Below are 56,734 nucleotides of genomic sequence, written 5' to 3' on the forward strand. Positions count from 1 at the left end.
AACCGAGGCGCGCATTCTACGCTGTCCTCACATCCTGTCAAGCGTTGATTTGAACTTTTTCGTTTCAACTCAACCACTTGCGCTTGCCTGACCGGCCTAACCAATCTCGGCAGCGGGAGGCGAATCCTACAGCATCCTCAGACGCTGTCAACCCCCTCCGCTTCATTTCGCTGTCACCCTAAGGTGAGAGCCAAATGGCGAAGAATCCCTGGACCCCTCGCCCGACTCAGACCTAAGTGCTTGATTTTCAAGCCGCTTCAGCGTCTGCGCCGGAAGTGGGGCGCATTATAGGGAAGTTTCAGGACAGGTCAACAGGTTATTTCAAATTTATTGCTGACGGACGCTGATGCGGGCGAAAGCCTTCTTGCCGGCCTGACATATATAGGTACGGCCGATCTCGAACAGGAAGCCGCGATCGACCACCTCGCCATCCACCTTGACGCTACCCGCCGCCAGCAGATCGCGAGCTGCTGCAGCGTTCTTCACCAGTCCAGCCTTGTTGAGGACGGCAGCGACCGGCAGCGCCGCGTCGGTTTCCAGCTCGACTTCCGGCAGGTCTTCCGGCAGCTCGCCATCCTTCATGCGGTTGCCCGCGGAACGGTGGGCGGTCTGAGCGGCTTCTTCCCCGTGGAAGCGTGCCACGATCTCTTCGGCCAGCTTGATCTTGATGTCGCGGGGATTGGCGCCCTGCGCAACGTCGCTGCGGAACTGGGCGATCTCTTCCAGGCTGCGGAAGCTGAGCAGCTCGAAGTAACGCCACATGAGGGTGTCGGGAATGGACACCAGCTTGTTGTACATGACGCCGGGCGCTTCCTGGATGCCGACATAGTTGCCCAGGGACTTGGACATCTTCTTCACGCCATCCAGACCTTCCAGCAGCGGCATGGTGAGAATGCACTGGGCTTCCTGGCCATAGGCGCGCTGGAGTTCGCGCCCCATGAGCAGGTTGAATTTCTGGTCGGTACCGCCCAGCTCGACATCGGCGCGCAGGGCGACGGAGTCATAGCCCTGGACCAGGGGATAGAGGAACTCGTGGATGGCGATGGGCTGGTTGCCGGCGTACCTCTTGTTGAAGTCGTCGCGCTCGAGCATGCGCGCCACGGTGTACTGGGAAGAGAGGCGAATGAAGTCGGCCGGCGACAGCTGATCCATCCAGGTGGCATTGAAGGCCACTTCGGTACGGGCCGGATCGAGGATCTTGAACACCTGGGCCTTGTAGGTCTCGGCATTCTCCAGCACCTGCTCGCGGGTCAGCGGCGGGCGGGTGGCGCTCTTGCCACTGGGATCGCCGATCATGCCGGTGAAGTCGCCGATCAGGAAGATGACCTGGTGGCCCAGCTCCTGGAACTGGCGCAGCTTGTTGATCAGCACGGTGTGGCCGAGGTGCAGATCCGGAGCGGTCGGATCGAAGCCTGCCTTGATGCGCAGCGGGGTGCCGCGCTCCAGTTTTGTTACAAGCTCTGACTCGACAAGCAGCTCATCTGCTCCACGCTTGATGACCGCCAGCTGCTCCTGGACCGTTTTCATGGGGGCTTCGCCTCTGAATTTCGAAAGCGTGAACCTTATCAAGATGCCCCTAGTAGCCGCCAGCCGGCACGTCGGATCGCTGCCCCAAAGGGTTGTGACAGCCAGATTTTGATTATATTTTAGGCAGTTATTCACTTCTTTTAACGTCAGATCATCACTTTAGCTAAATGACGAAGCCAATCCCCAAAAGTCCGTTCTACCCCAAAAGCCACCTCGTGGCCGCCAGCGGGGTGGCCGCACTCTTGAGTCTGGCCTTGCTCGTGTTTCCCTCTCAGCAGGTCGAGGCGAAACGCACTTCCATCAATCTGGATGTTGAACAGGACGCCCGGCGCGTCGTGCAGGGTCAGGATGACCTGAAGGAGCAAGTGCTCGCAGATACTCAAGCCGCGGACACCCAGTCCCCCTCCCCCTTTGCCCAGGTCGCCCCGGAGCAGACGGAAGCTCAGACCGCCGAGGAAGCGCCCGCCGAAGAAGAGGTCGCTGCCGCGGAGCGTGTCGAGCCGCAGTGGAAGACCGAAACCGTGCGCAAGGGCGACACCCTCTCGACGCTGTTCGAGCGGGCTGGCCTGGCCGCTGCCGTGGTGCACGAGGTGCTGGCCAGCAGCAAGGAAGCCAAGAAGCTGACTCGCCTGCGGGTGGGCCAGAAGATCGAATTCCAGCGTGACCATGCCGGCGACCTGCTGGCAGTGCGCACCAAGCTCACCGCGTTGCAGACCCTGTCGCTGGTCAAGTCCGACCAGGGCTACGAGGTCGAGCACAAGACCGTTACCCCGGACATCCGCAAGGCCTATGCCCAGGGCCGGATCAGCAGTTCGCTGTTCGCCTCGGCGCAGAAGGCCGGACTGTCCCATGACATGACCATGGCGCTGGCCACCATCTTCGGCTACGACATCGACTTCGCGCTGGACATCCAGGAAGGCGACGAATTCGAGGTGGTCTACGAGGACAAGGTGGTCAATGGCAAGCACGTCGGCTACGGCAACATCCTGGCCGCCCGCTTCGTCAACAAGGGCAAGGCCTACACGGCCGTGCGCTACACCGCCAAGAACGGCACCACCAACTACTACACGGCGGAAGGCGGCAGCATGCGCAAGGCCTTCATCCGTACCCCGGTGGAGTTCTCGCGGATCAGCTCGCGCTTCACCATGGGTCGTTTCCACCCGGTGCTGAACAAGATGCGTGCGCACAAGGGCGTGGACTATGCCGCGCCCACCGGTACGCCGATCCATGCCACCGGCGATGGCAAGATCGCCAAGGCCGGGCGCGAGAATGGCTACGGCAACGTGGTGATGATCCAGCACGGCAAGACCTACACCACGGTCTATGGCCACATGAGCCGGATCGCCAAGGGCATGCAGGCCGGCGCCTCGGTGAAACAGGGCCAGGTGATCGGCTACGTGGGCATGACGGGCCTGGCGACCGGTCCGCACCTGCACTACGAATTCCGCATCAACGGCAATCACGTCGACCCGCTCGGGGTGAAACTGCCGATGGCCGATCCCATCGCCAAGAACGAGATCTCGCGCTTCCTGGCCCAGAGCCAGCCGCTCATGGCCCGCATGGACCAGGAGCGGGCGTCGCTGCTCGCGATGAACAAGCGCTGAGATGGAGCGCTACTTGGGGGTGATGTCCGGCACCAGTCTGGATGGACTGGATATCGCCCTGATCGAACAGGACGAGCGGACCCGTTTCGTCGCCGCCCTGGGCGTACCCATGCCGGACGCGCTCCGCCGCGAACTGCTGGCGCTGTGCGCGCCCGGCGACAACGAGATCGAGCGCATCGCCCGGGCCGAACAGGCCTGGGTCGGCCTGGCCGCCCAGGGTATCGCCGAACTGCTGGCCCAGCAGGGGCTGACGCCCGCGGATATCCGTGCCGTGGGTAGCCATGGCCAGACCATCCGCCATCTGCCGGCGCAGGGCTACACCCTGCAGATCGGCGATGCCGCCCTGCTGGCCGAACTGACCGGCATCGATGTCATCGCCGACTTCCGCCGTCGCGACCTGGCCGCCGGAGGCCAGGGCGCGCCCCTGGTTCCGGCCTTCCATGCCGATCTCTTCGGCCTGGACCGCCCGCGCGCGGTGCTCAATATCGGCGGCTTCAGCAACGTGACCTTGCTGGCGCCGGGTCTGCCGGTGCGAGGCTTCGATTGCGGACCGGGCAATGTGCTGCTGGATGCCTGGATCCACCACAGCCAGGGGCGGCTCTTCGACGCCGATGGCGCCTGGGCGGCGCAGGGACAGGTCGTGCCGGCGCTGCTGCAGGGGCTGCTGAGCGATCCCTTCTTCGTGAAAAGCGGACCGAAGAGCACCGGGCGCGAGCATTTCAACCTGCCCTGGCTGCAAGCGCATCTGGCCCAGCATGAGGCGCTGGCTCCGGCCGATGTTCAGGCCACCCTGGCCGAATTGAGCGCCTGCAGCATCGCCAACAGCATCCTGGTGGCCCAGGCGGTGGACGAGGTGCTGGTCTGTGGCGGCGGGGCGCACAACCGGGATCTGATGGCGCGTCTGGCGCGGTTACTGGCGCCGGCCGAGGTGCAGAGCACCACAGCCTATGACGTCTCGCCGGACTGGATGGAAGCCATGGCCTTTGCCTGGCTAGCCCAGCGTTTCTGCGAGCGCCTGCCCGGCAACTGCCCGGAAGTCACCGGCGCCCGCGGCTTCCGCGTGCTGGGTGCGCTCTATCCGCACTAGCCCGCTCGCCGAGCCTGAGGGGCTGCCAGGTCAGATGGAGAAGGACTGACCGCAGCCGCAGGTGGTGGCGGCGTTGGGGTTCTTGATGACGAAGCGCGAACCTTCCAGGCCTTCCTGGTAGTCCACCTCGGCGCCGGCCAGGTACTGGAAGCTCATGGGATCCACCACCAGGTGCACGCCATCACGCTCGATGACGGTGTCGTCGTCGGCGGAATCTTCATCGAAGGTGAAGCCGTACTGGAAGCCCGAGCAGCCGCCACCCGTGACGAAGACGCGCAGCTTCAGGCGGGGATTGCCCTCTTCCTCGATCAGGTTCTTCACCTTGCTGGCCGCGCCCAGGGTGAACTGCAGGGGGGTCGGGGTGAAGGTTTCAATGGTCATTGCCGTAGTCTCCCGGCTTGCGCCGAACACAATTCAGTCAGGAAATTATCCGCTTGACCTAGCAAAAGGGTCAACTATTGCACGACCACGGGAGCCTGGCCGAGATGACCGGAGTGAATGACTTGCCGGCAGCGCCACTCTAATATCGCGCCGCCCGATGACGCCGATTGATAAGGAGAACGCCCCGATGCTCTATCTTTGGTTGAAAGCCTTCCACCTGATTGCTCTGGTCTGCTGGTTCGCCGGCCTGTTCTATCTGCCGCGCCTGTTCGTCTATCACGCCCAGAGCAGCGACGCCGTGAGCCACGAGCGCTTCTGCCTGATGGAGCGCAAGCTGTACCGCGGGATCATGCTGCCGGCGATGATCCTGACGCTGGTGTTCGGCATCGGCCTGCTGGTGATCAACCCGAGCTGGCTGACCCAGGGCTGGATGCACACCAAGCTGGCGCTGGTGGTGGTGCTGATCGGCTATCACCATGTCTGCGGCGCCATGCGCAAGAGATTCGAGCGCGGCGAGAACAAGCGCAGCCATGTGTTCTATCGCTGGTTCAACGAGGTACCGGTCCTGGTGCTCATCGCCATCGTTATCCTGGTGGTGGTCAAACCCTACTAGGTAGGCGGTGGATCCGCCGGCGACCGGCGTTTTCCTGGAGAAAGCAGTATGCAGCGTTATGCCCTGGTAACCGGTGCCTCGTGCGGGATCGGTCTGGCCCTGGCCGAGGCCCTGGCGCGGCGGGGTCAGCCGCTGATCCTGCTGGCGCGGCGCAAGGACAAGCTGGAGAGCATCGCCGCCGAACTGGCCCAGCGCTTCGACGTGGAGGTGCTGTACCGGGTCTGCGACCTGGCGGAGCCGCTGCACCTGACCGGTCTGCTGCACGAACTGGAGCAGAGCGAGAGAGCCATCGGCCTGCTGGTCAACTGCGCCGGGATCGGTAGCGGCGGGGACTTTCTCGCCGCCGACTGGCCGCGGGTGCAGGAGCAGTTGGAGCTGAACATCCTGGCGCTCACCCGCCTGTGCCATGCCCTGGGCCAACACATGGCGATCCAGGGGGGCGGCCAGATCCTCAACGTCGCCTCGACCGCGGCCTTCCAGCCCATTCCCTACATGAGCAGCTATGCGGCGACCAAGGCCTATGTGCTGCACTTCTCCGAGGGCCTGCGCGAGGAACTCAAGAAGCGGGGGGTGTCGGTGTCGGTGCTTTGCCCCGGCCCGACCCGTACCGCCTTTTTCAAGAACGCCGGGCTGCACACCGGGCGCATGGAGCAGGGCAAGCTGCTGATGTCCGCCGAAGAGGTGGCCCTGGCTGCGGTGCACGGACTGGAAAGACGCCAGGCGGTGATCGTCCCCGGCTGGCGCAATCGCCTGGGCAGTCTGCTGCCCCGCTTCTTTCCGCGCGCCCTGGTGCGTTCGGCCGCGGTGCGGATCGGCAAACTCTTTCAGCCCGCGTAAGGGTGATCCCGCCGGCGGCACCTGACCCCGGGCGGCAGCCGCTGGTACACTCGGGGTCTATTCAGCCAGCAGGAGATCGACGTGGATTGTCTGTTCTGCAAGATCGTCGCCGGGGACATTCCGGCCCAGGTGCTCTACGAGGACGATCAGGTCATGGCCTTCCATGACATCGCCCCGCAGGCGCCCGTGCACTTCCTGGTCATCCCCAAGAAGCACATCGCGACGCTGCACGACCTCAGCGAGGCCGATGACAAGCAGCTCGCCGGCCATATCCTCTTCACCGCTCAGCGTCTGGCGCAGGAGCAGGGTTGCGAGGAAGGCTTCCGCGTGGCGATGAATTGCAACGCCCTGGGTGGCCAGACGGTCTATCACATCCATATGCATGTGCTGGGCAAGCGGCAGATGACTTGGCCTCCGGGCTGAGCCACACCCTGTCCTCCCTTCGCCCGCCAAGGAGATCACCTTGAGATCCAAGCGCCTCTACTCCCCCCTCGATCGACTGCTGATCCAGGCGGATACCGCCTTGCGTACCCTTACGCCCTTCAGCGGCGCTCCCACCCGCAGCTCGCCGGCCATTCCGCTCAAGGACGCCGAGCTGAGCGACGAGGAACGCCGTCATGCGGCCGGCCTCATGCGCATCAACCACACCGGCGAGGTCTGCGCCCAGGCGCTGTACCAGGGTCAGGCGCTGACCGCCAAGTTGCCGGAAGTGCGCGAAGAAATGGAGAAGGCGGCCGACGAAGAGATCGATCACCTGGCCTGGTGCGAGCAGCGCATCCGCGCCCTGGGTGAGCGTCCGAGCCTGCTCAATCCGCTGTTCTATGGCCTCTCCTTCGGGATCGGCGCCGGTGCCGGCCTGATCAGCGATCGCCTGAGCCTGGGCTTCGTCGCGGCTACCGAGGATCAGGTCTGCCGCCATCTGGACGAGCACCTGGACAAGCTGCCGGCAGCAGACGCCAAGTCCCGCGCGGTGCTGGAACAGATGCGCAGCGACGAAGAGCAGCACGCCGAGCACGCCCTGGCGGCCGGTGGCTGGCGCTTCCCCGCGCCGGTCAAATACGGCATGAGCCTGGTGTCCAAGGTGATGACCAAGACCACCTACCGCATCTGACCTGCGGCTGGCGCCCACGAAAAAGCCCTGCCTCGGCAGGGCTTTTTGCTGTTCGGACGACTAGATGTCGAAGAAGACCGTTTCCTGCGGGCCCTGCAGATGGATGTCGAAGCGATAGGCCAGGCGGCCATCTATCTCGCAGCGACGCGCCAGCAGGGTGGCCCGGCGCTCCGGCTCCGGCAGGTTGTAGACCGGGCAGCGGGCGTTGGCTTCGGCTTCATCGTCGAAGTAGAGGCGGGTCTGCAGGTGGATGTTGATGCCGCGGGCGAACAGGGTGACGTTGATGTGCGGCGCCATCGGCTGGCCGCGCTGGTCCTGGACCTGACCGGGCTTGACGGTGTGCAGCGTCCAGTCGCCGGCATCGAAGGTGGTGGCGGTGCGACCGAAGCCGTTGAAGGCCTTTTCCACGTCATAGACCGGATCGTATTGGCCCTGGTGATCGGCCTGCCAGAACTCCAGGAAGGAATCACGCACTAGGTTGCCGTTGCCGTCGAACACCTGGCCGGTGAGCAGGATGTGCTCGCCGGGGGCGCCGGGCTTGGCCAGCTGGTTCCAGATCTCGACCTCGCGGGTGGGGTTGCCGGCGGCGGCCAGGGCCAGGCCGATGTGCACATAGGGGCCGGCAGTCTGGGAGGGGGTTTCCGGCAGCAGGTCATGGCGGTTGGGGGTCATGTCGGCGTCCTCAGTGGTGTTCGAAGAACGTCTGCCGCGCGCCGCGGGTGACGATGTCGAAGCGATAGGCCAGGCAGTCCATGGGATTGGCCATGCTCATGTCCAGGCGGGCGATCAGGGTCTGGACGGCATCGGGATCGGCGATGGACTTGACGATGGGGCACAGCGGGATCAGCGGATCGCCCTCGAAGTAGAGCTGGGTGATCAGCCGGGTGGCGATGGCCGGCCCCATGACCGAGACGTGGATGTGCGCCGGGCGCCAGTCGTTGCTGCCGTTGCGCCAGGGATAGGGACCCGGGCGGACGGTACGGAAGACATAGTTGCCCTGGCTGTCGGTACGGGTGCGGCCGACGCCGCCGAAGTTGGGATCGAGCGGTGCCAGGTAGACGTCGTTCTTGTGCCGATAGCGACCGCCGGCATTGGCCTGCCAGATCTCCACCAGGGAATTGGGTACCGGCTTGCCGAATTGGTCCCGCAGGGTGCCGAACAGGATGATGCGTTCGCCCTGGGGCAACTGGCCGGTGCCGAAGTTGAGCAGCAGGTCGTTGTCGTGCGGCCCCAGCGGCAGCCGCGAGAAGTCGGGGCCACTGCGCTCGGAAGCCGTCTGATGCTGCAGGCTGACCAGCGCCTGGCGCGGCGAGCGGGGAATCGAGGATTTGTAGGCGGGCGTATAAGCCTGGGGATGCCAGGTGCGATCACGGGCGACGTAGCGAACGTCGTGGGGCTTGTTATGCATTGGAATGCTCCACGGAAGGATCGGGGCCAAGAGCTGGCCGATCCCAGTGTGGCCCAGGGCGCCGCCTGGCTGAATTGAAAGCTGCGCCCTTCCCCATAACCTAATGGTTAAGTGTCAACTCGCCGGCTACCTCGCGCAGGACGTCGCAGAATCTCTGGGTGGCCAGCGACAGAGGTACGCTGCCATTGCGGCAGATGCCGACCGACCCCCCGGCTTCGCGCACGCCAAGCTCCACCTCCACCAGTTCGCCGCTGGCCAGGTCGCGGCGCACCGCATCCAGCGGGGCGATCCACAGGGCCTCGCTCTGGCGGACGTACTGGCGGCTGAGGGTCGGCGACAGGGTTTCCAGCCGTTGCGGACTGAGGGGAATGCCGCACTGGACGAAGAGACTCTCGGCGTGGCGGCGGATGGTGGTCCCGGGCAAGGGCAGCACCAGGGGATAGCGCGCCAGGGTCGCCAGGTCCGCCGGCAGCGCCTGGCTCAGCGGATGTCCCGGGCGCACCACCAGGGTCAGGGCCTCGGTATAGAGATGTTCGAAGTCGAGGCCATGGATGTCCGGGCTGTCGGTCATGCGGCCGACCACCAGATCCAGGTCGCCGACGCGCAATTGCCCGAGCAGGTAGGCGCTGGGACCGGTGGCGACGTTGACGATCAGCTGGCGATGACGCTCATGCAGGCGCGCCAGTACCTCGGGCAGCACCTGGCTTTCCACCGTCGACAGCACCCCGACCCGCACCAGGCCGCCGGCCTCGCCACCGCGCACCAGTTGCATGCCCTCGCGCAGAGCCTGGACGCAGGGACCGGCGTGGCGCAGGAACAGCAGGCCCGCCTCGGTCAGGGTCACCTCACCCTTGCCGCGCTCGAACAGGCGCACCTCGAGGATCTCCTCGAGTTCGCGGATGGTCTTGGAGATGGCCGGCTGGGACACGGCGATGGCATCGGCGGCCTTGGCGAAGCTGCGCTGCTGGGCGATCTCCAGAAAGCACAGCAGGTGGCGAAACTTGATACGGTTGTCGAGATTCATGACGCTCTCAAGGCAAGGCACGGGCCAGAGACTACCACCCGGCGGTCATGGAAAACCCTTGGAGTCAGCAGGGGCATCCTTTGCTACAGTGCCGCCTTGTCTTCCGAGATCTCTCCATGTCGATCCGTGCCCAGCAGAAGCTGCAAACGCGCCAGGCGCTGCTGGAATCGGCACGCCTGCTGATGAACAGCGGCCGCGGCTTCGGCAGCCTCAGCCTGCGCGAGGTGAGTCGCCAGGCGGGGATCGTGCCAGCGGGTTTCTATCGCCACTTCGCCGACATGGAGAGCTTTGGCCTGGCGCTGGTGGCCGAGGTGGGCGACACCTTTCGCGACGCCCTGCGCCAGGTGCGTCATCACGAGTTGCAGCAGCGCGGCATGATCGAGGCCTCGGTAGAGATCTTTCTTGGCGCCGTGAGCGACAACCGCGATCAATTCCTCTTTCTCGCCCGCGAGCAATACGGCGGCTCCCTGGCCGTGCGCCAGGCCATCGCCGAGTTGCGCCAGCGCATCACCCAGGACCTGGCCCGTGACCTGCTCGCCCTGGGTCGGCTGCCCCACCTGAATCCGTCGCAGATCGATGTGCTGGCTGACCTGGTGGTGAAAACGGTGTTCGCGACCCTGCCGGAGCTGATCGATCTTCCCCCCCTGACCACACCGCCGCCGCTGTGGCCGGCGGCGAAGATGGTGCAGCAACTCAAGCTGATCCTGATCGGCAGCAAGCATTGGCGGCGCGGCGAGCGCGCAAACGCCCCAAAAGAGGGCGTCGCCTTGCTAGCCGATGAAATGGCGCACCAAATAAGAGCGACCTGAACGCCAGGTCAACTCATAGCGCCCCAGAACCAGGCGACTTGCGCGCCTTGGCAGGCCCCTTGCTGTAGAGCTGGGCAAAACTGCCAAGAGTCCTGCCATGCTGGTCGTCCAAAGCCGCTGCGCGCCCCGGGATACCTGGGACGCCGAACTCCACCTCACCTACGACGCCCGCAGCAAGAGTCGCCTGAGAGCCACCACCAGCGCCGGCGAAGACGTCGGTCTGTTTCTCGAACGCGGCCAACCGCCGCTGGCCGATGGCGACTGTCTCGAAGCCCGCGATGGCCGCATCGTGCGGGTCGTCGCCGGCCCGGAAAAGCTGTTGCACGTGACCTGCGTCAGCGCCTTCGAACTGACCCGCGCCGCCTATCACCTGGGCAATCGCCACGTCGCCCTGCAGATCGGCGACGGCTGGCTGCGCCTGCTGGACGACTATGTGCTCAAGGCCATGCTGGAGCAGCTGGGCGCCCGGGTCAGCGAGATCGAGGCCGGCTTCCAGCCCGAGCACGGTGCCTACGGCGGCGGCCACCATCACTCGCACCATGGCGAGGAAGGCTTCAACTACGCACCCAAGCTGCACCACTTCGGCGTGCGCACGTGAATTCGCCCTTCGCGCTGCTGCGCCTGGCCAGTCCCCAGTTGCCGATTGGCGGCTACAGCTATTCCCAGGGACTGGAACTGGCCATCGACAGCGGCCTGATCCGCAGCGCGGCGGAGGCCGAGGTCTGGCTGCGCGACAATCTCGAACTCAATCTGGCGCGCTTCGAAGCGCCGCTGCTGCTGGCCCATTGCCAAGCCGCCGCGGCGGGCGACTGGACGCGCCTGAGCGAGCTGGCCGACCACCATCGCGCCAGTCGTGAGACCGCGGAATTCCAGCTGGAAAGTCGCCAGACCGGCTATTCCCTGGCGCAGCTGCTGCTCGGCCTGCCGGAGCTGGATGACAGCAGCCGCCGCCTGCTCGGCGAACTGGCCCCGACCTTCGCCCTCGGCTGGGCACTGGCTGCCCGCGCCTGGGCGATCGCACCGCGAGCGGCGCTGGACGCCTGGCTGTGGACCTGGCTGGAAAATCAGCTGGCGGTGCTGATGAAAACGCTGCCGCTGGGCCAGCAAGCGGCCCAGCGCCTCACCTCCCTTCTGCTGCCGACCCTGACCGCCGTGGCCGAGCAGGCCGCTGCCCTGCCCGAAGCGAGCTGGGGCGGCGCCCCCTTCGGCCTGGCCCTCAGCAGCATGGCCCACGAGCGGCAGTACAGCCGCCTGTTCCGTTCCTAGGAGATCCCCTGATGACTACTCAACCCCTGCGCGTCGGTATCGGCGGACCGGTCGGCTCCGGCAAGACCGCCCTCACCCTGGCCCTCTGCCGCGCCCTGCGCGAGCGCTACAACCTGGCGGTGGTGACCAACGACATCTACACCCGCGAAGACGCCGATTTCCTGGTGCGCAACGAGGCCCTGGCGCCCGAGCGCATCCTGGGCGTGGAGACCGGTGGCTGTCCGCACACCGCCATCCGCGAAGACGCCTCCATCAACCTGGAAGCGGTGGACCAGCTCAACCGGCGCTTTCCCGGCCTGGACCTGATCCTGGTGGAATCTGGCGGCGACAACCTGTCCGCCACCTTCAGCCCGGAGTTGTCCGACCTGACCCTCTATGTCATCGACGTCTCGGCCGGCGACAAGCTGCCGCGCAAGGGTGGCCCCGGTATCTGCAAGTCGGATCTGCTGGTGATCAACAAGATCGACCTGGCCGAGCAGGTCGGTGCCTCCCTGGAGGTGATGGATCGCGACACCCGCAAGATGCGCGGCGACAAGCCTTTCGTCTTCAGCAACCAGAAGACCGGTCTGGGGTTGGAAGAGATCATCGCCTTCATCGAGAAGCAGGGTCTGCTGACCGCCGCCTAGGAACCTGCTCACGACCTCGCGAGCTAGAGCCAAACAAGGCGAAAAGGCCTGAGGAAGCGGAGTTTACAAATGGTAAATGAGCATTCCGAAGGACTTTTCAACGCCGTTTGGCCGACGCGCAGCAGGTCGTGAACAGGTTCTGAGTCCAGGAATTTATCCCCAAGGAGCCCCCATGAAACACGCCAAGATCCTCGCCACCGCCGCCCTGCTGCTCGCCCCGGCCCTGGCCTTCGCCCATCCAGGTCATGCCGAGAACGGCCTGGCCGCCGGGGTGCTGCACCCCCTGACCGGTCTCGACCACCTGCTGGCCATGCTCGCCGTGGGACTCTGGGCCGCCCAGCAGCAGGGCAAGGCACGCCTGGCGCTGCCCTGCACCTTTGTCGGCACCATGCTGATCGGCGGCCTGCTGGGCTTCGCCGGGCTGGAGCTGCCCTTGCTGGAGACCGGCATCGCCGCTTCGGTACTCGCCCTGGGTCTGCTGGTGGCCCTGGCCGCCCGTCCGCCGGTGGCCGCCGCCGTCGGCCTGACCGCCGCCTTCGCCCTGTTCCATGGCGTGGCCCATGGTCTGGAATTGCCGGAAATGGGCAATCCCTGGGCCTATGCCGCCGGTTTCGTCGCCGCCACCGCCACCCTGCATGCTCTGGGCTATGCCGTGGTGCGCTACCTGCCCCAGGCGGCCACGCCGCTGGTGCGACTCGCCGGCGTCGCCACCGCCGTGGCCGGGGGCTGGCTGCTCGCCGCCTGATCTTTCAGAGCCTGCCCAAAGGCTCGCGAGCTAGAGACAAACAAGGCGAAACTGGCTGAGGAAGCGGAATTTACAAATAGTAAATGAGCATTCCGAAGCCATTTTCAACGCCGTTTGGCCGACGCGCAGCAGCCTTTGAGCAGGCTCCCAGACGATCCCCAGCTGCTGGCGCATTCTCGCCAGCACGCCCTCTTCCGCCACCGCCGGCAGTTGCGCGGTATAGCCGCCAAAGCCGGCGAAGCGTGTGGCGAAATCCACCTCGAGCACGAATCTGTTGTCGAACTGCGGCGACGCCAGGGGGGCCAGCACCTCGGCCGTATAGGTGTCGCGCGGATCGCTGCCCAGCCGCACCGGCAGGTCGCCGCTCTGCTGGCGATAGGCGACCCAGGGCGAATAGGTGAAGGCCTCCAGTCGGCCCCGCGCCAGGTCCAGCTCCAATAGGCGCAGCAGGCCGTTGCCGCCGGCGTATTCGGTCTGGTAGTTGATCAGCAGGAGATCCACCGGATGGCCCAGGTCATTGGTCATCCGCAGATGACCGCTGCCGTGGTTGTGGCCGTTGAGGGTGAGGAAGATCTGGTCGTTGCGGCGGATCAGCCGATTCCACAACCGTACTCCGGTGTCGTTGCGCCGGGTGGAAAGCACCGGCTGGCCGTTCACCAGGTCGACGATGTTGTGCGAGGCCAGGATGGTCGGCAGGTGCGGATAGCGATCCAGCATGCCCTGGGCCCAGTCCAGACTCTGGTCCGAGGGGCACCAGTCCAGGGTCAGCAGCAGGAAGCCCTGCCCCAGCGCCGAGAACCGATGGGCCTCGTTGAGACCGGTGACGTCGCGTTCGATGAAGGTGGCCTGGCGCGCCGCCCGCTCGCGGCCGAAATACTGGGTGAAGAGTTCGCGACCGTCACGCAGGCGGTCCTCGGTGTAGAGCTCGACGACATCATGGTCGCCGGTCATGACGCTGTAGGGCACCCCGGCCTGTTCAAGGCGTGCCATGGCGTGGCTGGCCAGGGCCCACTCGCCGCGCTGCTCGGCGTTTTCCACCAGATCGCCCAGGTGCACCACGAACGGCAGGTTCAGCGCTGCGGCGTTGTGCGCCAGCCAATGGGTCTGGGCATGAAAGGCCAGCGCCGGCGGATAGCCCAGGTGGCCATAGCGCTCCACCCGCCGGCCGTTGGGTTGCATCTCGTGGTTGTTCTCACTGTAGTACTGGGTATCGGGGAGGACGCCGAGCACGAAGCTGCTGCGCGACGGCAGCGGCGCCAGAGGAGCGAGGGCATGCCGCTCGAACCAGTGGGCGCGGTGTTCCGGCAGGCCGTAGCGCTGGGTCGGCTTGCAGGCGGCCAGCAGCGGCAGACCGGCCAGCGCCAGGCACAACCGGCGACGTTTGAAATCGGGCGAATCGGTCATCACAGCGGCCTCAGGGCAGGTAGTAGGCCTGCCAGCGATTGTCGTTGAAACGCCCTTCCAGCACCGGCTGGCGGCTGGCCAGCGGCGTGCCGGCCAGGGCCGCCTGGCTGTCCGCATCGAGCAGCACATAGGCGGGGCGGGTGACCTGGGCGAGCTGCCCTGCCTGGCCGATATCGATGAAGGTCGGCAGGGGCACGTCGTAGTCGAGATTCATCAGGTAGCGGAAGGCCTTGGTGTCCTGGCCCAGGCCAAAGAACACCAGTTGCCCCGGTTCACCCTGGCGCAGGCTTTCCAGGCGAGTGACGAAGGCGCGGGTGTCGTAGCGCAGCGCCTGCATCGGATCCAGCGCCAGCACCACCAGCAGCCATTGCGCCAGGGCCGCCGCGGCCAGGGGCATGCCCAGGCGGAAGGCCTCGCGCTCGCGCCAGGCGGCCACCAAGGCGAACAGCGCCAGGATGACGAAGGCGCCCAGCAGGAAACGCAGATCCAGCTCGGGCCACCAACCGGCGGCCTGCAGCCGGGGTTGCTGCAGCTTGACCAGCACCCCGAGCACCAGCGGAAAGATCACCAGCAACGGCAGGAACAGCCGCCGTACCCAGGCCAGGGCGCCCTGCCCCTGCAGCAGCACCCAGGCGCCGAGGGCGGCGCAGGCCGGAATGGCCGGCAGGATGTAATAGGGTTTCTTGAAGGTGGGAATCGACAGGGCCACCACGATCAGCGCAGCGAAGCCGGCCAGCTGGAGCAGCAGGCGACTGTCCGCCTGCTCATGGCGCAGCCGCCAGTGGTGTCTCAGCGTCGGCAGGGCCAGCAGCGCCAGGGGAAAGGCCGGGGCGTAGCGGTAGAGGCCGAGCTGCAGGAAGTACCACCAGGGATAGCCGGCACCGTCGGTGTCGTCCAGCCGCCCGGAGACCTGCATGCGGACCACGTCTTCGACGAAGGGCATACCACCGGTGTGCCAAGCCAGGCCGAACAGCAGGGCGCAGCACAGCGCCAGTACCACGGCGCCGACCAGGCCGTAGCCGAAGCTACGCCGCCAGTCGCCCTGCACCAGCCAGTAGACGCAGACCACGCCACAGGGCTCGATCAGGCCCAGCGGCCCGCGCACGGCGAAGCCGGCAGCCATGCACAGGAACACCAGGCCGCGCCGCCAGGACAGGCCACGCTGGTCGGCGCTCCACAGCAGATAGAAGCAGCCCAGTGCCGCCAGGGTGACGAATTGATCGAGGCAGATGGAGCGGGCCTTGGCCAGGAAGCCATTGGTGAGCAGCAGCACCAGCACCGCCAGCAGGCCCCAGGCGCGGGACCGCTCGGCCAGCAGGCGATAGAGCAGCCCGACGATGGCCGCCGAGGCCAGGGCGGTGGGAATCACCGTGGCCAGGCGATTGACCTCGCCGAACAGCTGGGCGAAGACGTCGATCAGCAGGGTGGAGGTGGCGGGATAGTCGGGGTAAGGCTGCCCGTAGCTGGTCGGGAAGGCGCTGGCCCCATGGCGAAACATCTCCTGGGCGAAGAGTGCGAAGCGGCCGTCGAAGCCGATGAAGGGCTGCTCCCACAGCCCCAGGGTGAACAGCGGCACCGCCAGCAGACACAGCGCCAGACTTTCGAGGCGCAGGCGCGCCGGACTCGGGATGGACGACACGCGGCAGGACTCCGGCAGGCTGGGAAGGACGGGCTCGCGACCCGGCGCCACTATCGCCGAACAACCTTAGGGATCGCTGAAACCAGGCTGACGGCAGGCTGACAGAAGCCGCAGGACAGAGCGGTTCGGCCGCGAGGCGGTGGCGACTATGCCGCTGAATTGAAAATTTTTCATGACAGCTGCATCCAAGGCGCCGGCTGCCGGGTATAGCCCCTACAGTCCAGTCGACTGTGCCCCTCTCAATCCGGAGCAAGCGCATGAACAACACCTATAGCCGTTGCAGCATCCTGGCCCTCACTGCCCTGCTGAGCACCCCGCTGCTGGCGCAAGGCGAGTTGCCCGAGGCCGTCCGCGTCCCCGCCGGCAACAGCCTGATGCTGGAAACCGTGGGCAAGGGCACCATCGTCTACGAGTGCCGCGACAAGAAGGACATGCCCGGCCAGACCGAGTGGTTCTTTGTCGGTCCCAAGGCCGACCTGCATGATCGCCAGGGCAAGCAGGTGGGTCGCTACTACGGTCCGCCCGCTACCTGGGAAGCCAGCGACGGTTCCAAGGTGGTCGGCAAGCAACTGGCGATCGCCCCCGCCGGCAGCGGCAACCTGCCCTATCAGCTGGTGGAGGCCGCGCCCGCCGAGGGCAAGGGCGCCTTCCAGGGCACCACCTACATCCAGCGCACCGCGCTCAAGGGTGGCGTGGCGCCGGCCAAGGCCTGCACCTCGGCCAACAAGGGCGAACAGCAGACCGTGAATTACCAGGCTGACTATCTGTTCTGGAAGAAGGGCTGAGGTCCAGGGGACAGCCAGGAGCGGATCGGCTAGGCTCGGCTGATCCGGTCGCCACCCTGGCGTCCCCAGCCTGGCGCGCCCTCGTGACCGACCGCTCCCCTGATCCAGCCGCCCTGCTCGCCGCCTGTGCCCGGGGCGAGCGCGCCGCCCTGCAGCGGCTCTACCAGCACGAGGCGCCGCTGCTGCTGGGCATCGTCCTGCGCCTGGTGGGCGATCGCGGACTGGCCGAGGACATCCTCCACGACGCCTTTCTGCGCATCTGGCGCGGCGCCGCCGGATTCGCCCCGGAGCGCGGTACGGCCCGCGGCTGGATGTGCAGCATCGCGCGCAACCTGGCGCTCAACGCCCTGCGCGATCGCCAGCGCCTGGTGCCCCTGGCGGACGGGTGGGAACCCCTGGTCGAGTCAGCCGATCCGGCGCGAGAGGCCGACGGCCGTCGGCTGGAGGGCTGTCTGCAGAACCTGGAAGCGCCGCGGCGGGAGGCCATCCTGGCCGCCTACTTGGACGGCTGTTCCCATGGCGAGATCGCCCAGCGCCTGCAGGCACCGCTGGGCACGGTGAAGAGCTGGATCACGCGCGGCCTCAAGGCGCTCAGGGAGTGCATGACATGAACGGCGATACCCCCCTGCCCCCGGACGAAGAGCGCGAACGCCTGGCCGGCGAATACGTGCTCGGCACCCTGGACGCCAGGGAGCGCCGTCGCGTGGAGCTTGCACTGGCGACGGATGCCCGGCTGGCCGCCGCGGTGGCGCGCTGGGAGGCGCGACTGCAGCCGCTGGCCGAGCGGGTGCAGCCCGTCGAACCCGGCGCGAATCTGTGGCCGCGCATCGAGCGCAGTCTGGGTGAGGCCGACGCCAGGGCCACCACCCGGCGTGAGTCGCTGTGGCACCGCCTGGCACTCTGGCAGGGTCTGAGTGCGGCAGGACTGGCCGCCAGCCTGGTGCTTGGCGTGCTGTTGCTGATGCGTCCGGTCCCCACGCCAAGCTACCTGGTGGTGCTGGCCGCGCCCAGCGATCGGACGCCCGGCTGGGTGATCCAGACCGCCAGCGCCCATGACCTGCAGCTGATTCCCCTGGGGCGCGACGCCGTGCCGAGCGGCAAGACGCTGCAATTCTGGACCAAGGCCGATGCCTGGCAGGGTCCGGTATCCCTGGGTCTGGTCCAGCCCGGGCGCACCCTGCAGGTACCGCTGGACCGGCTGCCGCCGCTGGAAGCCAATCAGCTGTTCGAACTCACCCTGGAAGACCAGGGCGGCTCGCCCACCGGCCGACCCACCGGGCCGATCCAGTTCATCGGCCGGGCGGTCAAGGTGCTCTAGGCCGACGTCTCAGCTCTTGCGGTGGATGTTGAAATTGCTGAACGCCTGGCAGGTCGCCATCAGCTGGATGCGATTGATGTTGACGTGCTTGGGCTGGTTCAGCGTCCAGTGGATGGATTCGGCGATGTCGTCCGGGGTCAGGGGTTCGGTACCGGCATAGACGGCATCGGCCTTGGCCTGGTCGCCCCCGAAGCGCACCACCGAGAATTCGCTTTCGGACAGCCCCGGCTCGATGTTGGTCACCCGCACCCCGGTGCCCAGCAGGTCGGATCTCAGGCTCAGGCTGAATTGCTTGAGGAAGGCCTTGGTGGCGCCATAGACGTGGCTGCCCGGATAGGGATAGTCACCTGCCACCGAGCCCAGGTTGACGATGCCAGCACCGGCGCCATGGGCGATCAGCCGCGGCAACAGCAGGCGGGTGCAATAGAGCATGCCCTTGATGTTGGTATCGACCATGGTGTCCCAGTCGTCCAGGTCGCAGCTCTGGGCGGGCGTGTTGCCCAGCGCCAGACCGGCGTTGTTGACCAGGGCGCGCAGCTGGTTGAATTCTTCCGGCAGGCCGGCGACCGCGGCTTCCACGGCGGCGCGATCCTGAACGTCCAGCACCAGCGGCAGCACCTTGGCCTGGCCGGACAATTCTTCGGCCAGGGCGTGCAGGCGATCCTCGCGGCGACCGGTAATGACGATCGACCAGCCGTCCTTGGCGAAGCGGCGAGCGGTGGCGGCGCCGAAGCCGGAGGTGGCGCCGGTGATGAAGATCGAAGACATGAAAGATTCCTTCTGCGAGGGAGGTTGGCCGAGGCCCACGATAGCTCAGGGCCCGTGGTCAGGCGAATACCCAGATCGCCGCAAATCCAGCGGATCAGTTATAACGCCTTGGTATTGCAGGGTTTTCCGCGCACTGGCGAATTTTTGAACAGTTCTCGCCAGGCCAGGCCCCCTGGGCCTCACGCCCGGCTATGCCAAGCTTATCCACAGGACGATCCACGGAATTCCTGTACAGAACTCGGACCGGGCTTCAGGTGGATAAGTCCGCTGCCACGAGCCAAGCAGGCGGTTCGGCCGGCGCCAGTCCGGTGCAGGCTGCCTCGACACAGGCGACGAGGCCGGCGAAGCGCAGCTCGCGACCGGTGAGACCCGGGCCGTAGTGGGCGAACTTGCCGGAATTGGTCAGCAGGGTGCGGGCCTGAGGCGGCACCAGGGGCTCGCCGAGCATGCACCAGCAGGTGTCCCCGACCAGCTGGGCGCCGAAGGCTTCCAGTTCGGCCAGGCTGCCAGACCGTTCGGCCGCCGCGCGCACCTCGCGGCCCAAGGTGATCACCAGCGCCACCTCGGGGTGCCGCTGCCGCCCGCGACAGAGTTCGGCCAGGCGCTGGCACTCCTCGGCGGAGAAATGCGGATTGCCCAGGGCCACCAGCTGCACCTCGCGCGCGACGGCGCTGTCCAGTTCGGCCCAGGCCTGGCGCAGATCGGCCAGGCTGATGTCTTCGATCTCCAGCTCAGGTGCGGCCACCGCGGCCAGGGTCGGCGCCTCGGGCGTCACCCCGACCAGATGGAACAGCGGCGCCGCCGAGGTGGTGGCGAAGGCGGCGCCAAAGGCCTTGAGATCGTCGCGACTGGGCTGGCGGTTTTCCAACCCCAGCACCGCCGGAATCCGCGTGGGTGAACGCAGGCCGATCCAGTAGCCGAGCAGCGGATAGAAGGCCTCGTCATGGCCGTCGGGTACGCTGACCCGGAAGACCTTGGCCGCGCGGCGACCGCTGTCCAGGTGGCAGCCGGCCAGGGGCGCCCGCCCGGTCAGGGCGGTGCAGATATCGAGGAAGTCGGCGTACTTCTGGGTGCGCGCGCCCAGTACGCTGTTGGCGAAGACCACGGCATTGGATTCGGCCCAGACCACCTGCTCGCCCAGGCTCGGGGCGCTGTCCAGCAGATAGGGCGCGCAGGTAAAGGTGGGACGGCAGCCGAGGGCCACATAGGCCTCGGCCAGGGCACTGGCCGGCTCACCCAGCGCCGGCGCCACGCCCTGCTCGCGCCAGCGGCGTTGATCCACCGACACGGCGTTGAGACTGGTGGGCACCTGCACCCGACCGCCCCACTCCACCAGGCGCTGGGCGAAGGCCAGGCTGGCCGGGCCGGTGTAGATGCAGCCGTCGATATGGGCCTGGGTGATGTCGAGCAGCTCGCGGGCACCCTGCAGGTGCGCCATGCGCACCAGGATCTTCATCGCCGCCTGGACGGCCTGGCCCTCGGCGCCCGCCAGCTTGGCCTGGTCGGTCGCGCTCAGCTGCAGGTCGGCAGAGGCCTCGCTAGCGGTATCGGGAAAGAACTCTCCCGGCGCGCCGACCCAGCCATCCTTTACCGCGATCTCGTCCTGCTCGGCCAGGGCCGCGAAGGCCTCGGCGCCCAGGCTGACCACCGGCAGGGAGCGACCAAACAACTCCTCGGCAACGATGGCACCCAGGCTGAGGATCTCATCCGGCTCGGCCAGTACCAGCGCCGCCGGTCCGCGTCCCGCCAGCAACAGCTCCAGGAGCACGGCGCTGCCGGTGCAGGAGCCGCGTCCACTGGGGATGGCCAGGATGCGCCCGGCCAGCTCCAGGCCGTGCAGGGGATGGTGGCGATCGATCACCCGACCGCTGGCCGGATCGACGCCACCCCAGAAACTCAGGCCCAGGGGCGCCCAGGCCAGGCGTCCCCGGGCATGGCCCGCGACCAGACAGCGACCGCGGACCGCTGCCACCGCTAGTGGCCGCCCAGGTAGGCTTCGCGCACCTGGGGATTGGCCAGCAATTCCTGGCCACTGCCGCTCATGCGGATCTCGCCGGTGACCATCACATAGGCGCGGTCGGACAGGCGCAGGGCATGGTTGGCGTTCTGCTCCACCAGGAAGATGGTCATGCCACTCTGGGCCAGCTCGCGCAGGATCTGGAAGATCTGCTTCACCACGATGGGCGCCAGGCCCAGGCTGGGTTCGTCGAGCAGCAGCAGCTTGGGTCGCGCCATCAGCGCCCGGGCGATGGCCAGCATCTGCTGTTCGCCGCCGGACATGGTCATGGCGCGCTGGTTGCGACGCTCCTTGAGCCGCGGGAAGAGTTCGAACATGCGCTGCATGTCCTCGTCCACCCAGCGGGTGCCGATGGGAATGGTGCCCATCAGCAGATTCTCCTCGACCGTCATGTCGGGGAACACATGGCGCCCCTCCGGTGACTGGGCGATGCCGTTGGAGGCCACGTAGTGGGCGTTCTTGCGGGTGATGTCCTCGCCCCGGTAGAGGATCTGCCCGTTGCGCGCCTGGGGCTGGCTGAAGATGGACATCAGCAGGGTGGACTTGCCGGCGCCGTTGGAGCCGATCAGGCTCACCGTCTCGCCTTCGTTGATGGACAGGGAGACGCTCTTCAGCGCCTGGATCGGCCCGTAGAAGACGTCGACGTTGCGGAATTCCAGGATCGGCGTGGTCATGCCACCTCCTCTTCTTCGGCGCCGAGGTAGGCGGCGATGACCTTGGGATCGTTGCGGATATCGGCCGGCAGGCCGCGGGCGATGACCTGGCCATGGTCCAGCACCACGATGTGGTCGGAGATGTTCATCACCATGCCCATGTCGTGCTCGATCAGCACCACGGTGATGCGGTGCTGATCGCGCAGCAGGCGGATCATCCCGGCCAGCGCCTCGGTCTCGGCCGGGTTGAGGCCGGCGGCGGGTTCGTCCAGGCAGACGATCTCCGGACGGGTGCACATGGCGCGGGCGATTTCCAGGCGGCGCTGCTGGCCGTAGGAGAGTTCGCCGGCCAGGCGGTTGGCGTGATCCACCAGATCCACCACCTCGAGCCAGTAGAAAGCCGTGTCCAGCGCCTTTTCCTCGGCCCGGCGATAGCCGGGGGTGTTGAGGATGCCGGTGATGAGGTTGCGGTTGCACTGCATGTGCTGCGCCACCAGCAGGTTCTCCACCACCGACATCTCCTTGAAAAGGCGGATGTTCTGGAAGGTGCGGGCGAGACCGGCGCGATTCACCAGGTGGGTGCCGCCGAACATCTTGTACCAGAGCCGGCTGCCGAACTGCACCGGGTTGACGAAGTCGGTGGCCTGGAAGCGCTCGCCCATGATCTTGCCGACCCGGGTCGAACGACCGTCGGCGGTATCCAGGCGGATCTCGCCATCGGTGGCCTTGTAGAAGCCGGTCAGGCAGTTGAACACCGTGGTCTTGCCGGCCCCATTGGGGCCGATCAGCGCGGTGATGGAGTGCCGCTGGATATCGAAGGACACGTCCGAGAGGGCCTTGATACCCCCGAATCTCATGCCCAGACCGTTGACGGTCAGAATGTTGTCGCTCACGGCGCCACTCCCTTGCGAATCGCGAAGCCACTGCGGGCGATACGGATCAGGCCACGCGGCCGCCACATCATCATCACCACCATGAGCACGCCGAACACCAGCATGCGGATGTCGCCGAATTCGCGCAGCAGCTCGAACAGCAGGGTCATGACGAAGGCCGAGACCACCACCCCGACGGTGGAGCCCAGGCCGCCCAGCACCACGATGGCCAGCACCAGCACCGACTCGAAGAAGTTGAACGAGGCCGGGTTGATGAAGCCCTGGTAGGTGGCGAAGAACACCCCGGCCAGGCCCGCGGTGGAGGCACCGATCATGAAGGCGGAAAGCTTGACCAGCACATGGTTCAGACCCATGGCGCGGCAGGCGATCTCGTCTTCGCGCAGGGCTTCCCAGGCGCGGCCGACCGGCATGCGGGTCAGGCGGTGCTTGATGTAGAGCACCAGCAGCACCACCAGGAACAGCACGGTATAGATGAAGATCATCGTCGCGTTGGGGTTGTAGCTGATGCCCAGCAGCTCGTGGATGGGCACCCCGCCCTCCTTCGCCCGGCGGCCGAACTCGATGCCGAAGAAGGTCGGCGAGGGCGCGGCGATGCCGTTCGGGCCCTTGGTCACTTCCAGCCAGTTGTTGAGCACCAGGCGGATGATCTCGCCGAAGCCGAGGGTGACGATGGCCAGGTAGTCCCCGTGCATGCGCAAGACCGGGAAGCCCAGTATCGCCCCCGCCACCGCGGCCAGTACCGCGGCGAGCGGCAGCATGGTCCAGAAGCCCAGGCCGAGGTACTGGTAACCCAGCGCCAGGCCGTAGGCACCGATGGCATAGAAGCCGACGTAGCCGAGGTCGAGCAGACCGGCCAGGCCCACCACGATGTTCAGGCCCAGGCCCAGCAGCACGTAGATCAGGCAGAGGATGATCACCGTCAGCCAGTACTTGGTCGCCAGGAAGGGAAAGGCGATGGCCACCAGGATGACGATGGGCAGGATGAATCTCAGGTTGGACTTGTGCCCCGGCGGCAGCACATGGACACCGCCGTCGTTGCGCTTGAAGGACTCGATCCAGTCACGGCCCTTGGCGGTCTGGCCGAACAGGCTGAGCAGGAAGCGGCCGGCCATGACCACCGCGACCATGATGCCGACGCGGCCCGGCTCGAGGTTGTAGCCGTAGCCGTCGAGCACGATGCCGACGATGGGGCCGAACAGGATCAGCGAGACCAGACCCACCATGAGGGTGTCGCGCAGCACGACCTTGAGGTCGAAGGAGGAAGACGTCTGACTCATGGATTACACCTTCGTGACCTGGGGTTTGCCGAGCAGCCCCTGGGGCCTAAAGATCAGGATCGCCACCAGCAGCGAGAAGCTGAAGACGTCCTTGTAGTCCGAGTTCACCAGGCTGGCGAACTGGGCTTCGGAGATGCCGAGGATGATGCCGCCGAGCATGGCGCCGGGCAGCGAGCCGATGCCGCCGAGCACCGCCGCGGTAAAGGCCTTGATGCCGATGATGAAGCCGGCATAGAAGTCGAAGGTGCCGTAGTTGAGGGTGATGAGCACCCCGGCCAGCGCCGCCATGGCCGCGCCGATGATGAAGACGTAGGAGATCACCCGGTCGGTGTTGATGCCGAGGATCTGCGCCATCTTGCGATCCTGCTGGGTGGCCCGGCACATGCGGCCGAGGGTGGTCTTCTGGATCACGTAGGTGAGCAGGCCCATGCCGATGATGGAGGCCAGGATGATGAAGATCTTGGTGTAGGTGATGATCACGAAGCCTTCGCCGATGTGCAGGCGCAGGGCGCCGTCGAGCAGCGTCGGTACCCCCTGCTGGCGCGCGCCCTGAGCGAGCTGCACGTAGTTCTGCAGGATCAGCGACATGCCGATGGCCGAGATCAGCGGCGCCAGGCGCGTGGAATTGCGCAGCGGCTTGTAGGCGATCCGCTCGATGGCCCAGCCGTACACGGAGGTGACCACCACGGTGAAGATAAGGGTGCCGAGGATCAGCACCGGGAAGGAATGCAGGCCGAACACGCTCAGCAGGGCGATGCCGATGGCGGCGAGATAGGCCGACACCATGTACACGTCGCCATGGGCGAAGTTGATCATGCCGATGATGCCATAGACCATGGTGTAGCCGATGGCGATGAGTCCGTAGACCGAGCCCAGGGTCAGGCCGTTGACCAGTTGTTGCAGGAAGATACCGTCCACGTTTGCAGTCTCGCGCTGGATGGATGACGAGGGCCGCCGGCCGCCACCTCGTCCTGGGGCGGAGACGAGGCGGCGGCGGGCGGATTCACGCGAGGATCAGGGCAGCTGTTGGTACTTGCCCTTGTCGTCCCATTCGTACATCACGTAGTCGGAGACCTTGAGGTCGCCCTTGCTGTCCCAGCTCTTCTCACCCAGAACGGTGTTGACGCTGTGGGACTTCAGCCACTCGGCGGCCTTGGCGCCATCAGTGCCCTTGATACCGTTGAAAGCAGCAGCCACGGCCTGCAGCGAGGCGTAGGAGTAGAGGGTGTAGCCCTCGGGCTCGTAGCCGGACTTGCGCAGGGTTTCCACCACGGTCTTGCCGGCGGGGTTCTGCAGCGGGTCGGCGCCGAAGGTCATCAGCACGCCCTTGGTGTACTGGGCGCCACCGGCGGTGGTGACCAAGTCGGCGGAGACGATGCCGTCGCCGGAGACGAACTTGGCGGTCACGCCCTGCTCGCGCATCTGACGAACCAGCGGACCGGCTTCGGGATGCAGGCCGCCGAAGTAGACCACGTCGGCGCCGGAGGCGCGGATCTTGGTGACCAGGGAGTTGAAGTCCTTCTCGCCGCGGGTCAGGCCTTCGTAGAGCACCTCTTTCACGCCGCGCTTGTTGAGCTGCGCCTTGGTGGCGTCGGCCAGGCCCTGACCGTAGGTGTCCTTGTCGTGGATGATGGCGACCTTCTTGGCCTTGAGGGTATCGACAATGTAGTCGCCGGCGACGATGCCCTGCTGGTCGTCACGACCGCACATGCGGAACACGCCGGTCAGGCCACGCTCGGTGATCTTGGGGTTGGTGGACGCCGGGGTGATGGAGATGATGCCGGCTTCGTCGTAGATCTCCGAGGCGGGCATGGTGTTGGAGGAGCAGAAGTGGCCGATCACGGCCTTGACCTTCTCGGAGTCCACCAGGCGGTTGGCCACGGCTACGGCCTGCTTGGGCTCGCAGGCGTCGTCGCCCTGCACCAGCTTGATCTTCTCGCCATTGATGCCACCGGCGGCGTTGATGTCCGCCGCGGCCTGGGTAGCCCCCTTCCAGAACTGCTCGCCATAGGCGGCGCTGGCCCCGGTATAGGGACCGGCAACACCGATCACGATGTCGGCATGCGCCAGGGAGGAGAGAGTGAACGCAGAACCGATAGCGAGAGCCAGAATGCCTTTTCTGTAAATCTTCGACATGGGAGGTTTGCTCCAGAGGGTGGTTGGCCTTTTCGCCGGAGCAAAGCCTGTGCCATCACTCAGTTGTGTACCGGGCGCAAAGGCCATTTGCCGCCACCGTGATGGGCCAAAACCGCCGACAACCTGTGGCGAGGGCCGCAGCCAGTGGAGCGGACCGCCCTTTAGACCTTTGTCGTAAGCGGCTCATTAGTCTGGATGATTCGGCGAAGCGGTAGCAGCGGGAGCGTTGAAACCCAGCGGTTTGTTACCAGATAGCAACCCGGTTGCACCTGTTTCGCACCAAAACGTAACACCGGCCCCACACTGTGCCACTAAAGTAACCATGATCCTGCGGTCGCAGGCCCCGGGCGGATCTGCCGTTCTTTCGGCCTACTGGCGGTGGTGAACAGTCAGAAAAAAGCGGCCGACTTGCACAGGTCGGGATGCGCAAATCGGCCGCTTCGGCGCGTCATCGCCCGGCTCGAGGGCCGGTGACAGCAGGTATGGCGGGTCGCTAGAGCACCACGCGCAGGCATTGCCCGGCGTGATAGAGGGTGAAGCCGGCTTCGTACATGAGGCGGCGCCACTGGCCGACCGGATTGGCATCCAGCGACGCCAGGGGCAGCGGCAGGTCGTGGCGATCGCCACTGCACAGATAGCGGGCAAAGGCCTGCCCCACCACCGTGCCCGTGGTGACCCCGCGTCCGTTGTAGCCGGTCACCGCCAGCAGGCCCGGCGCCGGTTCGAACAGTCGCATCAGATGATCGGGGGTGAAGCCGATGCGGCCCGTCCAGCTGCACTCCCACTCGACCCGTCCGAGCGCGGGGAAATAGTGGCGCTGGATGCGATCGGCCCAGGCGCGGATGAAGCCGGCCGGCCGTCCCGCCATGTTGCCGAGACTGCCCAGCAGCAGACGGCCATCGGCATCGCGGCGGATGCTGCTGAGCACCGTCCGGGTATCCCAGGAACCACGCCCCTGGGGCAGGATGAAGTCCGCCTCCGGGCCAAGGGGCCGCGAGGCCACCTGGTAGTAGTAGCCCGGGAAGAATTGCTTGCGCAGGGTGGTCCATTCGCCTTCGGTGTAGGCGTTGGAGGCGATCACCACCTGGTCGGCGGTGACCCGCCCCTGGGGGGTTTCCACCTGCCAGCGCTCACCGATCCGCTGCAGGCGCTGCACCGAACTCCGCTCGAACAACTCGCCGCCTTCCTGGCGCAGCGCCCTGGCCAGACCCAGGGCATAGCCCATAGGCACCAGGGTACCGGCGCGATGATCGAGCAGCGCACCACTGATGTCGCGCGTCCCGCAGGCGCTGTAGCAGGCTTCGCCTTCCAGCAGCTCGACCCGGGCGCCGCGGCGCTGCCATTGCTCGGCACGCTGGCCGAGATCGGCCAGGCCCTTGGCGCTGTGCGCCATGTGCAGGGTGCCGGCGCGGCGCGGCTGGCAGTCGATGCCATAGCGCTCGATGAGGGCGAACACCTGACTCGGCGCATCGCCCATCACCCCCAGCAGACGTTCGCCGACCTCCGCTCCCAAAGTGGCCACCGCCTCGTCCGGCGGGATCCACATGCCGGCATTGACCAGCCCGACATTGCGCCCCGAGCCGCCATGGCCGACGCCATGGGCCTCCAGCACCACCACCCGCCGCCCGGCCTGCGCCAGGTGCAGGCCGGTGGACAGCCCGGTGTAACCACCGCCGATAACGCAGACCTCGGTGTCACGCTCGCCCTGCAGCGGTGCACCCGGCACCGCCGGATACAGCCGCTCCCACAGGCACTCCTCACGCAACTGCATTCTCTGCGCTCCTGGCGGATCCACTCAGTCGAAGACGATGCCCTGGGCCAGCGGCAGCTGGCGGGAATAATTGACGGTGTTGGTCTGGCGACGCATGTAGGCCTTCCAGGCATCGGAGCCGGATTCGCGACCACCACCGGTTTCCTTTTCGCCACCGAAGGCGCCACCGATCTCGGCGCCGCTCGGCCCGATGTTGACGTTGGCGATGCCGCAGTCGCTGCCGGTCGCCGACATGAAGGCCTCGGCCTCGCGCACGTCGGTGGTGAAGATGCAGGACGACAGGCCTTGGGGCACGGCGTTGTTCAGTGCCACCGCCTCGTCGAAATCGTCATAGGTCAGCACATAGAGGATGGGCGCGAAGGTCTCGTGGCGCACCGCCTCGCTCTGCTCGGGCATCTCGACGATGGCCGGTGCCACGTAGTAGGCCTCGGGATACCGGTCGGCCAGCTGACGCTCGCCGCCATAGACCACCCCTCCCTCGCCACGCGCTTGCTCCAGCGCGCCCTGCATGGCTTGGAAACTGGCCGCGTCGATCAGCGGACCGATCAGATTGCTTTCCAGCGGGTGACCGATGCGGACTTTGGCATAGGCGGTCTTGAGTCGGGCGACGATCTCGTCCTTGACCGAACGATGGGCGATCAACCGGCGCAGGGTGGTGCAGCGCTGGCCGGCGGTGCCGACGGCGCTGAATAGGATGGCACGCACCGCCATGTCCAGATCGGCGCTCGGTGCGAGGATCATGGCATTGTTGCCGCCCAGTTCGAGGATGCTGCGGCCGAAGCGCGCCGCAACCCGGGGTCCTACCTCGCGACCCATGCGGGTGCTACCCGTGGCGCTCACCAGTGCCACCCGCGGATCGTCCACCAGGGCTTCACCGGCGGCGCGATCGCCAACGATGACCTGACTCAGATCGGCCGGGGCATCGCCAAAGCGCGCCAGGGCCTTCTCGAACAGCGCCTGGCAGGCCAGGGCGGTCAGCGGGGTCTTTTCCGAGGGCTTCCAGATCACCGGATTGCCACAGACCAGGGCCAGGGCGGCGTTCCACGACCAGACCGCCACCGGGAAGTTGAAGGCACTGATGATGCCCACCACACCCAGCGGCTGCCAGGATTCGCGCATGTGATGACCGGGGCGCTCGGAGGCAATGGTCAGACCATAGAGCTGACGCGACAGGCCAACGGCGAAGTCGCAGATGTCGATCATCTCCTGGACTTCGCCCAGGCCTTCCTGGGTGATCTTGCCAGCTTCCCAGGACACCAGCTCGCCCAGATCGGCCTTGTGCGCGCGCAGCTCTTCACCGAGCAGCCGCACCAGTTCGCCACGACGCGGCGCCGGCACCGCCCGCCAGGCCTGGAAGGCCCGCTCGGCACGGGAGATCTTCTGCTCCACCTCGGCGGCGCTTTCCAGGGCGACGCTGCCCAGTTGGCTGCCATCGATGGGGGAATGCACCCGGTGCTCGCCTTGGGTGTAGTGCTGGGCAGGAACGCCGAGGCGTTCCAACAGGGCCTTGCTCATGCTGAGGTCTCCGCAGAGTGGGAATCGTCCCTGAGTATGGTCAGCCCAGCGGCGCCGGACAACCGACCTTTGCTCGGCATATCATTCCCTTTTTTCATGCCGCGAGTCCGCTCATGCAACGTCGCCACCTGCCGTCCATCACCGCCATGCAGTGCTTCGAGGCGGTCGCGCGTCACCTGAGCTTTACCCGCGCGGCCGACGAACTGGCCCTGACCCAGAGCGCCGTCAGCAAGCAGGTCGCCCAGCTCGAGGACCTGCTGCAGCACAGCCTCTTTCGCCGGGTCCGCCGTCGCCTGCAACTCACGCCCGCGGGCGCGCTCTACCTGGCCGAGGTGGACAAGATCCTCAACCAGCTGGAGATGTCGGCGCGCTACCTGAGGTCCTATGGCGGCGAGACCGAGGTGCTGCGCGTGGCCACCCCGCCGACCTTTGGCGAACGCTGGCTGGTGCCGCGGCTGAAGGGCTGGCGCCTGCGCTTTCCCAACATCCACCTGGACGTCTCCAGCGCCCTGGAACCGGTGGACTTCCGCGATCCGCGCCATGACGTGGCGCTGTTCTATGGCCACGGCAGCTGGCCGGGTGCCGAGTGCGAATTGCTGCTGCACGAGCACATGGTCGCGGTCTGCGCGCCGGATCTGCTGCCCGCCGAGGGGATCGCCGGCCCCGAGCAGCTGGTGGACTTCGTGCTGCTGCAGAACACCACCCGCCCGGAATCCTGGCACGACTGGTACGCCAGCCTCGGGCGCGAGGAGGTGCACAGCCATCACGGACCGCGCTTCGACACCTTTACCCTCTGCGCCCGCGCCGCCCAGGAAGGCTGCGGCGTGGCGCTGCTGCCGGAATTCCTGGTGGCCGAAGAACTGGCCTCCGGCCGCCTGGTGCTCGCCTGGCCGCACCGCCTGGCCAGCCCCCACGCCTACTGGCTGGCCTATCCGGAACAGATGGCCGAGGTGCCCAAGGTGCGCAGCTTCATCGAATGGATTCGCGAGAAGGCGTAATGCCTGGGCCAATCGCGGCCATGGCTCACTCCTACAGCGGGAGGCACGCCGGTGTATCGCGATCTTGCCGGGGCTAATGCCGGCTCGGATAGCCCCCTTTCCCTTCGGGAGAGGGTTGGGGTGAGGGCGCGCCCTTGCTACGACGTCTGAAGTGGAAAAGGCTGCGCCGTTTTCCACGCTACGGGTGTATTCCTATAGCGAGAGGACAGTTGCACCACCCCTGTAGAAGCGGTCGCTGCGGTGCACCGGTATGGCCGCGCTACAAAGGTCTCCGGCACCGCCACCCGAAACGAAAAAACCCGGCCGAGGCCGGGTTTTTCTCATGCAGGGTCGTCTCAGACGCCGGAGGCTTCCGCCGCCGCCACGTCCTTGATCGACAGCTTGATGCGACCGCGGTTGTCCACGTCCAGCACCAGCACCTTCACTTCCTGACCTTCCTTCAGCACGTCGGTGACCTTCTCGATGCGCTGATCGCTGATCTGCGAGATGTGCACCAGACCGTCCTTGCCCGGCAGGATGTTGACGAAGGCGCCGAAGTCGACGATGCGCTCCACCTTGCCGACGTAGATCTTGCCGATCTCGGCCTCGGCAGTGATGCCCAGGACGCGCTGCTTGGCCGCTTCAGCCGCTTCGCGGGTCTCGCCGTAGATCTTGATGGTGCCGTCGTCCTCGATGTCGATCGAAGCCTTGGTCTCTTCGCAGATACCGCGGATGGTGGCGCCACCCTTGCCGATCACGTCGCGGATCTTGTCCTGGTCGATCTTCATCGCCAACATGGTCGGGGCGTTTTCCGACAGCTCGGCACGCGATTCGGAGATCACCTGGTTCATCTGACCCAGGATGTTCAGACGCGCTTCCAGCGCCTGCTCCAGGGCGATCTCCATGATCTCTTCGGTGATGCCGTTGATCTTGATGTCCATCTGCAGGGCGGTAACGCCCTTGGCGGTACCGGCCACCTTGAAGTCCATGTCGCCCAGGTGATCTTCGTCACCCAGGATGTCGGTCAGGACGGCGAACTTCTCGCCTTCCTTGACCAGACCCATGGCGATACCGGCCACCGGGGCCTTGACCGGCACACCGGCGTCCATCAGCGCCAGGGAGGCACCGCAGACCGAGGCCATGGAGCTGGAGCCGTTGGACTCGGTGATCTCGGAAACCACGCGGATGCTGTAGGGGAAGGCTTCCTGGGTCGGCAGCATGGCCTGGATGCCACGGCGGGCCAGACGGCCGTGACCGATCTCGCGACGGCCCGGGCTGCCCATGCGGCCGCACTCGCCGACCGAGAAGGGCGGGAAGTTGTAGTGCAGCATGAAGCTGTCACGACGCTCGCCTTCCAGGGTGTCCAGCAGCTGGGCATCGCGGGCGGTACCCAGGGTCGCGGTGACCAGGGCCTGGGTTTCGCCACGGGTGAACAGCGCCGAACCGTGAGTCTTCTTCAGGGTGCCGACTTCGATCTGCAGCGGGCGAACGGTGCGGGTGTCGCGGCCGTCGATACGCGGCTTGCCGTCGACGATGTTCTGGCGCACGGTGCGGTATTCCAGCAGACCGAAGGTCTCCTTGACCTCGGCTTCGCTGTACTGGCCGTTTTCGCCGGCCAGCTTGGCGATGGCCTGGTCACGCAGGGCGCCCAGGGCCGCATAGCGATCCTGCTTGATGGTGATGGTGTAGGCACGGGACACGGCCTCGCCGACCTCGGCCTTGACGGCCTCGACCAGGGCGGTGTTCTCGGCGGGTGCCTGCCAGTTCCAGGTCGGCTTGCCGGCTTCGGCGGCGAACTGGCTGATGGCCTCGATAGCCACCTGGAATTCTTCGTGGGCGAACAGCACGCCACCCAGCATCTGGTCTTCGGTCAGCTCGTCGGCTTCGGATTCCACCATCAGCACGGCGTCACGGGTACCGGCCACGACCATGTCCAGGCTGGAGCTCTGCAGCTGCTCGTAGCTGGGGTTCAGCAGGTAGCCCAGTTCACTGTGGTAGCCCACGCGCGCAGCGGCGATGGGGCCGGCGAAGGGGATGCCGGAGATGGCCAGGGCGGCGGAGGTGCCGATCATGGCGGCGATGTCCGGATCGGACTTCTTGTTGGTGCTGACCACGGTGCAGACCACCTGGACTTCGTTGAGGAAGCCTTCGGGGAACAGCGGGCGGATCGGGCGATCGATCAGGCGCGAGGTCAGGGTTTCCTTCTCGGAAGGACGGCCTTCACGCTTGAAGTAGCCACCGGGGATGCGGCCAGCGGCGTAGGTCTTCTCCTGGTAGTGCACGGACAGCGGGAAGAAGTCCTTGCCGACGGCGGGCTGCTTGGCACCGACCACGGTGACCAGTACGCTGACGTCTTCGGTGGAGACCAGCACGGCACCGGTCGCCTGGCGCGCGATGCGGCCGGTTTCCAGGGTGAAGGTCTGCTCACCGAACTTGAATTGCTTGATTACTGGATTCACAGTCTTTCCTTCTCTTTATTGCCTTGGGGGAAACGGGGGCGACCAGAGGGATTCGGACCCTCGCTGATCTCCAGGTGACGCAGGCCGATTCTGTCGGCCTCTCAAGCAAAAAAGCCGGAGGCCGGCGCGAGCCGACCTCCAGCTTCAGACTGCTTGCAGCAGGTCTGCATCGTATTAACGACGCAGGCCCAGGCGAGCGATCAGTGCGCTGTAACGAGAGGTGTCCTTGGACTTCAGGTAGTCCAGCAGCTTACGACGCTGGTTGACCATGCGGATCAGACCACGACGGCTGTGGTGATCTTTGCCGTTGGCCTTGAAGTGACCTTGCAGCTTGTCGATGTTGGCGGACAGCAGGGCAACCTGCACTTCCGGGGAACCGGTGTCGCCTTCGCTCTGCTTGAACTCGTTTACGATCTGGGCTTTGTCTTCAACGCTCAGTGCCATGATAGGGCTCCTCTGAGGAACAGGCCGGGATGGATCCCGTGCTTAAGGAAAGAGGTGTGACCGTGCCTGCTGACAGCCACCCTCGGTATCGGTCTAGGACCGAATCAGTCTACGGGGAGCAACCTGCCCCTCGTCATCAATCTCGCCGATGCCGATGAAACGACCCTGGTCGTCCTGCACCCGCATCAAGCCGAATTTCGGTGCATTGGCCGCCCGAACGGGCTGACCGTGCAACCAGTAGTAGGCGCTATGCTGCGTCAACTGCACCAGCGGCCAGTGCTCCAGGCCACTGTCGACCGGCAGCAGGAAGCGATCCAGCGCTTCGGAACCGCCTTCGGCGTGCGCCGCCTCCAGCTCTTCCAGGCTGATGGCCTGCGCCAGGCCAAAGGGGCCGGCCTGGGTGCGGCGCAACTCGGCCACATGAGCACCACAGCCAAGACGGGCGCCGAGGTCTTCGACCAGGGTACGCACATAGGTGCCCTTGCTGCAGGCCACTTCCAGCGTCGCGCGATCTTCCTGCAACGCCAGCAGTTCCAGACGGGCAATAGTAACAGAACGCGCCTCGCGCTCCACTATTTCCCCGGCACGCGCCAGCTTGTACAGCGGCTGACCGTCGCGCTTGAGCGCCGAATACATCGGCGGAATCTGCTCTATCTGGCCGCGGAAGGCCGGCAGTGCCGCCTGGATGGCCGCTTCATCGACCGCGACCGCCCGTCGCTCCAGCACTTCACCCTCGGCATCGCCGGTGGTGGTGGTGACGCCCAGTTGCGCCACGGTGCTGTAGCCCTTGTCGGCATCCAGCAGGTACTGGGAGAACTTGGTGGCCTCGCCGAAGCACAGTGGCAGCACGCCGGTGGCCAGGGGATCCAGGCTACCGGTGTGTCCGGCCTTCTCGGCATTGAGCAGCCAGCGGACCTTTTGCAGGGCGGCGTTGGAGGAAAAGCCGCGCGGCTTGTCCAGCACCAGCACGCCATGCACCTGGCGGCGAATACGCTTGACCTGGGCCACCCCTATTCCTCCCCTTCGTGGCGACGGTCTTCGGCGACCGCTCGCTCGATCAGGGCCGACAGCTGGGCACCGCGACGGATGCTCTCGTCGTACTGGAAGCTCAGCTGCGGAACGGTGCGCAGCTTCATCGCCCGGCCCAGCTGCTGGCGCAGGAAGCCGGCGGCGTCCTTGAGGATGCCGATGTTCTGCTTGATGGCGTCGGCATCGTCGTCCTTGCCCAGGACGGTGATGTGCACCTTGGCATGGGACAGGTCGCGCGCGACGTCCACGCCGGTGATGGTCACCATGCCCAGTCGCGGATCCTTGATCTCGCGCTGGATCAGCAGTGCCAGTTCACGCTGCATCTGATCACCGATGCGCTGGGTACGGCTGAATTCTTTGGCCATGTCGAAACTCTCGTACGAAAGGCCGCAGACACCAGGCCTGCCAGCCATGAACCTTGGAAACGCGAACGGCAAGTCCGGACCTGGCAGGGTTCTGCCAGGTCCGCGACCTGCCGTCCTGGTGCAGGGTCGTCGTTACAGCGAACGGGCGACCTGAACCTTCTCGAACACCTCGATCTTGTCGCCGACGCGCACGTCGTTGTAGCTCTTCACGCCGATACCGCATTCCATGCCGGCACGGACTTCGGCCACGTCATCCTTGAAGCGACGCAGGGATTCCAGCTCGCCTTCGAAGATGACCACGTCTTCGCGCAGAACGCGGATCGGACGGTTACGGTGCACCATGCCCTCGGTGACCATGCAGCCGGCGACGGCGCCGAACTTGGGCGAACGGAAGACGTCACGCACCTCGGCGATACCCAGGATGTTCTCCCGAACGTCACTGCCCAGCATGCCGGTCAGCGCCTTCTTCACGTCTTCGATGATGTCGTAGATGACGTTGTAGTAGCGCATGTCGAGGCCTTCCTGCTCGACGATCTTCCGCGCCCCGGCATCGGCCCGGACGTTGAAGCCGAACAGCACGGCATTGGAAGCCAGCGCCAGGTTGGCATCGCTCTCGGTGATACCACCGACGCCACCGCCGACCACGCGCACCTGGACTTCGTCGTTGCCCAGACCGGACAGCGAGCCCTGCAGCGCCTCGAGGGAGCCCCGCACATCGGACTTGAGCACGATGTTGAGGGTCTTCTTCTCGTCCTGACCCATGTTCTCGAAGATGTTCTCGAGCTTGCCGGCGTGAGCGCGGGCTAGCTTGATCTCGCGGAACTTGCCCTGACGGAACAGCGCCACTTCGCGGGCCTTCTTCTCGTCGGTCAGCACGGTGAGCTCGTCACCGGCATCCGGGGTGCCGTCCAGGCCAAGGATCTCGACCGGGATGGACGGACCGGCTTCCTTGATCGGCTTGCCGTTCTCGTCGAGCATGGCGCGGATGCGGCCGAAGTTGACGCCGACCAGTGCCATGTCGCCCTGACGCAGGGTACCGTTCTGCACCAGCACGGTAGCCACCGGACCACGACCCTTGTCCAGGCGCGATTCGATGACCACGCCGCGGCCGGGTGCTTCCGGCGTAGCGGTCAGCTCCAGGACCTCGGCCTGCAGCAGGATGGCTTCGAGCAGTTCGTCGACGCCGGTACCGGCCTTGGCCGAGACGTGCACGAACTGGGTGTCGCCGCCCCACTCTTCCGGAATCACCTGACGACCGGCCAGATCATGCTTGACGCGATCCGGGTCGGCATCGGGCTTGTCGATCTTGTTGACCGCCACGACGATGGGCACACCCGCCGCCTTGGCGTGCTGGATGGCTTCCTCGGTCTGCGGCATGACGCCGTCATCGGCCGCGACGACCAGGATGACGATGTCGGTGGCCTTGGCACCGCGGGCACGCATCGCGGTGAACGCGGCGTGGCCAGGGGTATCCAGGAAGGTCACCATGCCACGCTCGGTTTCCACGTGGTAGGCACCGATGTGCTGGGTGATGCCACCGGCTTCGCCCGACGCGACCTTGGCGCGACGGATGTAGTCCAGCAGCGAGGTCTTGCCGTGGTCGACGTGACCCATGACGGTCACCACCGGCGCGCGGTGCATGGCCTTGCCGCCCTCGAACTTGAGGGATTCGGCCAGTTGATCTTCCAGCGCGTTCTCGTTGACCAGCTTGACCTTGTGGCCCAGCTCTTCGGCCACCAGCTGCGCCGTCTCGCGGTCGAGCACCTGGTTGATGGTGGCGGGAGACCCCATCTTGAACATGAACTTGATGACTTCGGCGGCCTTCACCGACATCTGCTGAGCAAGCTCAGAGACGGTGATGGTCTCGCCTAGATTGACTTCGCGCACTACAGGTCCTGTCGGGCTCTGGAACCCGTGTTGGTTTCGCTTCTTGAGTCGCGACTTGCCACCGCGACCACCGCGCCGGCCAAAGCCTTCTTCCTCGTCGTCGCCACTGCGCACGGTACGGGGAGCTGCGACCTTGTCCTTGATCGACGGGCGATGTTGGGCGTTCTTGCGCTCGCGACGCTCGTCTTCGTCGCGCTTGCTGCTCGGCGCAGGATGCACGGGACGACGCGGCTCTTCGCGCTTGCGCTCGCCGGCCGGGTCCGCCTTCTTGACCTCGGCAGCAGGCTCGGCAGCGGGTTGCTGCTCGGCCACCACGGCCGGGGCTTCCGGCGCGGCAGGGGCCGCAGCCTCGGCGGCGACCGCCTGCTGCTGCACGGCCTGGGCAGCGGCTTCGGCCTGCTGCTGGGCAGCCGCTTCGGCGGCGCGCTGGGCTTCTTCCTCGGCACGTGCCTGGGCCGCAGCCTCGTCGGCCGCGCGCTGGGCTTCCTGCTCGCGGCGCTGTTCGGCCTCGAGTTCAGCGGTGCTGCGCTTGACGAAGGTCTTCTTCTTGCGCACTTCGACGCTGACTGTCTTGCTGCCGGCCACTTTCAGCGTGGTCTGGGTCTTGCGCTGCAGGGTGATCTTGCTCGGCTCGTCGAGCTGCGCCGTCCCCTTGAGATGCGTCAGCAGGGCCTGCTTCTCCGCATCGCTCACCAGTTGCTCAGCACTGCTGTGCGTCAGACCTGCCTCGCGCATCTGCTGTAGCAGACGTTCCACCGGCGTATTGACCGTTTGGGCCAGTTCTTTCACCGTGACTTGCGTCATGCACTTCTCTCCTCAGACTGCGCCGCTTACTCGAACCAATGGGCACGGGCAGCCATGATCAGCTTGCCGGCACGCTCTTCGGTCATGCCGTTGATGTCGAGCAGGTCGTCGATCGACTGCTCGGCGAGCTCTTCGCGATTCACCACGCCACGCTGGGCCAGCGCGCTGGCGAGCTGGGGGTCCATGCCGTCGAGGGTCAGCAGATCTTCGCTGGGGCTCTTCTGTTCTTCGGTCGCGATGGCCCGGGTCAGCAGGCGATCCTTGGCCCGGGTACGCAGCTCGTTGACGATGTCTTCGTCGAAGCCATCGATGTTGAGCATCTCTTCCATGGGCACGTAGGCCACTTCCTCGAGGGAGGTGAAGCCTTCTTCCACCAGTACCTGCGCGAGCTCCTCGTCGACATCCAGCTCGTCGATGAAGCGCTGGATGATGTCGCCGGTCTCGGCCTGCTGCTTGGCGTTGATGTCCGCCTCGGTCATCACGTTGAGCGTCCAGCCGGTCAACTGACTGGCCAGGCGCACGTTCTGACCGCCACGGCCAATGGCCTGGGCCAGGTTGTCCTCGGCGACGGCGATGTCCATGGTACGGCTGTCTTCGTCGACGATGATCGAAGCGACTTCGGCCGGGGCCATGGCGTTGATGACGAACTGCGCCGGATTGTCGTCCCAGAGGACGATGTCGACCCGCTCGCCACCCAGTTCACCGGATACCGCCTGGACGCGCGAACCGCGCATGCCGATGCAGGCACCCTGGGGATCGATGCGCTTGTCCTTGGAACGGACGGCGATCTTGGCCCGCGAACCCGGATCCCGGGCGGCGGCCATGACATCGATCAGTTGCTCGGAAATTTCCGGCACCTCGATGCGGAACAGCTCGATCAGCATCTGCGGATCGGTACGCGACAGCATCAGCTGCGGACCGCGGTTCTCCGTGCGGATTTCCTTGAGCAGGGCACGCAGACGCACGCCCATGCGGAAGGTCTCGCGGGGAATGATGTGCTCGCGCGGCAGCAGCGCCTCGGCATTGTTGCCCAGGTCGACGATCACGCTGTCACGGGTGACCTTCTTGACGGTACCGGAGATGATCTCGCCGACCTTCTCGCGATAGGCGTCCACCACCTGAGCCCGCTCGGCCTCGCGCACCTTCTGCACGATCACCTGCTTGGCGGTCTGGGCAGCGATCCGACCGAATTCGATGGATTCGATCTTTTCTTCGATCACTTCACCGGCCTTGACGCCGGGATGCTCTTCCTGGGCGTCTTCCACCGTCAGATGCGAATCGGGCAGCTGATAGTCTTCGTCTTCCACCACGGTCCAGCGACGGAAGGTTTCGTAGCTGCCGTTGTGTCGGTTGATCGACACCCGCAGATCCACATCTTCTTCGTAGCGCTTCTTGGTAGCCGTGGCGAGAGCCAACTCCAGTGCCTCGAAGATGACGCCGGGTGGAACACCCTTCTCGTTCGAAACAGATTCCACTACCAGCAGAACTTCTTTGCTCATCTTACGCCTCGTATTCGCAATCCTTGGGATCCGCGGTCTCGCGCTCAAATCACTCGAAACGGGGAACGACGTTGGCCTTGTCGATCATCTCGATGGGCAGCAGATACTCATGCTCGTCCACCTGCACCACGACGTCCTGGTCTTCCACACCGCGCAGCAAACCCTGGAAATTACGTCGCCCTTCGAAGGGCGACCGAAGTTTGACCTTGACCTGTTCACCGGCGTGGGCAGCGAATTGCTCCAGCGTGAACAGCGGCCTATCCATACCGGGGGAAGACACCTCGAGGGTGTATTCATTGGTGATGGGATCTTCCACATCGAGTACGCCACTTACCTGGCGACTGACGGCCTCGCAATCTTCGACGAGAATGCCGTTGGGATGATCGATATAGACACGCAGTAGCGAATGCCGCCCTTGGGAGATGTACTCGACACCCCAGCAGACATAGCCAAGCGCCTCGACGACGGGGGCCAGCAAGGCCTGCAACTGTTCTAGCTTGCTCGACACCTGGTTGCCTCGCGTTTTTTGAGAATAAAAAATGGGCATTACGCCCATCCCTAAGAGGTCTGCGCAAGAAAGCGCGACCCGAACTGTCCAGCCAACAAAAAGCCCCTATAAAGGGGCTTTAAAAAACTGGTTGCGGGGGCTGGATTTGAACCAACGACCTTCGGGTTATGAGCCCGACGAGCTACCAGACTGCTCCACCCCGCGTCAAAGCTGGAGCGAGATTATATTCAACTGAACTCTAGGAGTCAACCTACTCTCTCTCGCCGCGTCCTGCAGGACGTCTTTGCTATTTGGTGCCGAAGATGGGACTCGAACCCATACAGCCTGTGGCCACTACCCCCTCAAGATAGCGTGTCTACCAATTCCACCACTTCGGCATGAAACCTTTGAAACCTACTTGGACTCCTGGGGCACGTCCCCGGAAGTACCACCCTGAGCAGCGCGAGGCTGACTCAGGGGAACATCATTACCATCCTGCTTCGGCTGAGGAGCCTGCTGGACCGGCTGAGTGGGCAGACCCACTTCACGCAGACTCAGCGCATGGTTCTTGGCGAAGTACGCCAGACCCAAGCTAGTCGCGAAAAAAACCGCGGCTAGTATAGCAGTAAAGCGACTCAGAAAGGTAGCAGAACCTTGACTACCAAATACGGTACCCGAGGCGCCCGCACCAAAGGATGCACCGGCTTCGGCACCCTTGCCCTGCTGCATCAATACCAGCACGATCAGGCCAAGCGCCATCAGCAAGTGGATCACGACAACTGCAGTTTCCAACATTATCCACGTCCTGCAGCGCGGCAAATCGCACTGAACTCTTCAGCATTCAGGGAGGCTCCACCCACCAGCCCCCCATCGATATCCGGCATGCCGAACAACTCGGCAGCGTTGGCGGCCTTGACACTGCCGCCATACAACAACTGGAGGCCGTCAGCGACCCCAGCATCGGCCTCGCGCACCAGGGCGCGAATCGCCGCATGAACCTCTTGCGCCTGCTCCGGCGTCGCCGTGAGCCCCGTACCTATCGCCCAGACCGGCTCGTAGGCCACGACGGCATTGACGAACGCTGCCACTCCAACCGCATCGATGACCGCCTTCAGCTGGCCACCCACCACGTCCAGAGTGCGCTCGGCCTCCCGCTCTTCACGGGTTTCGCCGACGCAGAGCACGGGAATCATCCCGCCCTCCTGGATGGCCGCGAATTTCTTCGCCACCACCGCATCATCCTCACCCAGCAGCGCACGTCGCTCGGAGTGCCCCACCAGTACGTAGCGGCAACCGAACTCTGCCAACTGGGTCGAGGACACCTCGCCAGTCAGAGCCTTCTCGCCCGCGACGGGAGCACAGGTCTGGGCTCCCACCATCAGCGACGTTTCCGCCAACGCTTCAGCCACCCCTGGCAGATGCACCAATGTCGGAATCACCACGACATCGACACCCGCTGCGCCATCCAACCCTTTCAAGCCTGCGACCAGCGCCGACACGCCTTGCAGCGAGCCATGCATTTTCCAGTTACCGGCAACCAGGGAACGACGCATGCGTTTTACCTCAGGGAGCGAAGTGGGCGCAGATGTTACTCAATCGAAAACAGGCATGCAAGCAAATCAAGCACATACCTCGGTTATCAACTGCGCCAGGGCTTCCGCATGGGCCCGCACCTCTCGTTCGTTCTCACCCTCGACCATGACCCGCAACAGCGGCTCGGTCCCGGATTTGCGCAGCAGCACCCGCCCCTTGCCGGCCATCTTCTCGGTCACCTCGGCACTGGCCTGCTTGACCCGTGGATGCTCCAGGGGATCCTGGCCGCCACCGAATCTCACGTTGATCAGCACCTGCGGGCACTTGCGCAGCGCCATGCGCGCCTGGGCCAGGGTCTGGCCGGCATTGCGCAGGGCGATCAGCACCTGCAGCGCAGCGATGGTGGCATCGCCGGTGGTGGTGTACTGGCAGCAGACCACGTGCCCGGAATTCTCGCCACCCAGTACCCAGTTGCGCTCCAGCAGTTCGGCCATCACATAGCGATCCCCGACCTTGGCGCGTACGAAGGGAATATCCAGCTCGGCCAGGCCCAGCTCGAGACCGAGATTGCTCATCAGGGTACCCACCACCCCACCCTCGAGGCGGCCGCGGCGCTTGAGGTCGCGTGCGATGAGATAGAGCAGCTCGTCGCCATCGACCGCCGCCCCGGTGTGATCCACCATCAGCACCCGGTCGCCGTCGCCATCGAAGGCGATGCCAATGTCGGCATGCTGGTCGAGCACTGCCTGCTGCAACCCTTCCAGGTGAGTGGAGCCGCAATCTTTGTTGATGTTGAGCCCGTCCGGCTGCACGCCCAGCACGCTGACGTCCGCCCCCAGTTCGCGGAAGACGCTGGGCGCGATCTTGTAGGTGGCGCCATTGGCGCAATCCAGCACGATCTTCATGCCGGCGAAGCTGGTCCCGGTGGGCACGCTGCTCTTGCAGAACTCGATGTAGCGACCGGCGGCATCATTGATGCGCGAGACCTTGCCGATACGCGCCGAGTCGACCACGGTCATGGGCGTATCGAGCAGTTCCTCGATCATGGTCTCGAGTTCATCGGGCAGCTTGGTGCCGGCGCCGGAAAAGAACTTGATGCCATTGTCGTAGTAGGGATTGTGTGACGCACTGATGACGATGCCGGCGCTGGCCTGGAAGGTCCGGGTCAGGTAGGCGATCCCCGGCGTGGGCATGGGACCGAGCAGCATGACGTCGGCACCGGCGGCGGACAGCCCGGCTTCCAGTGCCGATTCGAACATGTAGCCCGAGTTGCGGGTGTCCTTGCCGACCAGCACCCGGCAACCACCGCGGCTGCGAAAGGCGATACCGGCCGCCCAGCCCAGCTTGAGCATGAAATCCGGGGTGATGGGATACGTCCCGACCTTGCCGCGAATGCCATCGGTTCCAAAATACTTTCTTGCCATCAGTTCTGTTCCTGCCTGAAGCCTTCGACTGCGGTGATCATCTTCACCACGTCCACCGTTTCCGCCACATCATGGACCCTGAGAATCTGCGCACCCTTGGCCAGTGCCAGCGCCGCCAGAGCCAGACCACCCGCCAGACGACCTTCCACGGGCTGCCCGGTGACCGCGCCGATCATGCTCTTGCGCGAGACACCTACCAGCAAGGGTAGCCCAAAGGCGAGCAACTCGGCCTGTCGCCTGAACAGTTCGAGGTTGTGCTCGAGGGTCTTGGCGAAGCCATAGCCCGGATCCAGCACCAGCCGCTGGCGAGAGATGCCGACCGCTTCGCAGCGGGCGACCTGCTCGGCGAGAAAGGCGCCCACCTCGCCTGCAACATCGGCATAAACAGGCGCCTGCTGCATGGTGCCGGGCTCGCCGCGCATGTGCATCAGGCAGATCGCCAGATCGGTCGCGGCCGCCGTCTCGAGGGCGCCGGGCCGACGCAGCGAGCGCACGTCATTGATCAGACCGGCACCCGCCCTGGCGCCTTCGCGCATGACCGCGGGCGTGGAGGTATCCATGGAAATCACGACATCGAGCTCGCGGGCGATTGCCTCGATCACCGGCACGACCCGATCGAGTTCTTCCGCTTCGGATACCGCGGGCGCCCCCGGGCGCGTGGACTCGCCCCCGACATCGATGATGGCCGCACCCGCCGCTACCATCCCCTCCGCATGGCGCAGGGCGCTCTCGACCGCCGTATAGCGACCACCATCGGAAAAGGAGTCGGGGGTGACGTTGAGGATGCCCATGACTTTGGGCGCGTCAAAAACAAGAACCCGATTGCCGCAAGGCAATCGGGTCGAAGGAAGCGGATTGAACATGGGTGTTTCAGTGTTCTCCGGCTGGACCACCGATGGGGGTTTCCGGACGATCGCTACCACTCTGCGGCGCCGGAGCGTCACCAGTGGGACCGCCACGGTCATGCCAGTCACGCGGCTCACGCGGGACCTTGCCGGCCATGATGTCGTCGATCTGATCGGAATCGATGGTCTCGTACTTCATCAGGGCATCGGCCATGAGTTCGAGCTTGTCGCGGTTCTCGTCCAGCAGGCGCTTGGCCGTGCTATAGCAGTCGTCGATGATCCGGCGGATTTCCAGGTCGATCTGCTTGGCGGTCTCGCCCGACATGTTGCCGGCGCCGCCACCACCCGAGCGACCCAGATAGCCTTCGTTCTCTTCCTCGCCATACAGCAGCGGGCCGAGCTTCTCAGACAGGCCCCATTTGGTGACCATGTTCCGCGCCAGGGAGGTCGCGCGCATGATGTCGTTGGAGGCGCCAGTGGTCACCCCCTCGAAGCCCAAGGTCATCTCCTCGGCGATACGACCGCCGAACAGCGAGCAGATCTGGCTTTCCAGCGCGCGCTTGGACAGGCTGTAGCGATCCTCCTCGGGGAGGAACATGGTCACGCCCAGAGCGCGACCGCGGGGAATGATGGAGACCTTGTAGACCGGATCGTGTTCGGGCACCAGGCGACCGACGATGGCGTGACCCGCCTCGTGGTAGGCCGTGTTGCGCTTCTCTTTCTCGGACATGACCATGGTCTTGCGCTCGGCGCCCATCATGATCTTGTCCTTGGCCAGTTCGAACTCACGCATGTCGACGATGCGCTTGTTGGCACGGGCGGCGAACAACGAAGCCTCGTTGACCAGGTTGGCCAGATCGGCACCGGAGAAACCCGGGGTACCGCGGGCGATGACGCCGGCGTCGACGCGCTCGCCGACCGGCACCTTGCGCATGTGCACCTTGAGGATCTGCTCGCGACCGCGGATGTCCGGCAGACCGACCACCACCTGGCGGTCGAAGCGACCGGGACGCAGCAGGGCGGGGTCGAGGACGTCCGGACGGTTGGTGGCGGCGATGACGATGATGCCATCGTTCATCTCGAAGCCATCCATCTCCACCAGCAACTGGTTCAGGGTCTGCTCGCGCTCGTCGTGACCACCGCCCATGCCATTGCCACGGTGGCGACCGACCGCATCGATCTCGTCGATGAAGATGATGCAGGGCGCGTGCTTCTTGGCCTGGTCGAACATGTCACGGACACGGCTGGCGCCGACACCGACGAACATCTCGACGAAGTCCGAACCGGAAATGGTGAAGAAAGGTACCTTGGCTTCGCCCGCCACGGCCTTGGCCAGCAGCGTCTTGCCGGTACCCGGCGAGCCGACCATCAGCACGCCACGGGGAATGCGGCCGCCCAGACGCTGGAACTTGCCCGGATCGCGGAGGAATTCGACCAGTTCGGTAACCTCTTCCTTGGCTTCGTCGCAACCGGCGACGTCGGCGAAGGTGGTCTTGACCTGGTCTTCCGACAACAGTCGCGCCTTGCTCTTGCCAAAGCTCATGGGACCGCCGCGACCGCCGGCGCCTCCCTGCATCTGGCGCATGAAGAACATGAACACGGCGATGATCACCAGGATCGGGAAGCTGGCCACCAGCAACTGAGTCCAGATGCTCTGCTGCTCGGGCTGCTTACCGGTGATGGTGACGCTGTTGTTGACCAGGTCGCCGATCAGGCCATTGTCCTGGATCGCCGGACGGATGGTCTTGAAGGGATCGCCATCACGATGCTTGCCGGTGATGACATAGCCATCCACGGTCACGCTCTCGATCTGCCCGTCCTTCACCTGCTGGATGAAGTCGGAGTAGTTGAGCGTCTGGGGTTCGTTGGGGCTGGAGAAGTTGTTCATCACGGTGACGAGCACCGCGGCGATGATCAGCCACAGGATCAGATTCTTTGCCATGTCGTTCAATTGACTACCCTCTGCGCCGGTTTCGTGGGTAAACCGTTCGAAGCGAAACCGGCAGTGACCGGTAAGTTACTACACAAAGCCTGGCCCACGGCAGACATCGTCTGTAACGCTATATGAGTCTTCTGCCTTTGACTCTAGGGCAAGACAGACGTTGCGGCCATCAATTCTCTCAATTGCCCCTAAAACCGCGACCTAATAGAGATTGCTGGCGCGATCTAGTCCCGCGACGCGGACGGCGGCGCCAGAGCCCTGCTCGAAGGCCTCACGCCATCTTCGTCTCGCAGCCCCCTGGATCGCTCCATCGCACTCAGCTCGCTCATATGGGGGCCCCACGGAAAATAACAAGGCCTTTCAGCGCTTGCGCCGAAACCTTCCTGGCGCACCGACTTGACCGGAGGGTCGTCGCGGTGTTCCTTGAGCCGACACGACAGGCGTTGCCGGGCGCGCGGGCATGCCTGGCTCGCTGGTAAGTTTTCGCGTATCGCTGGGCGGCACGTGGCAGCTGGGATAAACTGTCCGGCTTTTATTCGGGGTGAATTATGGCGCTCAACAACGAGCTTAAAAAGCGGTTCAAGGCGATCGGTCATCAACTCAAGCCGGTGGTCACCATCAGCGAGAACGGCCTGAGCGAAGGCGTGCTGGGCGAACTCGACCGCGCGCTGAACGATCATGAACTGATCAAGATCAAGCTGGCCGTCACGGAGCGGGAAGACCGCCGGGCCCTGATCGACGAGCTGTGCGTGTCGAGCAAGGCGGAGCTGGTACAGGTCATCGGCAAGATGGCGCTGATCTACCGCAAGGCGCGCGAGCAGAATCGCAATCTGTCCAACGTGGTGCGCTATACCGTCTGATTGCCCGGCGCACGCCCGGGAACGGGCTGCAGCACCAGGATCAGACCGCAGAGCAGCAGGACCAGGTAGCCGGCCAGAGCGGTCGGCCCGGTCCAGAAGCGCGCCAGTTCGTTCTGCAGCAGCACAGCCAGGGCACTGGCCAGCAGCAGCTGGCCGCGCAGATCACGCCACAGGGCGCCCACGCCTGCCCACCACACCAGTACCACGATCTGGGTAAAGACCCCACCGCCTGCGGCGCTGAGCATCATGCGCAGCAATTCTTCACGCCCGGACTGGATCAGCAGCGGCGCCCAGCCCGCCTGGGCGAGCGCCACGGGGATGCACAGGTGCAGGGCGATCAGCGGGCCGACCCAGAACACCTGGGCCAGCTGCCAGGCTGCAGCGAGCAGCCTGGCGAGCCAGCCTCCGGCGCGACGATCAGACGTGACGGACGGCGACAATTTCGTATTCGACATCGCCACCCGGGGTCTTCACCAGCACCACGTCCCCTTCTTCCTTGCCGATCAGGGCGCGGGCGATGGGCGAACCCACCGACAGCTTGCCCTGCTTGATGTCCGCCTCGTCGTCACCGACGATCTGATAGGTCACGGTCTCGTCTGTCTCGGTGTTGGCGATCTCCACGGTGGTGCCGAAGATCACCTTGCCGGTGTGCGGCAGGGCGGTCACGTCGATCACCTGGGCATTCTGCAGGCGCCCTTCGATATCGCGGATCCGCGCCTCGACCATGCCCTGCTGTTCGCGGGCGGCGTGGTACTCGGCGTTCTCCTTGAGGTCACCCAGCTCACGCGCTTCGGCGATGGCCTGGGTGATCTGCGGACGCAGCTCGGTCTTGAGGTGCTTGAGCTCGTCCTCCAGGGCACGGGCGCCCTGGACGGTCATGGGGTACTTGGTCATGCCTTAACTCCTGCATGCAGATCTTGCAGCCGGCGCACGGTCTTCTCGGCGCCGAATTTCAAAGCTTCGCAAATGGCCTGGCCGCCGGCAATGGTGGTGGTGCAGCACAGCTTGTGCTGCAGCGCATTGCGGCGAATGGAATAGGAATCGGCGATGGACTGCCGGCCTTCGGTGGTGTTGATGATCAGGGTGACTTCGTCGTTCTTGATCATGTCGACCACATGGGGACGGCCTTCGGTCACCTTGTTCACGCGACGCACCGGCAGACCGGCCGCCTCGATCACCCGCGCGGTACCGGCAGTGGCCACGACCTCGAAGCCCAGACCGACCAGATCGCGGGCGACCTGCACGGCTTCGGGCTTGTCGTCGTCACGCACGCTGATAAAGGCGCAACCGGAGTTCGGCAGGATCTCGTTGGCACCCAGCTGGGCCTTGGCGAAGGCTTCGCCGAAGCTGTCGCCGACACCCATCACCTCGCCGGTGGACTTCATCTCCGGGCCGAGGATGGGGTCGACGCCGGGGAACTTGTTGAAGGGGAAGACCGCTTCCTTGACACTGAAGAACGGCGGAATGATCTCTTGGGTGAAGCCGACTTCGGCCAGGGTCTTGCCGGCCATGACCCGGGCGGCCACCTTGGCCAGGGACTCGCCGATGCACTTGGAGACGAAGGGCACGGTACGGGAGGCGCGCGGGTTGACCTCGATGACGTAGATGTCTTCGCCCTGCACGGCCATCTGCACGTTCATCAGACCGATCACACCGAGCTCCAGGGCCATCTTCTTGACCTGCTCGCGAATCTCGTCCTGGATGTGCTTGGGCAGCGAATAGGGCGGCAGCGAGCAGGCGGAGTCACCGGAGTGCACGCCGGCCTGTTCGATGTGCTGCATGATGGCGCCGATCACCACGGTCTGGCCGTCGCACACCGCGTCCACGTCCACCTCGATGGCGCAGTTGAGGAAGTGGTCGAGCAGCACGGGGCTGTCGTTGGACACCTTCACCGCTTCGCGCATGTAGCGCTTGAGTTCTTCTTCCTGGTAGACGATCTCCATCGCCCGGCCGCCCAGCACGTAGGAGGGACGCACCACCATCGGATAGCCGATGTTCTTGGACAGGGCCAGGGCCTCGTCTTCGCTGCGCGCCGTGGCGTTGGCCGGCTGGCGCAGGTTCAGGCGCTGCACCATCTGCTGGAAGCGCTCGCGGTCTTCGGCACGGTCGATGGCGTCGGGGCTGGTGCCGATGATGGGCACACCGGCCTCTTCCAGGGCACGGCAGAGCTTGAGCGGGGTCTGGCCGCCGTACTGGACGATGACGCCCTTGGGCTGCTCGACACGGACGATCTCCAGCACGTCCTCCAGGGTCACCGGCTCGAAGAACAGGCGGTCGGAGGTGTCGTAGTCGGTGGAGACGGTTTCCGGGTTGCAGTTGACCATGATGGTTTCAAAGCCGTCTTCACGCATGGCCAGGGCCGCGTGCACGCAGCAGTAGTCGAACTCGATGCCCTGGCCGATGCGGTTGGGACCGCCGCCGAGGATCATGATCTTGTCGCGACCGCTGGGCTTGGCCTCGCACTCTTCCTCGTAGGTGGAGTAGAGGTAGGCGGTGTCGGTGGCGAATTCGGCGGCGCAGGTATCCACCCGCTTGTACACCGGCAGCACCTTGAGCTTGTGGCGGTGGGCACGCAGGTTCTTCTCGGTGACGCCGAGCAGCTTGGCCAGGCGCGCATCGGAGAACCCCTTGCGCTTGAGCTTGCGCATCAGGTCGTAGTCGAGGTCGGCCAGACCCAGGGTCTTGATGCGCTCCTCGTCCTTGATCAGGTCTTCGATCTGCACCAGGAACCAGGGATCGATGCGGGTCAGCTCGAAGACCTTGTCCAGGCTGTAGCCCTGACGGAAGGCGTCGCCGATGTACCAGATGCGATCGGCGCCCGGCACGGTCAGCTCGCGCTTGAGGGTGCCGTCGGCTTCGGGATCGGCCGGATCCAGCTTGGGATCGAAGCCGACCACGCCGACTTCCAGGCCACGCAGGGCTTTCTGCAGGGATTCCTGGAAGGTACGACCGATGGACATGACCTCGCCCACGGATTTCATCTGGGTGGTCAGACGGGCATCGGCCTTGGGGAATTTCTCGAAGGCGAAGCGCGGGATCTTGGTGACCACGTAGTCGATGGCCGGCTCGAAGGATGCCGGGGTACGACCGCCGGTGATGTCGTTCTGCAGCTCGTCCAGGGTATAGCCGACCGCCAGCTTGGCGGCGATCTTGGCGATGGGGAAGCCGGTGGCCTTGGAGGCCAGCGCCGAGGAACGCGACACCCGCGGGTTCATCTCGATCACCACCATGCGCCCGGTGTTGGGGCAGATGCCGAACTGGACGTTGGAGCCGCCGGTCTCGACGCCGATCTCGCGCAGCACCGCCAGGGAGGCGTTGCGCATGATCTGGTATTCCTTGTCGGTCAGCGTCTGGGCCGGGGCCACGGTGATGGAGTCACCGGTGTGCACGCCCATGGGATCGAAGTTCTCGATGGAGCAGACGATGATGCAGTTGTCCTTCTTGTCGCGGACCACCTCCATCTCGTATTCCTTCCAACCGATCAGGGATTCGTCGATCAGCAGCTCGTTGGTCGGCGACAGGTCCAGACCGCGGGTGCAGATTTCCTCGAATTCTTCGCGGTTGTAGGCGATGCCGCCACCGGTGCCACCCATGGTGAAGCTCGGCCGGATGATGCAGGGGAAGCCGACCTTCTCCAGCACACCGTAGGCTTCTTCCATGCTGTGGGCGATACCCGAGACCGGGCAGGCCAGGCCGATGTCCTTCATGGCCTTGTCGAAGCGCGAACGGTCCTCGGCCTTGTCGATGGTGTCGGCGTTGGCGCCGATCATCTCGACACCGAATTTCTCCAGCACGCCGTGACGCTCCAGATCCAGGGCGCAGTTCAGCGCGGTCTGGCCACCCATGGTCGGCAGCAGGGCGTCGGGGCGTTCCTTCTCGATGATCTTGGCCACGGTGGCCCACTTGATGGGCTCGATGTAGGTGGCGTCGGCCATCGACGGGTCGGTCATGATGGTGGCCGGGTTGGAGTTCACCAGGATGACGCGGAAGCCTTCCTCGCGCAGGGCCTTGCAGGCCTGGGCGCCGGAATAGTCGAACTCGCAGGCCTGGCCGATGACGATGGGGCCGGCCCCGAGGATCAGGATGCTCTTGATGTCTGTACGCTTAGGCATGGGCTTCTCGAATGCAGGTAATCAGGTCAGGGTCGCGGTGGCCAGCTTCACACCGAACCCCACGAACAGGGCGCCGACGCCACCGGTGGCGCCCGCGCTGAGGCGACGCCGCTGACGGAACCAGGCCGCCAGGCGAACGCCGCAGAAAATCAGGAACGACAGGTAGCAGAAGCTGATCGCTTCCAGCACCGCGCCCAATACCAGGAAGGACAGCGCCGGATGGGCGTAACCGGGGTCCACGAACTGGATGAAGAAGGAAACGAAGAACAGGATCGCCTTCGGGTTCGACAGGCTCAGCAGCAGCGCCTTGCGGAACGGCTGGTGGACGTCTTCGCGCAGGGTCGCCTCGGCCTGGCCCTGGGCCGGGCTGCGCCAGGACTTGAGTCCACCGCGCAACATGCCCCAGCCGAGGTAGAACAGGTACGCCGCGCCCAGATACTTGAGGATCTGGAAGAACAGCGGCTCGGCCTTGAGCAGCGAGGCGACGCCCAGCGCCGAGAGCAGCATCAGCACGGCGTCACCGAGGAACACGGCCGAGGCCGCCTGGTAACCGCTGCGAATGCCGCGCTGGGCACTGGTGGCCAGCACGAAGAAGGAATTGGGGCCGGGCAACAGGATGACGAACAGGGTCCCGACCACGTAGGTCCAGAAGTCGATGACACCCAGATTCGCCAGCATGAGCGCTACCCTCCTCCCGTCTTAGCGGCGTGCCGCCATGGCCTGGATGAACTTGTCGAACAGCGGTGCCACGTCGTGCGGGCCAGGGCTCGCCTCGGGGTGACCCTGGAAGCTGAAGGCGACCTTGTCGGTACGCTCGATGCCCTGCAGGGTGCCGTCGAACAGCGACTTGTGGGTGGCCCGCACATTGGCCGGCAGGCTGGCTTCGTCCACGGCGAAACCGTGGTTCTGGCTGGTGATCATCACCACGCCGCTGTCGAGATCCTGCACCGGATGGTTGGCGCCGTGGTGACCGTTGGGCATCTTCACCGTCTTGGCGCCGGAAGCCAGGGCCAGCAACTGGTGGCCCAGGCAGATGCCGAACACCGGAATCTCGGTTTCCAGGACGTCCTGGATCGCCTTGATGGCGTAGTCGCACGGCTCGGGATCGCCCGGGCCGTTGGCCAGGAAGATGCCGTCGGGTTGCAGCGCCAGGGCTTCGCTGGCCGGGGTCTGGGCCGGCAGCACGGTGATGCGGCAGCCACGGGCCACCAGCATGCGCAGGATGTTCAGCTTGACGCCATAGTCGAAGGCCACCACGTGATAGGGCAGCTGCTCGGCCGGGATCTCGGCGTGGCTGTCGGTGTCCAGCGACCAGACGCCCGAGCGCCACTCGTAGCGCTCCTTGACGCTGACTTCCTTGGCCAGGTCCATGCCCTTGAGGCCTGGGAAGGCGCGAGCCAATTCCAGGGCGCGCTCCTCGGTGGCGTCTTCGCCGGTGAGGATGCAGCCATCCTGAGCACCCTTCTCGCGGAGGATGCGGGTCAGTCGACGGGTGTCGATGCCGGCGATGGCGATGGTGCCGTTCTCCTTGAGATAGTCCGGCAGCGATTGCTTGTTGCGCCAATTGCTGGCCAGCAGCGGCAGATCGCGGATGATCAGCCCGGCGGCCCACACCTGGGCGGCCTCGCCATCCTGCGGCGTGGTGCCGGTGTTGCCGATGTGCGGATAGGTCAGGGTGACGATCTGCTTCGCATAGGAAGGATCGGTCAGGATTTCCTGGTAGCCGGTCATGGCGGTGTTGAACACCACTTCGCCGACCGTGTGGCCGTCGGCACCGATGGATTCACCGCGAAAGATGCTGCCATCGGCAAGTGCGAGTATGGCTGGCTTAGTCAAGAAGACCTCCGAAAATCAAGCCTTGGCGGGCAAACGCAGGGTGCAAAAAAACGGGATGACATCTCGAAGAGTCATCCCGTTTTAATGTTGTGATTTCATTCTGCGCTAGCTTTTAGTGGATACACTAAAGCTGCATTGTACACGAATTGATCACGACTGGCACCCCCGCAAGGCGATCAGCGCAACTCCAGCACGTCCTGCATGTCATATAGCGCCGGCTGTTTGTCCTTGAGCCAGAGGGCCGCGCGCACCGCGCCCTTGGCGAAGGTCATGCGGCTGGAGGCCTTGTGGGTGATCTCGACCCGCTCGCCTTCGCTGGCGAACAGCACCGTGTGATCGCCCACCACGTCGCCCGCGCGCACGGTGGCGAAGCCGATGGTCTGGCGGTCACGGGCACCGGTCTGACCTTCGCGGCCATAGACGGCCACTTCTTCAAGGTCACGACCCAGCGCCTGGGCAACGACCTCGCCCATGCGCAGGGCGGTCCCCGAGGGCGCATCGACCTTGTGCCTGTGGTGCGCCTCGATGATCTCGATGTCGACCTCGTCACCCAGCACGCGGGCGGCGGTGTCCAGCAGCTTGAGGCAGAGATTGACGCCGACGCTGAAGTTGGCGGCGAAGACGATGGGAATTTCCTTGCTCGCTTCCAGCAGGGTCAGCTTCTGCTCGGCGGTGAAGCCGGTGGTGCCGATCACCATGGCCTTCCTGGCCTTGCGGCAGAGCGCCAGATTCTGCAGGGTCACGTTGGGATGGGTGAAGTCGATGAGCACATCGAAATCATCCAGCACCCGCGCCAGATCGCCCGACAGCATCACCCCGTTGCGGCCGATACCGGCGAGTTCGCCGGCGTCGGCACCTACCAGACTGCTTTCCGGGCGATCCACCGCAGCGGTGAGACCGGCAGCGCCCTGGGTCTGCTGGACCGCTTCGATCAGGGTCTTGCCCATGCGCCCCGCGGCGCCCATTACAGCTATACGTCGCATCATCAGCTCCAGGCTGCTGGCCGGGCGCCGCCTCGCGACGGCGCCCCTGCCGGTTTAGAGGTCGTCGAAGAAGCGCTTCATGCCATCGAACCAGCCACTGGCCCGGGGCGAATGGGAGCTGTCGCTCTGCAAGGTGTTGCGGAATTCCTCGAGCAGCTCGCGCTGGCGCCGGCTCAGGTTGACCGGGGTCTCCACCACCACCTTGCACATCAGGTCGCCGGCGCCACCACCGCGCACGGGCGTCACGCCCTTGCCGCGCAGGCGGAACATCTTGCCGGTCTGGGTGCCCTCGGGGATCTTCAGTTTGACGCGGCCGTCCAGGGTCGGCACTTCCAGTTCGCCACCCAGGGCGGCGTCGGTGAAGTTGATCGGCACCTCGCAATAGAGGTGCTTGCCATCGCGCTGGAAGATCGAGTGCTCGCGCACATTGACCACGACATAGAGGTCGCCGCTGGGGCCACCCAGGGTCCCCGCCTCGCCTTCGCCGGTCAGGCGGATGCGGTCGCCGGTGTCGACGCCCGCGGGCACCTTGACCGACAGGGTCTTCTGCTCTTCCACGCGCCCCTGACCATGACAGGCGTTGCAGGGCTCGGGAATGATCTTGCCGCTGCCGTGGCAGCGCGGGCAGGTCTGCTGGACCGAGAAGAAGCCCTGCTGCATGCGTACCTGGCCGATGCCACCGCAGGTGGGGCAGGTGGACGCCGAGGTACCCGGTTTGGCGCCATTGCCATCGCAGACCTTGCACTCGACCAGGGTGGGCACGCGAATGGTGACCGTGGTCCCGCGCACCGCCTCTTCCAGATCCAGGTCCAGGGTGTAGCGCAGGTCGGCACCGCGTTGCGGGCCGCCACGACCACCGGCACCACCGCGTCCACCAAAGAAGTCGCTGAAGACGTCGCCGAAGATGTCGGAGAAGCTCGCGCCACCCGCCGCGCCACCGAAACCGCCGCCGCCCATGCTCGGATCGACGCCAGCATGGCCGTACTGGTCGTAGGCCGAGCGCTTGCCCGCATCGGACAGCACTTCGTAGGCCTCGGCGGCCTCCTTGAACTGCTCTTCGGCAGCCGCGTCCCCCGGATTGCGATCCGGGTGGTATTTCATCGCCAGGCGTCGGTAGGCCTTCTTGAGCTCGGCTTCGCTGGCGCCGCGCTCGACCCCGAGCACCTCATAGTAATCACGTTTGGCCATAGACTTTCTGCACCTTAAATTTTCTCACCCTCCAGACACGCCAACGCGGGAGCAGGCTCCCGCGTGGCGGATCCGACAGGCCGAAGCCCGTCAGGTGCGGTAAGCACGGGGCTTACTTGTTGTCCTTCACTTCCTCGAACTCGGCATCGACCACGTCGTCGCCGGGCTTCTTGGCATCACCGTCCGCCTTGGCCGAGGCGCCTTCGGCACCGGCGCCAGCGCCCTGCTCGGAATAGAGCTTCTGGGCCAGCGGCGCGGAGGCCTGGGACAGGGCATTCATCTTGGCTTCGATGGCGTCTTTGTCATCACCGCGTACGGCGGTTTCCAGTTCGCCAATGGCCTTCTCGATGGTGCTCTTCTCTTCCGCGGTGGCCTTATCACCCGCCTCGGTCAGCATCTTGCGGGTACCGTGCACCAAGGCATCGCCCTGGTTGCGGGCCGCGGCCAGCTCTTCGAACTTGCGATCCTCGTCGGCATTGGCCTCGGCGTCACGCACCATCTGCTGAATCTCTTCCTCGGACAGACCGGAGGACGCCTTGATGACGATGGACTGCTGCTTGCCGGTGGCCTTGTCCTTGGCGGACACGTTGAGGATACCGTTGGCGTCGATGTCGAAGGTCACCTCGATCTGCGGTACGCCACGCGGCGCCGGCGGGATCTCGGCCAGGTCGAACTTGCCCAGCGACTTGTTCTGCGCGGCCTGCTTGCGCTCGCCCTGCAGCACGTGGATGGTCACGGCGCCCTGGTTGTCGTCGGCGGTGGAGAACACCTGCGACTTCTTGGTCGGGATGGTGGTGTTCTTCTCGATCAGCGCGGTCATCACGCCACCCATGGTCTCGATGCCCAGGGTCAGCGGGGTGACGTCCAGCAGCAGCACGTCCTTGACGTCACCGGCCAGTACGGCGCCCTGGATGGCGGCACCGATGGCGACGGCTTCGTCCGGGTTGACGTCCTTGCGCGCTTCCTTGCCGAAGAAGTCGGCGACGCGCTTCTGCACCAGCGGCATGCGGGTCTGACCGCCCACCAGGATGACCTCGTGAATGTCGGAGACGTCCAAACCGGAGTCCTTCAGCGCCGTGCGGCACGGCTCGATGGTGCGCTCGACCAGCTCTTCCACCAGGGACTCCAGCTTGGCGCGGGAGACCTTGACGTTCAGGTGCTTGGGACCGCTGGCATCGGCGGTGATGTAGGGCAGGTTGACGTCGGTCTGGGTAGCCGAGGACAGCTCGATCTTGGCCTTCTCGGCAGCTTCCTTCAGGCGCTGCATGGCCAGCGGGTCACCCTTGAGGTTCATGCCGCTTTCTTTCTTGAATTCCTCGACGAGGTAGTCGATCAGGCGAATGTCGAAGTCTTCGCCGCCCAGGAAGGTGTCGCCGTTGGTGGCCAGCACCTCGAACTGATGCTCACCGTCGACCTCGGCGATCTCGATGACCGAGACGTCGAAGGTACCGCCGCCCAGGTCATAGACGATCACGGTGTGGTCGCCCTTGGCCTTGTCCAGGCCATAGGCCAGGGCAGCCGCGGTGGGCTCGTTGATGATGCGCTTGACGTCCAGACCGGCGATGCGACCGGCATCCTTGGTGGCCTGGCGCTGGCTGTCGTTGAAGTAGGCCGGGACGGTGATGACCGCTTCGGTCACGGCTTCGCCCAGGTAGTCCTCGGCGGTCTTCTTCATCTTCTTCAGGACTTCGGCAGACACCTGCGGCGGCGCCATCTTCTGGCCCTTGGCCTCGACCCAGGCGTCACCGTTGTCCGCCTTGACGATCTTGTAGGGGACCATCTGGATGTCTTTCTGCACGACGTTTTCTTCATAACGCCGACCGATCAGACGCTTGACCGCGTACAGGGTGTTCTGCGGATTGGTCACCGCCTGGCGCTTGGCCGGCTGGCCAACCAGGGTCTCGCCATCGTTGGTGTAGGCGATGATGGACGGCGTGGTACGGGTGCCTTCGGCGTTTTCCAGTACCTTGACGTTGCCGTTTTCGAGGATCGCGACGCAGGAGTTGGTGGTCCCCAGGTCGATACCGATGATCTTGCCCATGTAGTCTTCTCCAGAAATCTCAGATTCCGCGCGGCCCGCTCAGGGGGCCTTTGATGTTCGCTTGCCTACCAGATGGGGCCGAGCGAAAGAATTTCAAGCCTTTTCGTCGATGCTCGGCTGCTGCGCTGCAGGTGCCTTGCTGACTACCACCATCGCCGGCCGCAGCAGGCGACCATTGAGCAGATAGCCCTTTTGAAACACCTTGAGCACGCTGCCCGGCTCGGCGGTGGCGCTCTCCTCCATGGCCATGGCCTGATGGTGTTCCGGATTGAAGGGCGCGCCGTGGGGATCGACGGCCTCGACCTGATAGCGCTTGAGGGTGTCCTGCAGCATCTTCAGGGTCAGCTCCATGCCTTCGCGCATGGGCTTCAAGGTCTCGTCGGTGGCGTTGGACAGTTCCAGGCCACGCTCCAGACTGTCGAGCACCGGGAGCAGGTCGCCGGCGAATTTTTCCAGGGCGAACTTGTGCGCCTTCTCCACATCCTGCTCGGCGCGACGACGCACGTTCTGCAGTTCGGCGACGCTGCGCAGCGACTGGTCCTGGGCCGCGGCAAGCTGCTCTTCGAGCGTGGCGACGCGGGCGGCGAGATCCTCGTGCTGGACGTCGCCCTGGGCGGCTTCGTGCTCGGGGGTCTGGGAGTTCTGTTCGTCGGCCATGGAGTCCTCCTGTGATATTGCCGGTGGGCGCGCCCTCTAATGGGCATCGCCTTGATCGATGGCGCCTATATGGGGCCGCCGGCCGGCGCTTCAAGAGCTGTATGGATTGCCAGTGCCGGAGAGGCACTGTATAAACAACCAGAAAACC

Annotated in this window: 53 protein-coding genes and 2 tRNA genes; 16 read left to right on the forward strand and 39 right to left on the reverse strand. The window is 65.1% G+C overall.

Translation table 11 applies throughout. From position 1 onward, the window contains the following. Positions 1-327: 327 nt before the first annotated feature. A complete protein-coding gene (tyrS, locus tag EC839_RS21975) occupies positions 328-1,527 on the reverse strand; it encodes a tyrosine--tRNA ligase (RefSeq protein ID WP_007162613.1) in 1,200 nt (399 codons plus the stop codon). Positions 1,528-1,694: 167 nt separating this feature from the next. Here tyrS and EC839_RS21980 point away from each other — a divergent pair, with 167 nt between their 5' ends. Then, positions 1,695-3,131 carry a peptidoglycan DD-metalloendopeptidase family protein gene (locus EC839_RS21980; protein ID WP_039976379.1) on the forward strand — a complete coding sequence of 479 codons (1,437 nt, stop codon included), beginning with the start codon at positions 1,695-1,697 and terminating at the stop codon, positions 3,129-3,131. A 1-nt stretch (position 3,132) separates the two neighbouring features. Then, on the forward strand, positions 3,133-4,218 hold the full coding sequence (locus EC839_RS21985; RefSeq protein WP_007162615.1) for an anhydro-N-acetylmuramic acid kinase: 1,086 nt from the start codon (positions 3,133-3,135) through the stop codon (positions 4,216-4,218). Between the two features lie 30 nt (positions 4,219-4,248). Here the strand turns inward: EC839_RS21985 and erpA are convergent, their stop codons facing one another. Further along, positions 4,249-4,599, reverse strand: coding sequence for an iron-sulfur cluster insertion protein ErpA (gene erpA / locus EC839_RS21990; protein ID WP_007162616.1), 351 nt, complete (start codon positions 4,597-4,599; stop codon positions 4,249-4,251). 187 nt (positions 4,600-4,786) lie between these two features. Between erpA and hemJ the strand changes: the two genes are divergently transcribed. The 4 genes from hemJ to coq7 all read left to right on the forward strand — a co-directional run bounded on the left by hemJ (position 4,787) and on the right by coq7 (position 7,160). Next, positions 4,787-5,212, forward strand: a complete 426-nt coding sequence (gene hemJ / locus EC839_RS21995) for a protoporphyrinogen oxidase HemJ (protein WP_007162617.1) — start codon at positions 4,787-4,789, stop codon at positions 5,210-5,212. A gap of 48 nt (positions 5,213-5,260) precedes the next feature. Beyond that, positions 5,261-6,049 carry an SDR family oxidoreductase gene (locus EC839_RS22000; protein WP_007162618.1) on the forward strand — a complete coding sequence of 263 codons (789 nt, stop codon included), beginning with the start codon at positions 5,261-5,263 and terminating at the stop codon, positions 6,047-6,049. A gap of 81 nt (positions 6,050-6,130) precedes the next feature. Beyond that, complete coding sequence (locus EC839_RS22005) at positions 6,131-6,472, forward strand: histidine triad nucleotide-binding protein (protein ID WP_007162619.1); 342 nt, start codon at positions 6,131-6,133, stop codon at positions 6,470-6,472. 40 nt (positions 6,473-6,512) lie between these two features. Further along, on the forward strand, positions 6,513-7,160 hold the full coding sequence (gene coq7 / locus EC839_RS22010; RefSeq protein ID WP_007162620.1) for a 2-polyprenyl-3-methyl-6-methoxy-1,4-benzoquinone monooxygenase: 648 nt from the start codon (positions 6,513-6,515) through the stop codon (positions 7,158-7,160). 60 nt (positions 7,161-7,220) lie between these two features. Here the strand turns inward: coq7 and pcaG are convergent, their stop codons facing one another. The 3 genes from pcaG to pcaQ form a co-directional block, all read right to left on the reverse strand. Further along, positions 7,221-7,832 (reverse strand): protocatechuate 3,4-dioxygenase subunit alpha, encoded by a 612-nt coding sequence (gene pcaG, locus EC839_RS22015; RefSeq protein ID WP_007162621.1) that lies wholly within the window; start codon positions 7,830-7,832, stop codon positions 7,221-7,223. Positions 7,833-7,842: 10 nt separating this feature from the next. Beyond that, complete coding sequence (gene pcaH / locus EC839_RS22020) at positions 7,843-8,568, reverse strand: protocatechuate 3,4-dioxygenase subunit beta (protein WP_007162622.1); 726 nt, start codon at positions 8,566-8,568, stop codon at positions 7,843-7,845. Positions 8,569-8,668: 100 nt separating this feature from the next. Beyond that, complete coding sequence (gene pcaQ / locus EC839_RS22025) at positions 8,669-9,592, reverse strand: pca operon transcription factor PcaQ (protein WP_007162623.1); 924 nt, start codon at positions 9,590-9,592, stop codon at positions 8,669-8,671. Positions 9,593-9,708: 116 nt separating this feature from the next. On the opposite strand from pcaQ, the gene EC839_RS22030 reads away from it, so the two are divergent. The 5 genes from EC839_RS22030 (at position 9,709) to EC839_RS22050 (ending at position 13,038) form a co-directional block, all read left to right on the forward strand. After that, positions 9,709-10,401: a TetR family transcriptional regulator gene (locus EC839_RS22030; RefSeq protein ID WP_007162624.1), complete on the forward strand. Its 693-nt coding sequence runs from the start codon at positions 9,709-9,711 to the stop codon at positions 10,399-10,401. Positions 10,402-10,498: 97 nt separating this feature from the next. Then, positions 10,499-10,999, forward strand: coding sequence for an urease accessory protein UreE (ureE, locus tag EC839_RS22035; RefSeq protein ID WP_132833160.1), 501 nt, complete (start codon positions 10,499-10,501; stop codon positions 10,997-10,999). Beyond that, positions 10,996-11,667 carry an urease accessory protein UreF gene (locus EC839_RS22040; protein ID WP_007162626.1) on the forward strand — a complete coding sequence of 224 codons (672 nt, stop codon included), beginning with the start codon at positions 10,996-10,998 and terminating at the stop codon, positions 11,665-11,667. The genes ureE and EC839_RS22040 overlap by 4 nt, the downstream gene beginning before the upstream one ends. 11 nt (positions 11,668-11,678) lie before the next feature. Continuing rightward, on the forward strand, positions 11,679-12,293 hold the full coding sequence (gene ureG, locus EC839_RS22045) for an urease accessory protein UreG (protein ID WP_007162627.1): 615 nt from the start codon (positions 11,679-11,681) through the stop codon (positions 12,291-12,293). Positions 12,294-12,465: 172 nt separating this feature from the next. Continuing rightward, positions 12,466-13,038, forward strand: coding sequence for a HupE/UreJ family protein (locus EC839_RS22050; RefSeq protein ID WP_007162628.1), 573 nt, complete (start codon positions 12,466-12,468; stop codon positions 13,036-13,038). A 30-nt stretch (positions 13,039-13,068) separates the two neighbouring features. Here the strand turns inward: EC839_RS22050 and EC839_RS22055 are convergent, their stop codons facing one another. Both EC839_RS22055 and EC839_RS22060 read right to left on the reverse strand, forming a co-directional pair. After that, positions 13,069-14,442, reverse strand: a complete 1,374-nt coding sequence (locus tag EC839_RS22055; RefSeq protein ID WP_132833161.1) for a metallophosphoesterase — start codon at positions 14,440-14,442, stop codon at positions 13,069-13,071. A gap of 10 nt (positions 14,443-14,452) precedes the next feature. Beyond that, complete coding sequence (locus tag EC839_RS22060) at positions 14,453-16,081, reverse strand: glycosyltransferase family 39 protein (RefSeq protein ID WP_007162630.1); 1,629 nt, start codon at positions 16,079-16,081, stop codon at positions 14,453-14,455. 257 nt (positions 16,082-16,338) lie between these two features. On the opposite strand from EC839_RS22060, the gene EC839_RS22065 reads away from it, so the two are divergent. From EC839_RS22065 to EC839_RS22075, 3 genes are all read left to right on the forward strand, one after another. Beyond that, entirely contained in the window at positions 16,339-16,866 is a 528-nt protein-coding gene (locus EC839_RS22065) for a DUF3455 domain-containing protein (RefSeq protein WP_007162631.1), read from the forward strand. A gap of 83 nt (positions 16,867-16,949) precedes the next feature. Further along, positions 16,950-17,477 (forward strand): sigma-70 family RNA polymerase sigma factor, encoded by a 528-nt coding sequence (locus EC839_RS22070; RefSeq protein ID WP_007162632.1) that lies wholly within the window; start codon positions 16,950-16,952, stop codon positions 17,475-17,477. Continuing rightward, entirely contained in the window at positions 17,474-18,184 is a 711-nt protein-coding gene (locus EC839_RS22075) for an anti-sigma factor domain-containing protein (protein ID WP_007162633.1), read from the forward strand. The genes EC839_RS22070 and EC839_RS22075 overlap by 4 nt, the downstream gene beginning before the upstream one ends. A 9-nt stretch (positions 18,185-18,193) precedes the next feature. Here the strand turns inward: EC839_RS22075 and EC839_RS22080 are convergent, their stop codons facing one another. The 9 genes from EC839_RS22080 to EC839_RS22120 form a co-directional block, all read right to left on the reverse strand. Then, entirely contained in the window at positions 18,194-18,952 is a 759-nt protein-coding gene (locus EC839_RS22080; RefSeq protein WP_007162634.1) for an SDR family oxidoreductase, read from the reverse strand. A gap of 250 nt (positions 18,953-19,202) precedes the next feature. Then, a complete protein-coding gene (locus EC839_RS22085; RefSeq protein WP_007162635.1) occupies positions 19,203-20,924 on the reverse strand; it encodes an aconitase X in 1,722 nt (573 codons plus the stop codon). 2 nt (positions 20,925-20,926) lie between these two features. Continuing rightward, positions 20,927-21,643: an ABC transporter ATP-binding protein gene (locus EC839_RS22090; protein ID WP_007162636.1), complete on the reverse strand. Its 717-nt coding sequence runs from the start codon at positions 21,641-21,643 to the stop codon at positions 20,927-20,929. Then, positions 21,640-22,515, reverse strand: a complete 876-nt coding sequence (locus EC839_RS22095) for an ABC transporter ATP-binding protein (RefSeq protein WP_007162637.1) — start codon at positions 22,513-22,515, stop codon at positions 21,640-21,642. The genes EC839_RS22090 and EC839_RS22095 overlap by 4 nt, the downstream gene beginning before the upstream one ends. After that, on the reverse strand, positions 22,512-23,792 hold the full coding sequence (gene livM / locus EC839_RS22100; RefSeq protein ID WP_007162638.1) for a high-affinity branched-chain amino acid ABC transporter permease LivM: 1,281 nt from the start codon (positions 23,790-23,792) through the stop codon (positions 22,512-22,514). Before livM ends, EC839_RS22095 begins: the two co-directional genes overlap by 4 nt. A gap of 3 nt (positions 23,793-23,795) precedes the next feature. Beyond that, positions 23,796-24,710, reverse strand: coding sequence for a branched-chain amino acid ABC transporter permease (locus EC839_RS22105; RefSeq protein WP_007162639.1), 915 nt, complete (start codon positions 24,708-24,710; stop codon positions 23,796-23,798). 96 nt (positions 24,711-24,806) lie between these two features. Continuing rightward, complete coding sequence (locus EC839_RS22110; protein WP_007162640.1) at positions 24,807-25,928, reverse strand: branched-chain amino acid ABC transporter substrate-binding protein; 1,122 nt, start codon at positions 25,926-25,928, stop codon at positions 24,807-24,809. Between the two features lie 493 nt (positions 25,929-26,421). After that, positions 26,422-27,699, reverse strand: a complete 1,278-nt coding sequence (locus EC839_RS22115) for an FAD-binding oxidoreductase (RefSeq protein ID WP_007162641.1) — start codon at positions 27,697-27,699, stop codon at positions 26,422-26,424. Positions 27,700-27,723: 24 nt separating this feature from the next. Next, positions 27,724-29,214 carry an aldehyde dehydrogenase family protein gene (locus EC839_RS22120; protein ID WP_007162642.1) on the reverse strand — a complete coding sequence of 497 codons (1,491 nt, stop codon included), beginning with the start codon at positions 29,212-29,214 and terminating at the stop codon, positions 27,724-27,726. Between the two features lie 113 nt (positions 29,215-29,327). Between EC839_RS22120 and EC839_RS22125 the strand changes: the two genes are divergently transcribed. Beyond that, positions 29,328-30,212: a LysR substrate-binding domain-containing protein gene (locus EC839_RS22125; protein ID WP_007162643.1), complete on the forward strand. Its 885-nt coding sequence runs from the start codon at positions 29,328-29,330 to the stop codon at positions 30,210-30,212. A gap of 335 nt (positions 30,213-30,547) precedes the next feature. Here the strand turns inward: EC839_RS22125 and pnp are convergent, their stop codons facing one another. The 14 genes from pnp to ftsH all read right to left on the reverse strand — a co-directional run bounded on the left by pnp (position 30,548) and on the right by ftsH (position 44,909). Further along, positions 30,548-32,650, reverse strand: a complete 2,103-nt coding sequence (gene pnp / locus EC839_RS22130) for a polyribonucleotide nucleotidyltransferase (protein WP_007162644.1) — start codon at positions 32,648-32,650, stop codon at positions 30,548-30,550. Positions 32,651-32,824: 174 nt separating this feature from the next. Next, entirely contained in the window at positions 32,825-33,094 is a 270-nt protein-coding gene (rpsO, locus tag EC839_RS22135) for a 30S ribosomal protein S15 (protein WP_007162645.1), read from the reverse strand. Between the two features lie 93 nt (positions 33,095-33,187). After that, on the reverse strand, positions 33,188-34,102 hold the full coding sequence (truB, locus tag EC839_RS22140; RefSeq protein ID WP_007162646.1) for a tRNA pseudouridine(55) synthase TruB: 915 nt from the start codon (positions 34,100-34,102) through the stop codon (positions 33,188-33,190). 2 nt (positions 34,103-34,104) lie between these two features. Then, a complete protein-coding gene (gene rbfA, locus EC839_RS22145) occupies positions 34,105-34,488 on the reverse strand; it encodes a 30S ribosome-binding factor RbfA (RefSeq protein WP_007162647.1) in 384 nt (127 codons plus the stop codon). A gap of 132 nt (positions 34,489-34,620) precedes the next feature. Continuing rightward, entirely contained in the window at positions 34,621-37,179 is a 2,559-nt protein-coding gene (gene infB / locus EC839_RS22150; protein ID WP_007162648.1) for a translation initiation factor IF-2, read from the reverse strand. Positions 37,180-37,205: 26 nt separating this feature from the next. Continuing rightward, positions 37,206-38,678: a transcription termination factor NusA gene (nusA, locus tag EC839_RS22155; RefSeq protein WP_007162649.1), complete on the reverse strand. Its 1,473-nt coding sequence runs from the start codon at positions 38,676-38,678 to the stop codon at positions 37,206-37,208. Positions 38,679-38,727: 49 nt separating this feature from the next. Then, positions 38,728-39,186: a ribosome maturation factor RimP gene (gene rimP / locus EC839_RS22160; protein ID WP_007162650.1), complete on the reverse strand. Its 459-nt coding sequence runs from the start codon at positions 39,184-39,186 to the stop codon at positions 38,728-38,730. 127 nt (positions 39,187-39,313) lie between these two features. Further along, positions 39,314-39,390 (reverse strand) — tRNA-Met (locus EC839_RS22165). Positions 39,391-39,477: 87 nt separating this feature from the next. Continuing rightward, a tRNA-Leu gene (locus EC839_RS22170) sits at positions 39,478-39,563 on the reverse strand. Between the two features lie 16 nt (positions 39,564-39,579). After that, positions 39,580-39,960, reverse strand: coding sequence for a preprotein translocase subunit SecG (gene secG, locus EC839_RS22175; RefSeq protein ID WP_007162651.1), 381 nt, complete (start codon positions 39,958-39,960; stop codon positions 39,580-39,582). Then, complete coding sequence (gene tpiA, locus EC839_RS22180; protein ID WP_080568408.1) at positions 39,960-40,718, reverse strand: triose-phosphate isomerase; 759 nt, start codon at positions 40,716-40,718, stop codon at positions 39,960-39,962. The genes secG and tpiA overlap by 1 nt, the downstream gene beginning before the upstream one ends. 66 nt (positions 40,719-40,784) lie before the next feature. Continuing rightward, on the reverse strand, positions 40,785-42,122 hold the full coding sequence (gene glmM / locus EC839_RS22185; RefSeq protein WP_007162653.1) for a phosphoglucosamine mutase: 1,338 nt from the start codon (positions 42,120-42,122) through the stop codon (positions 40,785-40,787). Then, the gene (gene folP / locus EC839_RS22190) at positions 42,122-42,985 is read right to left on the reverse strand and encodes a dihydropteroate synthase (RefSeq protein WP_039976381.1); all 864 of its coding nucleotides are present in this window, start codon (positions 42,983-42,985) and stop codon (positions 42,122-42,124) included. Before folP ends, glmM begins: the two co-directional genes overlap by 1 nt. Before the next feature lie 7 nt (positions 42,986-42,992). After that, positions 42,993-44,909 (reverse strand): ATP-dependent zinc metalloprotease FtsH, encoded by a 1,917-nt coding sequence (gene ftsH, locus EC839_RS22195; protein ID WP_007162655.1) that lies wholly within the window; start codon positions 44,907-44,909, stop codon positions 42,993-42,995. A 548-nt stretch (positions 44,910-45,457) separates the two neighbouring features. Between ftsH and EC839_RS22200 the strand changes: the two genes are divergently transcribed. Continuing rightward, positions 45,458-45,769 carry a YhbY family RNA-binding protein gene (locus EC839_RS22200; protein ID WP_007162656.1) on the forward strand — a complete coding sequence of 104 codons (312 nt, stop codon included), beginning with the start codon at positions 45,458-45,460 and terminating at the stop codon, positions 45,767-45,769. Here EC839_RS22200 and EC839_RS22205 read toward each other — a convergent pair. The 9 genes from EC839_RS22205 to grpE all read right to left on the reverse strand — a co-directional run bounded on the left by EC839_RS22205 (position 45,757) and on the right by grpE (position 56,586). Continuing rightward, positions 45,757-46,209 carry a hypothetical protein gene (locus EC839_RS22205; protein WP_007162657.1) on the reverse strand — a complete coding sequence of 151 codons (453 nt, stop codon included), beginning with the start codon at positions 46,207-46,209 and terminating at the stop codon, positions 45,757-45,759. The two genes, EC839_RS22200 and EC839_RS22205, sit on opposite strands and share 13 nt — an antisense overlap. Continuing rightward, positions 46,187-46,663, reverse strand: a complete 477-nt coding sequence (gene greA, locus EC839_RS22210) for a transcription elongation factor GreA (protein WP_007162658.1) — start codon at positions 46,661-46,663, stop codon at positions 46,187-46,189. Before greA ends, EC839_RS22205 begins: the two co-directional genes overlap by 23 nt. Continuing rightward, positions 46,660-49,881 carry a carbamoyl-phosphate synthase large subunit gene (carB, locus tag EC839_RS22215; protein WP_007162659.1) on the reverse strand — a complete coding sequence of 1,074 codons (3,222 nt, stop codon included), beginning with the start codon at positions 49,879-49,881 and terminating at the stop codon, positions 46,660-46,662. The genes greA and carB overlap by 4 nt, the downstream gene beginning before the upstream one ends. A 21-nt stretch (positions 49,882-49,902) precedes the next feature. Further along, positions 49,903-50,559 (reverse strand): leucine efflux protein LeuE, encoded by a 657-nt coding sequence (gene leuE, locus EC839_RS22220; RefSeq protein WP_007162660.1) that lies wholly within the window; start codon positions 50,557-50,559, stop codon positions 49,903-49,905. 21 nt (positions 50,560-50,580) lie between these two features. Beyond that, positions 50,581-51,717 carry a glutamine-hydrolyzing carbamoyl-phosphate synthase small subunit gene (gene carA, locus EC839_RS22225; protein ID WP_007162661.1) on the reverse strand — a complete coding sequence of 379 codons (1,137 nt, stop codon included), beginning with the start codon at positions 51,715-51,717 and terminating at the stop codon, positions 50,581-50,583. Between the two features lie 176 nt (positions 51,718-51,893). Then, positions 51,894-52,700 carry a 4-hydroxy-tetrahydrodipicolinate reductase gene (gene dapB / locus EC839_RS22230; RefSeq protein ID WP_007162662.1) on the reverse strand — a complete coding sequence of 269 codons (807 nt, stop codon included), beginning with the start codon at positions 52,698-52,700 and terminating at the stop codon, positions 51,894-51,896. Positions 52,701-52,754: 54 nt separating this feature from the next. Next, the gene (gene dnaJ, locus EC839_RS22235; RefSeq protein ID WP_007162663.1) at positions 52,755-53,888 is read right to left on the reverse strand and encodes a molecular chaperone DnaJ; all 1,134 of its coding nucleotides are present in this window, start codon (positions 53,886-53,888) and stop codon (positions 52,755-52,757) included. 112 nt (positions 53,889-54,000) lie between these two features. Continuing rightward, entirely contained in the window at positions 54,001-55,929 is a 1,929-nt protein-coding gene (gene dnaK / locus EC839_RS22240; RefSeq protein ID WP_007162664.1) for a molecular chaperone DnaK, read from the reverse strand. Positions 55,930-56,022: 93 nt separating this feature from the next. Next, complete coding sequence (gene grpE, locus EC839_RS22245) at positions 56,023-56,586, reverse strand: nucleotide exchange factor GrpE (RefSeq protein WP_007162665.1); 564 nt, start codon at positions 56,584-56,586, stop codon at positions 56,023-56,025. Between the last annotated feature and the right edge of the window lie 148 nt (positions 56,587-56,734).

This window comes from Pseudomonas sp. JUb52 (assembly GCF_004341115.1).
Classification (GTDB): Bacteria; Pseudomonadota; Gammaproteobacteria; order Pseudomonadales; family Pseudomonadaceae; genus Chryseomonas; species Chryseomonas oryzihabitans.

What these genes read in the sequence shown, in the direction of transcription:
- EC839_RS22200 (WP_007162656.1), top strand. Translation starts at nt 45,458, where the DNA reads ATGGCGCTCAACAACGAGCTTAAAAAGCGGTTCAAGGCGATCGGTCAT.
- tpiA (WP_080568408.1), bottom strand. Translation starts at nt 40,718, where the DNA reads ATGCGTCGTTCCCTGGTTGCCGGTAACTGGAAAATGCATGGCTCGCTG.
- greA (WP_007162658.1), bottom strand. Translation starts at nt 46,663, where the DNA reads ATGACCAAGTACCCCATGACCGTCCAGGGCGCCCGTGCCCTGGAGGAC.
- EC839_RS21985 (WP_007162615.1), top strand. Translation starts at nt 3,133, where the DNA reads ATGGAGCGCTACTTGGGGGTGATGTCCGGCACCAGTCTGGATGGACTG.
- EC839_RS22120 (WP_007162642.1), bottom strand. Translation starts at nt 29,214, where the DNA reads ATGAGCAAGGCCCTGTTGGAACGCCTCGGCGTTCCTGCCCAGCACTAC.
- livM (WP_007162638.1), bottom strand. Translation starts at nt 23,792, where the DNA reads ATGAGTCAGACGTCTTCCTCCTTCGACCTCAAGGTCGTGCTGCGCGAC.
- EC839_RS22115 (WP_007162641.1), bottom strand. Translation starts at nt 27,699, where the DNA reads ATGCAGTTGCGTGAGGAGTGCCTGTGGGAGCGGCTGTATCCGGCGGTG.
- EC839_RS22055 (WP_132833161.1), bottom strand. Translation starts at nt 14,442, where the DNA reads ATGACCGATTCGCCCGATTTCAAACGTCGCCGGTTGTGCCTGGCGCTG.
- grpE (WP_007162665.1), bottom strand. Translation starts at nt 56,586, where the DNA reads ATGGCCGACGAACAGAACTCCCAGACCCCCGAGCACGAAGCCGCCCAG.
- dnaK (WP_007162664.1), bottom strand. Translation starts at nt 55,929, where the DNA reads ATGGGCAAGATCATCGGTATCGACCTGGGGACCACCAACTCCTGCGTC.
- rpsO (WP_007162645.1), bottom strand. Translation starts at nt 33,094, where the DNA reads ATGGCACTGAGCGTTGAAGACAAAGCCCAGATCGTAAACGAGTTCAAG.
- nusA (WP_007162649.1), bottom strand. Translation starts at nt 38,678, where the DNA reads ATGAGCAAAGAAGTTCTGCTGGTAGTGGAATCTGTTTCGAACGAGAAG.
- EC839_RS22080 (WP_007162634.1), bottom strand. Translation starts at nt 18,952, where the DNA reads ATGTCTTCGATCTTCATCACCGGCGCCACCTCCGGCTTCGGCGCCGCC.
- pcaQ (WP_007162623.1), bottom strand. Translation starts at nt 9,592, where the DNA reads ATGAATCTCGACAACCGTATCAAGTTTCGCCACCTGCTGTGCTTTCTG.
- EC839_RS22030 (WP_007162624.1), top strand. Translation starts at nt 9,709, where the DNA reads ATGTCGATCCGTGCCCAGCAGAAGCTGCAAACGCGCCAGGCGCTGCTG.
- EC839_RS22000 (WP_007162618.1), top strand. Translation starts at nt 5,261, where the DNA reads ATGCAGCGTTATGCCCTGGTAACCGGTGCCTCGTGCGGGATCGGTCTG.
- pcaH (WP_007162622.1), bottom strand. Translation starts at nt 8,568, where the DNA reads ATGCATAACAAGCCCCACGACGTTCGCTACGTCGCCCGTGATCGCACC.
- erpA (WP_007162616.1), bottom strand. Translation starts at nt 4,599, where the DNA reads ATGACCATTGAAACCTTCACCCCGACCCCCCTGCAGTTCACCCTGGGC.
- hemJ (WP_007162617.1), top strand. Translation starts at nt 4,787, where the DNA reads ATGCTCTATCTTTGGTTGAAAGCCTTCCACCTGATTGCTCTGGTCTGC.
- dapB (WP_007162662.1), bottom strand. Translation starts at nt 52,700, where the DNA reads ATGCGACGTATAGCTGTAATGGGCGCCGCGGGGCGCATGGGCAAGACC.
- EC839_RS22125 (WP_007162643.1), top strand. Translation starts at nt 29,328, where the DNA reads ATGCAACGTCGCCACCTGCCGTCCATCACCGCCATGCAGTGCTTCGAG.
- ftsH (WP_007162655.1), bottom strand. Translation starts at nt 44,909, where the DNA reads ATGGCAAAGAATCTGATCCTGTGGCTGATCATCGCCGCGGTGCTCGTC.
- EC839_RS22110 (WP_007162640.1), bottom strand. Translation starts at nt 25,928, where the DNA reads ATGTCGAAGATTTACAGAAAAGGCATTCTGGCTCTCGCTATCGGTTCT.
- leuE (WP_007162660.1), bottom strand. Translation starts at nt 50,559, where the DNA reads ATGCTGGCGAATCTGGGTGTCATCGACTTCTGGACCTACGTGGTCGGG.
- secG (WP_007162651.1), bottom strand. Translation starts at nt 39,960, where the DNA reads ATGTTGGAAACTGCAGTTGTCGTGATCCACTTGCTGATGGCGCTTGGC.
- EC839_RS22065 (WP_007162631.1), top strand. Translation starts at nt 16,339, where the DNA reads ATGAACAACACCTATAGCCGTTGCAGCATCCTGGCCCTCACTGCCCTG.
- ureE (WP_132833160.1), top strand. Translation starts at nt 10,499, where the DNA reads ATGCTGGTCGTCCAAAGCCGCTGCGCGCCCCGGGATACCTGGGACGCC.
- EC839_RS22050 (WP_007162628.1), top strand. Translation starts at nt 12,466, where the DNA reads ATGAAACACGCCAAGATCCTCGCCACCGCCGCCCTGCTGCTCGCCCCG.
- tyrS (WP_007162613.1), bottom strand. Translation starts at nt 1,527, where the DNA reads ATGAAAACGGTCCAGGAGCAGCTGGCGGTCATCAAGCGTGGAGCAGAT.
- folP (WP_039976381.1), bottom strand. Translation starts at nt 42,985, where the DNA reads ATGTTCAATCCGCTTCCTTCGACCCGATTGCCTTGCGGCAATCGGGTT.
- rbfA (WP_007162647.1), bottom strand. Translation starts at nt 34,488, where the DNA reads ATGGCCAAAGAATTCAGCCGTACCCAGCGCATCGGTGATCAGATGCAG.
- dnaJ (WP_007162663.1), bottom strand. Translation starts at nt 53,888, where the DNA reads ATGGCCAAACGTGATTACTATGAGGTGCTCGGGGTCGAGCGCGGCGCC.
- infB (WP_007162648.1), bottom strand. Translation starts at nt 37,179, where the DNA reads ATGACGCAAGTCACGGTGAAAGAACTGGCCCAAACGGTCAATACGCCG.
- EC839_RS22075 (WP_007162633.1), top strand. Translation starts at nt 17,474, where the DNA reads ATGAACGGCGATACCCCCCTGCCCCCGGACGAAGAGCGCGAACGCCTG.
- carB (WP_007162659.1), bottom strand. Translation starts at nt 49,881, where the DNA reads ATGCCTAAGCGTACAGACATCAAGAGCATCCTGATCCTCGGGGCCGGC.
- ureG (WP_007162627.1), top strand. Translation starts at nt 11,679, where the DNA reads ATGACTACTCAACCCCTGCGCGTCGGTATCGGCGGACCGGTCGGCTCC.
- EC839_RS21980 (WP_039976379.1), top strand. Translation starts at nt 1,695, where the DNA reads ATGACGAAGCCAATCCCCAAAAGTCCGTTCTACCCCAAAAGCCACCTC.
- pcaG (WP_007162621.1), bottom strand. Translation starts at nt 7,832, where the DNA reads ATGACCCCCAACCGCCATGACCTGCTGCCGGAAACCCCCTCCCAGACT.
- EC839_RS22090 (WP_007162636.1), bottom strand. Translation starts at nt 21,643, where the DNA reads ATGACCACGCCGATCCTGGAATTCCGCAACGTCGACGTCTTCTACGGG.
- glmM (WP_007162653.1), bottom strand. Translation starts at nt 42,122, where the DNA reads ATGGCAAGAAAGTATTTTGGAACCGATGGCATTCGCGGCAAGGTCGGG.